Raw genomic sequence first — 48175 nt, 5'->3', positions numbered from 1 at the left:
GAACAGCATCGCGTTTGAAATCGTCACTGAATTTGGCTGTGCTCATGATGGCCTCCTTGCCTCAAATTTAGGGAAGAAGGCGTCTACAAATCTAGGGGCTATTCATCTCCACGGATGCGCAAGATCGGGGACGAAGGGCGTCACAACGACGTGCAGCCCAAAGAGCCGATGATCTCGCACCCGTCATTTCAGAGATGCGTGACCGAAAACTATCTCTCAATGCGATGGCTAGGGAGTTGAGTGAGAGAGGTATCCCGACGGCTCGTGGAGGCGCGGTTTGGAAGGCAGCCCAAGTTGGTCGGGTTATGGCTAGGCTTGATATTCGGTGATTTTTGAATGGCCGCTAGCACGAGCGAGGTCACCACATCGATCAGCACTGTGGATTGGTTATTTCAGCTACACGGTTGTATCTTCCTCATCACAAAACCTAAGGCTAGTGTGAGCCTTGTAGACACTGGCTAACAGAGGAAGACGGGGGGCTGCCATTATGCAGGTTTTTATCGGGATCGCATATTTTGCGGTTGGTATCATTCAGCTTTTTGCGATTATCGATGGCATTGATCATGCGCTCGGGTGGGGCGGCGTTATCAGCTTCATTCTGGCCATGGTAGTAACTTACATCCCGGTGCTGGGATCCGTCTTGGGAGTTTACGGGGCTGTCAACGCTTGGGACTGGAGCTTCTGGCAAGCGGCTACCCTGTTCTTTTGGTACATTCCAGTAATTGCTATTATGGGCATTGCATCAATGGCTCTTGAGAGACGACGTTGAGCATCCCATCGACAGAAGAATGGTTCTCCCTATCAACACGGAGAAACAGAAAGAGTTTTATACTCGCCACTCTAATCTTGAATTTGATTTTAGGCGGCGTGATCTTAGCTCTTTGGTTCTTCGAGGCACGTCAAAGGTCGGGCCAAATTCTGTTCCTCTTTTTCTTCGCACCTTACGTGATCTGTGGATACACCTTAACCGCTCAGCGTCTTCGGGATATGGGCATCACTGGGTGGCTTGCTTTGCTCTGGTTAGTAACCGGCATTGCCGACCAGTACGTCGGGGGCGCAGCCTCCTTAGCACTGTTTTTGGTGCTTTGCGCCGTACCAGGTACTCAGGGACCAAATCGATACGGGCCAGACCCGCTAGAAGATATGTGGGAACAATCAGGATGATCAACCATTCACGCTTCTATCTGCTGATCCCATCCGCCCTGTTGATACTAGCGGTGTTGCCGATGCCATATGGTTTCTACACCTTTCTCCGCATCGCAGTTACCCTCGCCGCCGTCATCGCAGCGTACGTTATCTATCAAGCAAGCCAGTCTCTCCGTTGGGAAGTGGTGGTGATGGGTTTGGTAGCAATACTCTTCAATCCAGTGTTTCAGGTCTCACTGAGCCGGACAATCTGGTTACCGATCGATCTGCTATGTGCAGCGCTATTCTTCTACGTCGCAGTGACAAGACCTAGAAGACCGGCAGCTTAGCCATTTTGTATCACCGCTAAATTCAATCAGGAGATATTGCGTTCATGCCGGTTTCCTCCAAAGAACAAGATGAGATCCAACGCTTCGTCGAAGGAGCGAGTGCCGAAGAGCGAGAAAATGCCCTCCAGGCTGCCTACGAAAAGCTGAGCCAAGTAAAGCACCTTGCTGACAGGAAGCTCTTGGACAATGCGGAAATGCGGATAGGCGAACTCTCGATTGAGATGATTGCCCGCATAGAGGCATTTGAACAGGGTAAGGGTTCCTTCTTTCGGCTCAAGAGACGGATGCAACTTGCCGCATCGATAAGGAAGGCGTGACGAGTATCCGGCCCGCTGTCCGTATCTAACGCGCAACTTTGCTTACCGAGTGCTGGCTTCGCAGCGAGATCGATTGCTTGACATACCGAGATCTCAGCGGAGCCGGGAGTAGCGGAACGGCTGCCGACGAAGCCGAGAATGACCACGAAGCGTATCATATACTCCGAGCTAAGGGCGGAATGATCTAGTCCTGCGCAATACCGATACAAAACTCGGATGTCTTGTCAGCGTTGACGATCTGCTCCCCAATTTGTTTCGCACGAAAGGTCGCGACCTGTTCAGCAGCTTCTCGATCGATACCAAGATCGCTCATGGCGGCTCTGATCATCTGGTCATACATTGCAGGATCGGGCAGGTCACAAAGAGCCCTCGAAAGGAGCGCGAAGGCTGCCATTTCGATGTAGCTGATATCTTCGGCTGGTACAGGAGTTGTAGTGAGTGTACCGGCGACGGCCAGCATGGCGACAAAACGCATCAAAACCCTCATCTAACTGAACGTCACGGCGCGGATGAGCCGTGTCTGTACTCATAGCGGTTATGGTCTAGTCGGGCTACAATCTTTTGTAGCTGATCGGCTGGGATGCAATCCTTGTCCAGCGCCAGCATCTGCTTGTCGTAGGCCGCGATCTTGACCACATCGAAGAGGTTCTTGATTTGACTAGTCTGCTAACGCATCGTGCTAGTGCCATGGACGGAAAACTCAGGCAGAGCATGACGCGAAAGGGATTGTGATTGAAGTACGCGCTCGTCGATGGTCGTCGCCGTGAAGCCGAGACCGGGCTTCAGGGAGTATGTCAAGGATGTGGCTTACCAATGATAGCCAAATGCGGACGTAAGAGAGTTCATCATTGGGCGCACCGAACCGCTAACTGTGACAAGTGGGGGGAGCGGGAAACAGCCTGGCATCGTAATTGGAAAAACGAGTTCCCAGAGGACTATCAAGAAATTCGGATGGAAGACCTGGACGGAGACGTTCATATTGCTGACGTGCGACTTCCAAATAATACGGTGATTGAGTTCCAGCACTCGTACCTTCCAGAAGCCGAAAGGCGTTCCCGAGAGGACTTCTACAACCCGATGGTATGGATCGTGGATGGAACTAGAAATGCAAGGGATGTGTCCACTTTCGCGGACTTCTTGTCTGTCAGCTCCATGTATTGCGATGAGATCTGTGGCCTGGGCTTACCACTGCGCCCCATTAAACTGGTCGATAACTGGATTAGATGTGTCCATCCCGTTTATCTCGACTTTGGTGATGCTGAATTTCCGGCTATCGAGCCTCCTCCAGAGAGGGTGCTTTGGCGGGTCAGAGAGGCTCGCACGTACCGCTTTGTCGCCACCCCTTTTCTGAAGCAGAGTGTGATCGATCACTACACCCTAGGCTCCCCGTTGGAGGCCTACGATTTTCGCCGCATTCCTCGTAGTGACCCTCGTTTTGGGTAGCCAACAGGAAAGCAGCTCAACCATGTGAAACGATGCCATCGCGAAAGGCCACCACGGACCGCTTCTAGTCCGTGTTCAGGACCCACACTGAGGCCGACAACGCGAACGGTACAAAGCTTGACCTCAAAAAGGTACAAGCTATGATGTTTGCATGAGGATGAGAGGCTAAGCGAAGACTCAGTAAGTCATTGATAACAAAATGGAAACTCAAGACCCTGGCCAACTGACAGCTGGCCAACCGAATGCCTCTTCTGGGCACCATTCCCTTAGGTTAACCCCTTGATATCCAATCGGTTTCTGTCAGATCCCGAGCGGAGGGTAGACCATGTGGGTGACCAAAGACGCCCCTTTTCTCTATATCAAGCGTGGCGTGTACTATTTCTCACGACGCATCCCGGAAGACCTCAAGGGCCACCACAAAAGCCCTCGCATTGCGATTTCGCTTCGAACCAAGTCAAAAAAAGTTGCACGGGGTGGAGCGATCGGCCTCGCAGCAAAGCTGGACCAAGTCTGGCTGACGCTTCGGAGGAAGATCTCGGAGAACCCACTGCGTCGCTTCCTTCATCGACATTCGCCTTGTGAAATCGCTGCGGTGAGCGAAGGGATCACCTTCACCGAAGCCAAAGAGCTGCATGTTGGCACAAAGAAGGAGGCCGGTCCGCCAGCTTCACCCAGGCGGCCGAGCGCTGCACCGGGTATCTGATTGGCCGCCACGGCGACAAACCCGTCGACACCTGTGCCCACAACGAGGTCAACCAGTTTCGGAACGCCTTGTTTGAACGGGGGCTGTCGAAGGTGCGCGAAGCGGACACTCAACACTGTCCGCGCAATCGTGAACTTCGCAGCCAGAGAGAACGGCTTGCCTGAGATAAAGGCCTTCCCGGTGGTCGTCATCGGTGACGAAGCTATCGCACCGGTCGCGAAACCAACTTCCAATCCCCTTGATGTCCTGGCGATCGTCCAATGCTCCAGCAGGAAGATCAATGACGAGCCTCGGAGGCTTGTTGCGCTGATCAGCGATAAGGAGATGCGACTGGGCGATGCTGCCGGTCTCGTTCGACAAGATGCCGTTCTGGATGGCGAACACCCTCATGTCATCGTCAGGGTTCACCCGTGGCGTCGCCCCAAGACCAAGGGTAGCGAACGGGCCATCCCGTTGGTGGGCGCCTCTCCATCAGCCGCTATGGGGGCCTGTGAGGCCACCAAGGGTCCCTTCCTGCTTCCCCGGTACCGTGGCCCGGACGGGAACACCGCAAACTCCGCCAGCGGCGCCCTGAAGAGCATGTCCTCCAGACATCATAAGGCGTAGAGGCATCCAAGGCCTGGAGCCTAAACCTCGGTCACGACCAGATGGGGACTGCCTTCACCAGCCACGGAGCGGTTGCGACCGGGACCCAGGGGCAGACAGCCTCAGCGCTTGAAAACGACCCGGACAGGCACTGCAGAAGTGAAACAACACAGATAGCAGCGACGGCGAAACGCCTTCGCGCTCCCTATCGACCACAGCTTGATCCCGTCCGCTGGATGAACACAGATCAGGATGCCTGTCGCCTTCGGGCTGTGAAAAAGAGGGCCGCTCCCAACAAGTCCTTCTCGTCGGGACAGAGCGCCAGCGTTGTTACATTCTGCTGGTGCGTGATCTCGTAGCCTGCTCGTTCGAGTATCCTTCGATAATTGTGGTTGAACAAAACCCCTTTTCGAGCGATCGATATGTCGGGCATATCATCAAAACTGAAATATCGAAGGTGATGACGCGACAGGCCATCCCCCTCCCATCCCATGATGTAGTCCACTCCCGCCTGAGCCGCCGCCGCGTAAATCCTTTCCACCAACTCAGGATAGAGAAAGCAGGTTGTCCGGACGTGAAAAAGCAGTCTCGGGCCTGGCAGTTCCTTCATCTGAGGCAGAAAGTCGAATATGTCTCCAGATTCGAACGACATGTTCGGGAGCGCATAGGCTTCCTGGTTAAGTGTTGCGACGAATTCCTGACGGTCAATGCCAACAAAGCGGGTATCGCGCAGTTTGTCCGCCGGTCGAGCGATGATCTCCGCGCACAATGAACCGAAATCAAGGACCGTACCGATACCGTGCTTGCCTATGAAATCCGTAAGTTGGACGTCGAGCTCGTCGATCAGATGCCCGTCGCCGGACTGATGGCGTCCCTGGGTTATAAAATGTTCGAAATATCCTGCCCACGTCTGGCGCGTTAGTGCATCATCGTAAATGTCAAACGATTCCGATCGCGACAGGCGCCTATTCTTGATAGCGTCGGCGAGATCGGCCGCCGACGATTGTACTTCAAGGCTTTCTGTCTTCAACAGCTCTTCCACGAAAGGCCGGACACTATCGAGGTTCTGGTTCGCCTTTGCGATGTTCCCATCGCGAAGATCCACATTCAGTTGGAAGAGTGTAACCATCACATCGTCTGGAAATCTCGTCCTGAGCTTCTGAACGGTTTCGGCTTCGCCGGGGAAATCGCCCTTGGCACCCTGTATCCTGGCGAGCAACATTCCCAGAAACGGATCATCGAAATCCTCGATGTGGGATGCAATCAGAGATTCGGCCAGATCCAGATGCCCCGCGCCATACTCGCCCGCAGCAAGAATCAAATCGAATACAACATTTCCAGCATGGTGATGATGATAGTAAGGCGTATTGATTAACTTAAGTTTTTCCGGACGCACCACAAAAAACAGCGCAAATCGCCTGAGGCAAGCGATCTTGTCGTCTGCGTTATCAAACACACTTTGAAGCTGCGCGATGTTGGGCTCAAGCAAGTAGTCCAGTGGGCGCAAACTCTCGAGGGCATCGGTGACTTGATCCGATGGCAAATGCGCGTTTGCAGGTTCCCGGTTTCCTGTCTGTTCGGATCCCTGGTTTGCCGCGTCTGCAGATGGCTGGGTCGAAGAACGTGGACCATCTCGATCGTTGACGGAACGGGGATCAAAGCGGCGCAGAAATCTAAGCATATATTTGTTCCATTCTGGTCATTTCAGAAAGTGTCTACAGTGTGGTGTATCGACGAGCAATGCATCGTATCCGTCCGCATGGGCATGAAGATGTTTCTCCTGGTGGATGGTTGAGAGACAAAAGTCCCTTCGATGGATTCCCGACTGATCAGTCTTGTGCGACTATTATGGATGCTTGCAGGAATATCCTTCCCGGTATCTTCGGCCGACCGCAAAAAGGCTGCACATATCATCACTGATCCGTAGTCGCCTCAAAGAATATTTCTGGAGTTCCCGGATCATCCTTGCCGGAGGCGATGGATTTGGCACCAACGCGATTATGGCCGCCACCGGTATGGGGGCAGCGCTTGCAGTTTCGACCGCGTTGGTTCTTGGGCTGGTCTACATATCAAGTGGTCAACCGGCCGCCTTCATCTATTTTCAGTTCTGATTGCGACGAACATGGAGCTCTGATACGTGCCGATACCGCCACCGATGAACTGATCATGCTTGATATAGGGACGTTGTTGCCGATCGTGCCGCTGGATCGAGCTGAACGTCAGAACGTTATCCGTGCGGTTTGCGGAAGCCTGAATGCCGAGTTAGCGTTGTTGCTTCACCACAGGCTGGAACAATTTTTGTCTTTACTCGCACCTGCAAACTTACAACGCTCAAATCGTCCACAACAATGCGGGCAGTCCTTTGAGAAGCGAAAATCGTGAATCATTCTCTATCTGAAAAACAGGGCCATCAATCTTCGCGACAATATTGTCTCCGAAAAGGCGTAATTTGCACGGATGGAGGTGCGCTGAAAAAGTCTCCAAGGTCATGGAAAAATTGGTGCGATCAGTGACGCCTTTGTCCACAAAAGCAGAGTCGGGAAGAACGAACAGTTCCGAAATTCGTACCGACTTGCGGATCTGCCGCCGTGGGCTCGCTGTCGCCGGTCTGTTCTCCCTGGCCCTCAACCTGCTCATGTTGACCATACCGCTCTACATGATGACGGTCTACGACCGGGTGCTGACCAGCCGCAGCGAAGAGACCCTCCTCATGCTGTCGATCCTGGCGGTCGCGGCGCTGGTCGCGATCGGCCTGCTGGAAGCAGTAAGGCAACTGGTGCTGACCCGGGTCGCTGCCCGTCTGCAGACGAGCCTCGGAGGCCCGATCCTTGATGCCTCCTTGCAGACCGGCAAGGATTCCGGCAGCGACGTGCAGGGGTTGCGGGACCTCGACCAGGTTCGCCAGTTCGTCTCCTCGCCCCTGGTCAGCGCACTTTTTGATGCTCCCGTGGCGCCGATTTATCTCGCCCTCATGTTCCTGATCCACCCGCATCTGGGCTGGCTGTCGCTGGGCGCTGCCCTGCTCATCGTGTTCGTAGCGATCGTCAACCAGCGTTTCTCACGCAAGCCGCTGGCCGAGGCGACCCAGCATTCCGCTGCCGCCTTGCGCAAGGCGCAGGTCCAGGCGCGTAATGCCGAGGTAGTCCGCGCAATGGGCATGTTTCCCGATTGTGTGGAGTCTTGGGGGGCGGATGCTGCCCGGTCGCTCAAGGCCGCCGGCCGTGCCAGCACGCGCAATGCGGTGCTCAACGGCCTGAGCAAGTTCCTGCGGCTGTTTCTGCAGATCGCGATTCTCGGCTACGGAGCCTACCTGGTGCTTGCGGACAACAGCCTGAGTGCCGGGATCATCTTTGCGGCCTCGATCATCTCCGCGCGCGCGCTGGCGCCGCTGGACCAGGCCGTTGGCGGCTGGCGATCGCTGGCTTCGGCGCACCAGGCATGGCGGCGCCTGCAACAACAGCTCCGGGCGGCGCCGGCAGGACCAGCGCCGATGGCCTTGCCCGCACCCGAGGCGAGGCTTTCGGTCGACAAACTGGTGTTCTTGCCGGAAGCTGGTGCGGTCCCTGTTCTCAAGGGCCTGTCGTTCTCCGTCGATCCCGGCGAGGTGGTAGGGATCATCGGGCCAAGTGGCGCCGGCAAATCCACCCTGGCCCGGCTGCTGGTGGGAGCGATTGCTCCATCCGCGGGGGTGATTCGTCTTGGCGGTGATGACCTGCAGAACTGGTCCCCGGAAGCGCTGGGACCCCATATTGGCTATGTACCGCAGGACGTAGAGCTTTTCCCCGCATCCGTCGCCCAGAACATTGCGCGGTTGAGCGGTTCCCCGGACCCGGAGAAGGTGGTGGCGGCCGCCCGGATGGCAAACTGCCACGAGCTTATTCAGAGCCTGCCACAGGGCTACGACACCGTACTGGGTCTCAACGGATACGCTCTCTCCGGAGGCCAGCGGCAGCGCATCGCGCTTGCCCGGGCCTTCTTCGGCAACCCCAGGCTGGTCGTTCTTGACGAACCAAATGCAACACTTGACAGTCAGGGAGAAGAGGCGCTGATTGTTGCACTTCGGCAGGCGCAGTCCAGCGGTATGGCCTGTGTCATCATCACACAAAGAACCAGCGTCTTGCCCGCTCTCAGCAAGATGATGTTGCTGCGGGACGGCCAGATTGAAGCCTTCGGTTCCAAGGACGAGGTCATGAAGAGCCTGATCCGGCCTGCCGGCCAACCGGAACCGGCCGGACAGAAGGCCAACGCAGACACGCTCGCCCGAATTACCGCCCGGTTCGGCTGATCGGCTGAAAGCCAAGGATGACGAAGATGGTATGGCACAATGGAGTAAAAACAGGCATTACATGGCCGGTATTGGTTGGCCTAGTGACGCTTGCCACCGGCCTGGGCGGGTTCAGCGCCTGGGCGGCCATGGCACCGCTGGAGGGCGCAATCATTGCCCAGGCCAAGGTGGCGGTCCTGGGCCGCAACAAGGTGGTCCAGCATCTCGAAGGCGGAATCGTCAAGGAGATCTTCGTCGAGGACGGGCAGCGTGTCGTTGCCGGTGATGCCCTGCTTGTTCTCGACGATACGGCCATCCGATCACAGCACAACCGTCTCAAGATCCAGCTTGCCACGCTGGATGCAATCATCGTCCGGGCCCTTGCTGAACGAAACGGATCGCAAACACTGACATTTCCGGCTGCCCTTGCAGCAAGCCAGGAAAGCCCGGTGGCGACGCTGCTCAAGGACCAGCAAGCGGAATTCGAAGCAGGATTGCACCAGCATCGTGCAAAGCTAGCCATCATGCAGCAGCAGATCGCTGCACTCGAAGAACAGATTTCCGGTCATGCGGTCCAGAAAAGAGAAACCCGATTCCAGATCGAACTTCTCGCCGAGGAGCTCCAGTCGCTCGAAGCTTTGCTTGCTGAAGGCCTCACACGCAAGAAAGAGGTGCTGGCGCTGAAGCGTTCCGAGGCCACACTCAAGGGTGCGGAAGGCCAGCTGGCGGCGGCGATCGCACAGGCCAGGCAATCAATCGCCGAGATCCGGGAACGGATCAATCAGACCGAAAGCGAGCGTGTCGGAAATGCCTCGGCGCTGCTGAGCGAAGTTCGCTCCAAGCGGTCGGAAATCATCGAGCAGCTCAACTCGACCGCGGATGTCAGCGCGCGCGTGGTCGTCAGGGCACCGGTTTCAGGCAACGTGATCGGACTTGCGAAATCCCATCCCGGCGCAGTGATTGCACCGGGCCAGGAGATCATGACGATCGTGCCCGAGGGAACCGCACTTGTGGTCGAAGCCCAGATCCGTCCTCAGGATATCGACGAGGTTCGGATTGGACAGGCAGCGTGGCTGACCTTCTCCGCTTTCGATCCGCGCGAGACGCCGCCTGTATCCGGCGAGGTGATCTATGTCTCTGCCGACCGGCTTGAAAACCAGCGCACCGGCGAAGCCTACTACATTGCCCGGCTGGAGGTGTCGAAGGACGCGGTTCCCGGCTTCGATCCTGCACGGCTTGCACCTGGACTTGGAGCGGAGGTTTTCATCACCACCGGCGGCCGTACATTCCTCAACTATCTGACAGCGCCGTTGACGCGGGTGCTGAGCCGCTCTTTCAGGGAAACCTAGAAAAGCCTATTACGCCCAGCGGCGCTACCCGCCTGAACCGGGAACGCCTGCTGCAGCGCACCGAACGAAAAAGGACACCAAATGCCAGCGGTCACAACATATGCCAAGACTTCCAACGCCTATATCGACGGCGTTCTGGGTGATCTGAAATGGGCCGTCGGTGCACTCACCTTCAGCTTTCCGGCAAGTGGATCCTATTACGGAGCAAGCTATGGCTGGGGAGAAACGTCTAACAACTTCGGAGCGCTCTATTCGACCCAGATAGCCACCTCCCGTACCGTGTTCAGTTCGATTTCGGCGGTGACTAATCTGACTTTCACCGAGATCACCGAAACCTCCGTGCAGCATGCCGATCTGCGCTTGGCCAGATCCGACGCACCCAGCACTGCCTGGGCCTACTTCCCGAGCACTGCCGCCGAGGGAGGAGACTCCTGGTTCAACAATTCCTCCGGTTACTATTCCAACCCGGTGAAGGGCAACTACGCCTATGCGACCTTCTTCCACGAAGTGGGTCATGCACTTGGGCTGCAACACACGCATGAAGCCTATGTGATGCCGACGGATCGCGATTCGATGGAATATTCGCTCATGACCTATCGTTCCTATGTCGGGGCAAGCGTCGGCGGCGGCTACATAAACGAAGCATGGGGCTATGCACAGTCGATGATGATGTATGACATCGCAGGACTGCAGCATATGTACGGTGCGAATTACGCCACCAACAGCGGCAATACGACCTATACATGGAGCCCGGCAACAGGCGAGATGTTCATCAACGGAATCGGCCAGGGAGCACCCGGCGGCAACCGCATTTTCCTCACGATCTGGGACGGCGGTGGCGTTGATACCTACAATTTCTCCAACCATGCCACCGACCTGACAGTCAATCTGAACCCCGGCGGCTGGAGCACGACATCCGCCACCCAGCTCGCGAAGCTGCATTACCTGGGGTCCGAAATTGCCACCGGCAACATTGCCAATGCCCTGCTCTACAACGGCGACGCACGCTCGCTCATCGAGCGGGTAATCGGCGGCTCCGGTCACGATTCGATCACAGGCAATGATGCGAACAATGAACTGTTTGGCGGCAGCGGCAACGATATGCTGTTTGGCGGGGCGGGAGCCGACCGGCTCTACGGAGGTCCGGGTGGTGACCGGCTCGATGGAGGCGACCGTTTCGATTACGCGATCTATGATGAGGCCAGCTATGGCGGATTCACGGCTTCATTGTACTACGCCGGCTGGAATACGGGGGTGGCGGCTGGTGACAGCTATTTCAGCATCGAGGGGCTGATTCTCGGGGTCAACAGCGACACTGGCTACGGCAACGATGCAGTCAATTACATCTATGGCAGAACCGGCAACGACACGATTTTCGGCATGGGCAACCAGGATTTCATTTTCGGTGAGGATGGCAATGACAACCTCATCGGCGGTGACGGCCATGATCACCTGTTTGGTGGCATAGGCGCGGACCTTCTGCAGGGCGGAAGCGGCTTCGACTATGTTCGCTACGACGAGGCCAACTATTCGGATTTCACGGTATCGCTATCCACACCCTCAAGCAATTCTGGTGTGGCGGCGGGCGATGTGATCACCGGTGTTGAAGGCCTCATTCTTTCAAGCGGCAATGATACCGCCTATGGCGACGGTCAGGCCAACTACATTTACGGCCGTGCCGGCAACGACACGCTCTACGGCCTTGCCGGCAATGATCATCTGTTCGGAGAAGCGGGCGCCGACCGCTTCATTTTCAACACCGCACCTTCGGACCGCAACACCGATGTCATAGGAGATTTCGTGTCCGGGCTCGATTCGATCGGCCTCGCCCGCCTTTACTTCGGGGCGGCGGATACCGGTGGCGGCGTGGCGCGGCTGACCCAAGGCGCCAACGCAGCGACCGCGCAAGCCACCTTGCTGTTCGACAGCACGACCAAGCTGCTGACCTTTGACAGTGACGGAACCGGGCCGGACGCCGCACAACCTTTTGCGCTCCTGGCAGATCTCAATTTCTTGGCCGAATCTGATCTCTTTTTTGTCTGATCCTGATGGTGGTTTGGTGCGATATGGATTCGGCGAACGCGTAACCTCTCCCAACTGACTTCCGGGTCTACAGCTGGCTCCCTGGCCTTCAGCTACGCCCAGCTTTACGTGATCGCCGGGTCGCCATCCCTTCAGCGCCCGCCGTCGTTTGCGAAGTCGGAAGCCGGTTTTGTTGTCAGTGCCAAGCAATCTGGCCTTCTGGATCATCGACCTTTTGAGTTCGTACTCTGCCATACACTGCTCAAAGCATGAGGCTTGTTCGTATTGTTCATGCAAAAGCAAAACCATTATTGATTAGATCAATACAATAGACAGGGAGTGCGGTGACTTTTCTGGGCGCCAATTCTTTGTCCCGGAGCGTTCCGGATGAGCCGGATGACCCCGCCAAAGGCGGGGTTGTTTGTTGGACTCGCAGGTTTCACGTGCTGCAGCGTCCTACAGCATGTGACGCACCTCGACAGTGTTTGCCTATCCCAGCGTCAAGACGAACCGCGCCTCGCGCGAAGAGCCGTCTTCGTGAACGGTGAGCAACCTGATCGTCCAAGTGGTTTCGCCACCGAACAGCTGTCCGGGAATGTCCACAATCGCGCCGTTGCGCGGCTCGGTAAGCTCGAGATCGAGTTTTGCCCAGGCGTCTGGGTCATCCGACTTGCCGAGTTGAATCTCGGCCCTCGCAAACTTGTCTGCGTCCGTCTCGCCATTCAGCCGCAGATGCGGAACCCCGTTGCGGCTGACCACCTCCACTCCCGAAATCCGGCTTTCCACGAAGTAGTCCGGATCGGCGGTGATGGCGGCAGCGGCATTCAGAAGGCCATAACCGGTATAGTTGTCCATGCCGGGTGTATCTATGTCGCGCGCCGAGTTGAGGATCATGCGCTTGACCTGGTCGGCGGTCAGATCCGGATTGTCCGACAGGATCAGCGAAGCGGTCCCCGCCACGATCGGCGCAGCAAAGGATGTCCCGCTGGCGCGAAAATAGGCGCGTGATTGGCCGACAATGCCTTCGCCCGGTTCATAGGCGACATCGTCGATCAGCGCCAGCAGATCTGTCTTCTGGGCCCGGAGGCTGAGCACGTCGACGCCCGGCGCGGCGATATCGACTTGCGGTCCCCAATTGGAAAACTTGGCGCGGTTGTCATCGCGATCGGTCGCCGAAACTGTAATGACCCCGGGCAGTCCGGCCGGCGCATAATCGTCGAGGCTGGATGCGCCGTTGCCGGCGGCGACAACGATGACGACGTCGTTCGCAGTCGCGTATTCGATCGCCGCCTTCTCGATATTAGTTGGCTGGCGGCCGCCCACGCTGAGATTGATCACTCTGGCGCCGGCGTCAACCGCATAGGCGATCGCCTCCGCCGTCATTGAGGCATGGCCCCTGCCAAATGGATCGAGCGCCCGCAACACCATGACTTGCGCCAACGGATTGATTCCAGCAATGCCGACACCGTTGTTCTGCGCCGCGCCGATTATGCCGGCGACGAACGTCCCGTGGCCATCCTGATCCCAAGGCTCGTTGCCATCCTCGACGAAATCCCAGCCGATCATGTCGTCGATATAGCCGTTGCCGTCGTCGTCGAAGCCGTCATAGGCTTCCTCCTCGCCGTTCTCCCAAATAGAGCCCTTCGGCAAGTCGGGGTGCTGCCAGTCCAGTCCGGAATCGATCACAGCGACGATCACAGGGCTCAAGTCTGCGCGAGCAAGGGCCCATGCCGAGTCTTCGCCATCGTGATAACCGACCCGTTTGATGGCCCACTGGTTGTCGAAGTCCTGCCCCCACAAGCCGCTCGACGAATAATGCGGGTCGTCGAGCTCCTCCTTGTTGCGGCAAGGATCGATCTCGACCGACTCGACCAATTCGGATCCGCCGGCTTCCTCGATGAACCGGTCCACTTCTTCGTTTGGCACTTTCACGACGAAAGCCGTTTTCGTGCCAACAGCAAACGAGCGCTTCTGGCAGATGAGGCTGCTGTTTCCGGCAACCGACCTGAGCAGCCCAGGTGTCTTGCTGCCCGGCTTTTCATCAACGGCTCCCGGGTGGGCGATGAGCACCATCTGGGTCGAATCATCCGGCCTTAGCTCATACTTGCCGAGAAGCCCGGTCGCGGTATTCGGCGCAACGCTCTCTAACCGCGAAACCTTTTTCTTGTCGCCGCAGTCCTTCCGGATTGTTGTCGCCTTCGGATTCGTTTCCAGCCGGTCGATCCTGTATTTTCCGGTCCGGTCGCTATTGCCACTTAGCGTCTCACCTTTTTTCGGAATCTCGACCAGGCGGCCCTTGATCGCCCGGGCATATTGTTTCTCAGTGATTTTTTGCCAATTCTTGAGTTTCTTGTCGCCCTTTTGCCGGACATACACCGAGTAGGCTCGCGTGACTTCGAGTTCAAATCGCGCGCTTCCCGCGACGTCGGATTTCGGCAAGGCGGCCTTCAGTTTTTCACCGAGATCCTGGTCGGATAGGTCGAGATCATCCACCACGATCGCCGCGGTCTTGGTTTCCCGGGATTTGAAGGGGGTGACCGAGTGTCGCTCGGCGCCTTTGTAAACGAACTCACCGCATTCGTCCCCGGACCGCCAGGTGACAGTCGCCTCTCCCACCAGGATGATTATCTCGTATTCATCGTCCGGATTGCCGCCCGTGACATCCTTGACAAGATGGGCCGTGGAGATCCGGGTTTTGACACGAATACCCTTGGCGGGAGCCGCGTATTTCCTGTCGGATTTCTTGAGCAGGCCGTTTGTCGTGATCAGCGGCACCCGGGGATCGACCGTGACGATCAATTCCCTGGTTCGGTCCTTCTTCAACATCTCCGGAACAGGTGGCCTCGAAACGACGCGGCCGGACTTCTTGGTTGACGCCCGGCGCCCTGCGGCATGCATCTTCGAGCTATCGAAACCGGATTCCGCCTTGTCCAGATTGCCGTCGGATTTCGTACCGTCGGTGACAGCCGGGTATGGGACCTTGGTTTTCGCTTTGGATGTGCCGGTCTTGGCTTTCTTTTTCGGCTTGCCGGCGGGTTCCGGATCGCCCTCATCCAGCCATGCGTCCAGTTCCTCGTCGGTCATGTCGGCCGGATTCCTGCTGTCCTGATCTCCCTCGTCGAAACTCGCCGGAAACTGCAGTGGTGTCGTGTTGAACACGATGGGAACGGCGCCGGTACTGGTGCTGGACCCGCCCGAGACATCCTCCAGATAGGCTGATGCGACCGCTGGCGGGTTGTCCCCATCATCGAGCGGAAGATCCGGTGGGTCGATGAGAGTCTTTAGTTGCACGGTCTGGTTCGGCGTGCCGGTTGCGCGATCCACCGTCGCAAGGTTCATGACCGTGGTGGTGGCCTTGACCAGGCCGAGATCGGGCTCTTCAGGCGTAAGGATTTCCTCATCGTCGAGTTCGTACTCCCTCGGAAAACTGACGAACGTCGGCGGAACCTCCTCATCTGTCGAAACCTCTTCCGGGCGACCGGGCGCTTCCGCCTGTTCGGGTGGCACAATCTGTGGGACCTGTTCGATCAGCGTCACCGTGGAGGGCGTCTCGAAACATTCGGGAACGGTTGGTGTTTCAGGTGTCTCGACGCCGGGGAAATCCTCATCCGGGGTTTCGGTCCAGTTGTCGCCGGCAAGGAACACCAGCTCTTCATCACGCTGCCAGCTTCTGATTGTGGTTGTCGTGGCAACGCACACGCCCGGCTCCTGCACTGCGACCGACTGTGCGAATGTCTCCGTTACGATGGTCTTGCCGGCAGGCAGGCATTTCTTGAGGCGTTCCTGAAGCCGCTCTATTTCCGCGGTCGTCCCTTCGGTGTCGGCTTTCTCCTTCCTCTGCTGCTTTCTAAGCTCCACCAGTTCCTTGATGCGGTCCTTGGTCTGCCCGCGTGCGAGAACGCGAATGAGATGCTGGACTGCATAGACTTCCTGGTGATTGCGATCGGTGGCAGCGCCCCAGAATCCGTCGTGCCGGTCGCCGTGATCGTGGTCGGCGGCATGTTCAATCCCGTCCTCGGTCTGGATTTCATGCCATTTTTCGTGAACGAACAATTCGGTCAGATAGTGAACCTTGCACCAGCTGTCCTCACTGCCCTCCGTATATTTGAAGTTCACGTATTTGCTATCGAAGAGAAATCCGTTCTTCTTGCATTTTTTCAACTCTATGCCGAGTTTCTTTGCGTACTTGAGCCTGTTTTGGTGAAGTTGCGCTTTCTGCTGGGGCGTGAGCGACTTTCCGACGTTTTTCTTGTATACTTTGTTTCTGAATTTCTTGATTTTTTTCGGATCACCGGTCGCAATGAAGGCATCCTCCGGGCAATAGGCCGCCTCGGTCTTTCCGTTTCCCTTATCCTCGCGGTCTTTCAGATTTCCATAGCCGTCTTCGAAAAAGTACCGCGAGTATTTCTCGGATGCGAGCTTCGACTTCTTTCGCGACAAACCCTCGATTGGCTGAAAGCGATCCTCCTGGACCACTTTCTCCATATTGGCCTTGATGCGACCGAGGAACGACTTGATGCTCTCGTCACGCTTGGTGAGATCGGTTGTCGAAACCTTCAGCGAGTCCTTGATCTTCCGGCCGCCGAAGCGGGTATTCGAAAGTCCGTCGAGATGTTTGATCGCCCTTTTGACATTCGCTTTCTGTCCATCGTTAAGCCCTGCCGGCGCTTGGAGCTGGGCCGCCGCCGGTAACACGCTTGCCACCAGGAACGCCGAAGCAACCAGGAGTCCGCACAGAAGATATGCTGAACTGGTTATGAGATAGAGGGTGCTAATACCGGTTCGAAGATACATGCTGGCCTCCGACATTGTCTTAAGCAAATTGCGGCTATCAAGCTGCCCCGCGCTTGCCATTCATGTCGGCATCAATTGCCGATCCTGATCTTCAGCCGCCCGTAGACCGACCAGCTGTTTCTGTTTCGATAGTCGACGTAGAGCGGAACCTCACCGGTGATGCGGGCGACCGGAACCTGCCAGGTCTCGAACTGGCCGCCGACTTCGAAAGCGACTTGCTCGCGTTCATAGCGCACGCCCCCGCGCACGACAGCGCCGATATCGAACAGGTTTCCGTACGCTTTGGCGAATTCGCTGCCAACGACGACACCGGTCATATCCAGTGCAGCTTTCGCATGTCCCCAGTTCTGAACAAGGCGTATGTCCCCCGAACCGAAAAGCGTGAAGTTGTCGCGGGGCGTGGTCGCAATCTCGGTGCCGATTTGAACACCCAGGCGTCTTGTCGATGTGGAGACGTCATAGGCGAAACCGACCGAACTGTTTGCAGATCGACCGCTGTAGGACAGGTCTTCCGATGTTTGCCCAACAAACACCTGAAAGGACGGCTCGATGTGCAAGCCCGATGTCTTGAGCTGCGTCGCAGCACCGGCTCGTACCATGATCTCCTGATACTTGTCCGCATAGTGAAGACTGTTGACATCCGCAAAGGCGGAATTGATCGCAACCCCGCCGTTAAAAAAACCGCCGGGGCCTTCCGGGCCGAGAATTCCGAGTCCATAGCCCCTCGCCGAGATGTTGGTTCCACTGGCGCTCGCCTCGCTAAGGCCGACCTGCACGCCGCCGATGAAATTCACCGTGCCGCTCCAGAACGGATCGCGGTGTCCGGTCGGATTTTTGAACGAGAAACCGACATGTGAAAAAGTGCCCTCTCGTTCAACAGCCGCGAAATTGGCGGCAACAAGGTTGAAGCCGCCGTCCTGCAGTCTGAGAGGCGAGAAAGAGCCGCGCGACATGGCGCCGATGCCTGCTTCGAATTCAATGTTCGGCGTGGCGTAGACGTCACCGACTTCCATTTCCGTCCGACCATCGGTCGTGGAATCGAAAGCCTGCTCTACCGCCGGGTCCGCCAAATCCGGCCGGGCGCTGCTGTCGGCGGCGCGGCCCGCTCCATCGTCCGGAACTCCGGCTGTTTTTGGCAAACCGCTTAGCGAGAGGGCCAAACTGACACCGCTCAGACGAGCCTGACGCCGGTCGATGACGTTGCCGCTCGCATCGCGAATAACAATAATGACGAGCCGGTCCTCATATTCGTCCGCGACCTCGAACTCTGCCGATCCGTCCTCCAAAACGGGAATGGAAACCGTATCCCGAGTCTGGACTACATCCTCTCCCCGTTCTGCACCGTCCTCGGCAGAGGCGGTCTGCGTCGGTTCGGCCTCGTCGGTGGATTGGCCCTCCGGAACGGGAACGGAAACTGTTTCCTGCGGCTCGCCCGTATCCAGCGGCTCGACCGTATCCTCTCCCTGTTCCCCGACCTCCCCGGGGGAGGCCGTCAGCGTTGTTTCAGCTTCGACGGCAGGTTGGTCCGATACGGAACCGTCTGTGGGGGCTTCGGCTGCATCGACCGGACGCAGGGGGATCGTTTCGCCGCTCAATGTCTCCAGGCTGATTGTCGTGCCCGGCAGCGGCATGCCTTCGGATATGTCGGTTACGGTGAGGGCGACAGCGCCGGCGGCAACAACGAAGGCGAAATATGCCAGTCCTGCCACAGTACTACGCTTCCACAAGGTCATGATGCCCTCCCGGTCTAAGCAAGGTTAACTTTAACCCGGGTTACGCAACAAATTCAAATCCGCGGGGACCGGCTTTCTCAAATATTCTTGAAACCATACGACCAGTGAGCCACCGGGATGGACCGCTCTCCCACCAAGCTGCAGCAATCATTACAGTTTTGACGGATGGACAAGTATTCAGATGGCAATTTGTATTTTGGGCACTGAGCCGGACAAGTGAACAGCCCCCGTTATTGCAGACGCCATCTTCCCTGAATTTGAGGCAAGGAGGCCATGATGGGCAAAGTCGATTGCAGTGACAGTTTCAAGCAGGATGCCGTGACTATGGTCAGCGGACGGGGCTACGCTGTTGCAGATGTTTGATGCAGCCGGGTGTGAGCCCGCACTCCCTCTAGGCGCGGAGGAAGGAGTTCTCACAGCTTCCGGCGGTGATGACAATCAAACCGGGATCAAGCAGTTGGAGCGCGAACTGACCAGGGTCACTCAGGAGCGCGCCATCTCAAAAAGCCACCGCGTGTTTCGCCAAAGGCGGAAAATTTGCAGCTTGCATCTCAGGAGACCTAAAGGCGCGGTGACTCTGCTTAACCGAAGGCCCGCGTTGGACCCTGTTTTCGGGCAGGTTCGCTACTAAATTATCAAGAACCGCCTCCTGTCCGGCGACGGCGGATTGGACCGTCCTGGACCTCCATGCATATGCCTGGCCCGTGGGGACAATTGGAGGAGAGCTTTTTTCCAAACAAATGCCAGCGACCGGGTAGACGGCGAATGGGTTTGTTCACCGTCTGCGGTGATGCGGCGACTGGTTGCAAGGCAAGCGGGGACGCTTTCAAAAACCAGTGACAAGTTTCCGATTTCGGAGCGCCGGCCCGGATCTCAGATCAATACACCCCATTGGCGCGCTGGAGCTCGCGTATATAGACGACGATACTGTCGAGCTCAGCATTGGTAATTCCTTCGACCGGCGGCATGTTGCCAAATTGCCAGTGATGCGCCCGCACGCCATTCTTCGCCGCCAGGTGGAATGACGCATCGCCATGATGGTTGGGTTCATAGATCCTGTGGATCAATGGCGGTGCAATTCCGTCCTGTCCGGCCGCATTTGGGCCATGGCAGGAACTGCACCACTGGTTGAACCGCTCTTCCCCCTCCCGGGCGACTGGAGGCAGATCCGGCACCTGGACATGTGCCAGAACGGCCCCGGTCGCGACCGGATCAGATGGTACCAGCACACGGTAGAGCAGGATCCCGGCTCCCAGAACGGCCACGGCAATTGCCACCTTGCGCATGTTCATGGGCGGCTTCTCCCCGCGATCTCGTCGATGATCGGGCAGTCCGGCCGGTCATCGCCATGGCAATGATCGGCAAGGGTCCTGAGCGTGTTGCGCAGCGACTTGAGCTCCTTGAGCTTGCGGTCAATCTCGACGATCTTTTCCAGTGCCAGTGCCTTCACATCGGAACTGGCCCGCGCCTTGTCTTCATAGAGCGACAGCAGAGAACGGCATTCGTCAATGCTGAAGCCGAGGCTTCTGGAGCGCTGAATGAAGGCCAGGCGGTGGACATCGCTACTGCTATAGTCGCGATAGCCATTTGCGGCGCGAACCGGCTTGATGAGGCCGATATCCTCGTAGTAGCGGATTGTCTTGACCGGAAGGCTGGTTGCGTCAGCTGCTTCACCGATGTTCATGTCTGCCTCCCTGACCTGAAACCAAATTGCATTCTGGCCCACATAGGACTTCCACCTGCTGGAAGGTCAAGCGTCCAGCCTGACCGATCTGAGGCGCAGTGCGTTGGAGATGACAGACACCGAAGACAGGCTCATGGCCGCTGCGGCAATCATAGGTGAGAGCAGGGTTCCGGTGATCGGATAAAGCAGACCTGCAGCAATTGGCACGCCAACACTGTTGTACGCAAAGGCGAAGAACAGGTTCTGCTTGATGTTGCGCAATGTCGCCTCGGAGAGCTTGCGCGCGCGCAGGATGCCGACAAGATCGCCCTTGAGCAGGGTTACGCCGGCGCTTTCGACGGCTACATCCGCCCCGGTGCCCATGGCAATGCCAACCTCCGCCGCGGCCAGCGCAGGCGCATCATTGACGCCATCTCCGGCCATGGCCACCTTGTGGCCGGCCTTGTGCAGCTCATCCACCAGTGCCTTCTTGTCTTCAGGCAGGACTCCGGCGCGGACTTCGTCGATGCCGAGCTGACCGGCCACCGCGCGGGCCGTGGTCTCGTTGTCGCCGGTTGCCATGATGATCTTGAGCCCGGCCTCATTGAGCGCCCGGATGGCATCCCCAGTGCTGGGTTTGATCGGGTCCGCAACTGCGATGAGACCCGCAAGCCTGCCGTCGATTGCGACATAGATCGCGGTCTTGCCGTCCGAGCGCAGTGCATGGGCCTGCTCGTCGGCAGCGCTGCAGTCAACGCCGGCAAACTCCATCATTGCCGCATTTCCCAGCGCGATTTCCCTGTCACCCGACCGGCCCGACACGCCTTTCCCGGTGATCGCCTCGAAATCTGAAACCGGCTTCGCCTCGATCCCGCGCCCGGCAACACCCTCCACGATGGCTTCGGCCAGCGGGTGTTCCGATCCCGATTCAATGCCCCGGACAAGTGCGAGCATTTCGGTTTCGGCAATTTCCCCGAGGGACACAACATCTGTAAGAGTCGGCTTACCTTCGGTCAGTGTGCCGGTCTTGTCGACAACCAGCACGTCAACCCTTGCCATGCGTTCGAGCGATTCCGCATCCTTGATCAGAACGCCTGCCTGCGCACCACGTCCCGTGGCGGTCATGATCGACATCGGCGTTGCCAGACCGAGCGCACAGGGGCAGGCAATGATCAGCACCGAAACTGCCGAGACAATGGCAAACACGAAAGCCGGATCGGGACCGATCAGCAGCCAGATTGCGAATGCCAGGACAGCAACGATAACCACCGCCGGGACGAAATAAGAGGCAACGCGATCGGCAAGTCCCTGAATAGGCGCGCGGGACCTTTGGGCGGATGACACCATGGCAACGATGCGCGCCAGCATGGTCTCGTCACCGACTTTTTCAGCTTGAACGATCAGCGATCCGTTCTTGTTCAGGGTGCCGCCGGTCACATGGTCGCCCTCAGCCTTCTCCACCGCAAGCGGCTCGCCTGTAAGCATGCTTTCATCAACGGAACTGCGGCCCTCGACCACGACCGCGTCCACCGGGATGGCCTCGCCGGGGCGAACACGCAGCCGGTCCCCGCCAACAATGTTTTCAAGCGGGGCGTCATATTCCTCGCCATCCGGCAGGATGCGGCGGGCGGTCTTTGGCGCCAGATCAAGCAACGCCCGAATGGCGTCGCCGGTGCGTTCGCGGGCTCTGAGTTCAAGCACCTGGCCAACGAACACCAGCGCGATAATCACCACTGCCGCCTCGAAATAGACCGGCATATGGCCGCCGGCCATCTGCAGGCCTGCGGGAAACAGATGCGGAAGGAAAGTCGCAATCGTGGAATAGAGATAGGCCGCGCCGACACCGATCATGATCAGCGTCCACATGTTGAGGTTCCACGTCCTGATCGAGGTCCAGCCGCGGTGAAAGAACGGCCGCGCCGCCCAGACAACCACAGGTGTTGCCAATGCAAATTCCAGATAGAGGGCAAGCGTTTCGCCAAGCCACTGGCGAACGGGCAGCCCAAGCATCGGCGCCATTGTCAGGATCAGCAGCGGGATTGCAGCGCCGGCGCTGATCCAGAGCCTGCGGGTGAAATCCACCAGCTCATGGTTGGGACCATCGGCCACGCCATCCATCGGCTCCAGCGCCATGCCGCAGATCGGGCAGGTGCCCGGGCCTTCCTGCACGATTTCCGGGTCCATCGGGCAGGTATACATTGCGTTTTTCGGAGCAGCCTGTTTCTTTCTGGCCTTGTTGCCAGAAAGATAGAACCAGGGATCGCGCTCGAACTTGTCGTGGCAGCCGGTCGAGCAGAAATGGAACGCCTCGCCCTTGTAGTCGAGCTTCGGCTTGCCCTTGCCGAGCGCGACATCCATGCCGCAGACGAGATCCTTGACCTTGCCGTCGACTGGCACGGTGGCCGCCTCAAACAGCGCGCCGGTGTCGACCTTCGATCCGTCACGGTGGTCTTTCGAATCTGCGTGCGTGCAGCCTTGATGGTCCATGATGCCGCTCCTTCCTGACTTCAAACGACCCTAGATCTTCCAGTGACTGGAAGGTCAAGCGATCAGTTCCAACTTTCTGCCATCCCGAATGGAACCTTCCACCACTGGAAACTCGTTAAGCTGACACCACGCTATATGGAGGAGCAAATGGCCTATTCACGTTTTCTCGCGATGATCGCGACTTCAACGATCATCATGTACGGTCTGATGTATCTCAACACCTGGGATAGCAGCCACGTGTGGTTCAGCCAGACCAGGATGTGGATGGCGCTTTACATGGGCGCTGCGATGGCGCTGGTCATGCTGGCCTTCATGCTCTCAATGTACACCAACAGAAAAGCCAACATTGCCATCGTGGTCGGATCGGTGATCGCGTTCAGCGCAAGTCTCTACCTAGTACGAAGTCAGGATACGGTCGGCGACGTGGCCTGGATGAAGGCGATGATCCCGCATCATTCCATCGCCATCATGACAAGCACGCGCGCCGATATCAGCGACCCGCGTGTGCGTGACCTTGCAAACGAGATCATTGAGGCCCAGAAGCGGGAAATTGACGAGATGGAAGCCTTGATTGCCGATCTCGAGGGCGGACCGGCAGCGACCCCGGAGATTGATGGCCGGTAAGGCCGGCTTGACGGCCGGCTTGACGGACGGCTTGCGTTCAGGCACCGCTTCATCGGATCTGCCTCCGTAGCCTCTGGGGTCCGCGGACCTTTTTTTCAGGATGGCATGAAGAAGGCAGGCATGATGCGAGGCGCTCAAGCCGAATGGTGCCTGCGCATACACTAACCCACGATACGGCACTCACAGCGGACCGGATGCGCGGGAAGATTCGTGAGCGTCATCGGTGGCTTGTTGCTGCTCGTGATTCCGCCTGCAACTCCCCACCCAGGGTGATATGAAGACGGAGAGCGCGACATCAGCGTGAACAGCCCAACACATCGGACGGACTTGAGCGGGAGCAAGTCACCAGCCGCCAGCATTCAATGCAACGACAAAACCGGCCGGATGAGGAACATCCGACCGGTCTTGCGGTTTGGGAGTTTTCGCGTTCAGCCGGGAGGAAAGCCGGCCGCGAGAAAACCTTAGTTTTCGGTGACGATCTTGCAGCGTGCGGCGCCAGTTTCAGAGAACTCGACTTTCTCTTCGATGCCCCGGGCGCAGGTGTCCCTCAGTTTGGCCTGCTGTTCAGGTGTCGCGGCGTCCCAGCGAGCCTGAAAGTCGGCGTCTTCGCGGTCGTTGCCCTCTGCGTCCATCATGATGTCGACCACGGCGGTGTCGCCTTCGGCCATTGTTTCCATGGCGGTGCGATTGTATTCCTGGACGCCTTCAGCGAATGCGCTGGTTGCAAACAGGGTGGCGAGAGCAGTAGCTGCGATGAGCTTTTTCATGGTGTTTCCCTTTCGTTGAATCTTACAACAGGGAAACATCGAAGCCGGGAATTGGTTCCAATAATAATTTGCAAGCGCCGCTGAAATGTAGCGGGCCGGACCGGGACACAGTACGGCGCGGCCGCCGGTGAGCCAAGCGACGGGCCACGAGAATGCTGAAATTTCAGATCTTGCGACGTTCCATGTCAGGCGTAGAGAACGGAATCATAACCGTAGGTCTCGCTCAGTTTCTGGCCGAGAATGTGCTTGTGCTTGTGCTCGAAGGTCAGGAATTCGCTGAGCGTGGTTGAGCTCTCGCGCGGCCAGAGCAGCTGCAAGCGGCGCAGCTTGGTCGGCACCCGGATGCCGGCGTCTTCCGCTCTCGTGATGATGTCGGAGATGTCGTCCCAGGTCTTCTGCATCTCGTGAGCGGCTGCGAATTCGACGATGGCGGCTTTCTTCTTCTCGTCGGTGGGTGTGTTCATCGAGGCGTTGTCGAGCTCGACCTGTGCCATCTTGCGCATGTTGACGGCATTGGGCAGAAGCCAGTTTTCGACGTTCTGCATGTTCTCGGCCACGCTTCCGACCAGCTTCTCGTCGAAATTGCGCATGTCGAAATTGCATCCGGATTCGGTCAGCAGACCACGCAGGAACTCCATCAGCTTCTTCGAATCATTGGGCAGAAGATCCGGATAATGCTGGTAGATGTCCGCGGCGATCCGGCTTCTGTAATAGGCATTGCGGCCGAACTGGGCGAGCAGGGATTCGTAGTGCTGGCCTGCCACCTTGTCCCTGGCAAGGTCGGACTCGGTGAGCGTGGCTATCAGGTTTTCCAGAACCTCCTCGCTTGCGCCCTGCGGCTGCCAGCTGCCGTTTGGCGAAGCCCCCACAACCGGCCGCTTGGCGGATTCGCCCAAAGCGCCGTGGAAGGCGTCGAAGATGTCGCCGGCCATCTGCAGCTCTTGCGACAGTTTCTTCAGGTCTGCCCGGTCGATCGGCCTGAAATTGCCGTTGGGTTCGCACAGGGCTTCAAATATTTCCGGCTGGCTGTAGGAGAGCCATTCGCGGAATTCCTCGTCACCCAGGCGCCGGTCAATGCCATTGACCAGCTCGGCGAGCGCAGGCAGGTCATCAGCGGCCGGGCTCAGGCCGTTGATCCGGTATATGCAGGTCTTCAGCACCGGCGTTCTCGCCAGACGCGTGATCAGGAAGGCAGCCACGATCTGGTCCTCAAGCTGCGGCAGCGCCACGAAGGCCTCGTCGCGATCGAGCAGGCTGAGCGCCCTGAGCAGGATATTGCCGTCGCGCGCAGGCCTGAACTCCGTCTGGCTGGCCCAGAAATCGGGATCGATGGCGTCGGCGAGCAACCAGGGCGCCGGATCACGAATGAAGGCGTCCCAGGCAAAGCCGCCATCCCCGGACCCCATGCCATAGAAGATGGCCGAGTGCACCTTCAAGGGCGTGAACTCGAAGGGCGAATAGGGTGCCGAGACCCAATCGTGCTTCACACTCAGGGCGGCGGGAAGCGATTCGAAATCATTCGGTTCGGACAGCGAAGAACGCTTGGCTGGCCGGTGCGCGTCGATTTCGGCGATCTTCTTGTGGCTCAACGTGTAGACGCCGCGCAGCAGTTGCAGGCCGGTGGTGTTGGCCTTGAAGGCGATGATGCTGTCGGAACTCAGGTGCTGGCCGGCCCGCAGTTTGCGTCCCATGGTGTCGTAGAAGACCAGATGGTCTCCGGCCGAGATCTCGTAGACCGAGAGCTTGACCTTCTCGCCGCTTTCGTCGGGAAAGACATCGACGAAATAGTCTGGCTGCGACAGTTCGAACCAGCGATGCTCTTGGGTGAGAATCTCGATCAGGTTCTGCCCTGCATCGCCAATCTCGGCCTCGTCCCAGTCGCCCGAGCCGGAAAGCAGCTGGCGGTAGGCATCGACGAGATTGTCACTGATGGACTGGAACGTGCCCGGGTCAATGTCGATGATTTCGCTCCACTCGTTGGCGCGTTGCCGGTGCGCCGAGACATGCAGGAAGTAAAGCCCATGCAGCAGCGGCCGGCTTCCCTCGATGGTCAGAACCGCATTCTGGACCCGGTCGTTTTCGACAGACGCACGGGTGATTGCAGTCGCATTGTCATCCCGGGCCACCAACTCCGCTTCGGTTATGTCGTAGCCGACGGGGAAGATCTGCAGCGCGTCTTCGAGATGCGGCACCTCAAGCCGAAAGCTGGTTACGGCAACCACATTGCTGGTCTCGTCGTCTTCATGCACCGGCCAGGAGGTGAAATATCCCGCCCATCCGATGTGGGCATGCGGTTTCTTGACATGGTGGATGCGCTTGTCGGACCAGACAAAGCGGGCGTCCGGATCGTCACCCTCGTCCTCGGGAAGTGCGATGACGACATTGCCATAACGGGCATTGGCGACAGCACCCTCGGCTTCGCCGACCAGCTCGAAGGCCTTGAGCGGCCTTGCCGTCTGCGCGTCATCGATCAGCAATTCGACGGAATGGGTGCCGCGCGGCAGACGGAGCGTTCTGAGAAAATTTTCACCGGGCGCGATCGAGAAGATGTCAACGACAACGCCCGAACGGTTGCCCTCGCGGAAGGCATGCGGCTTGAGGTGACACAGGACGATCGCACCCTTGCGGTGCTTGACCAATTCCTCCCCCTTGGATGCAAAATATCCCAGCACCGCCTGGTCTTCGCCGTCCCAGGCAAGCCAGACATTTTCGCAGTCTCCGCCCCGATATCCCATTCGACTCTTTCCTGTACTATTCAAATGGTTTATTGCTTTTAAAGACTTATAATGAAATTCAGCAAAAGGGAACGCTGAATTGGCCGTTAATGATAACAACCAAATTCACGTCGGGCTGACCGGGCCGGTGAGATCAGGCAAAACAAACCTGTTTGTCGATTTCGCCAAATGCGTGGAACTCAACTTCCACGGGTTTCGTCAACTTCACAACATCAAGATCGAAACTGACCGGGTAAACCGAAAACTACTTCGGACTTACTACCGCAACCTTCCCGACGCCACGGAAAGCGTAACAGACATCCGGTTTGATCTCGAACTTGATCTTCCGCAACAGGAGGGGCCCGAGCCTGAAGGAGCTCTCGAGAACCGGCAATTCACCATCCATGTCCGCGACGCGCCGGGTGAAGCTGCCTTTCCGAGCAGCGATGTTGCCGGCAAGGCAAATCCTCACGCCGAAAAGGCTAAGGAACTGGACGAGTGGTTTTCGAAGGCCAAAGGCATCGTGCTCGTCATATCGGCACTGAATGCCGGCACCGATGAAGGTTTCGAAGCGCTGATCGACAAGGTCGAGGACTTCTTCGAACGGGCCGGAAAGCCGGAATTTCAGAATCTCGAGCGCGTCGCCATCGCCATCAGCATGTTCGATCTGCTGCTGTTGCGGTTCGGCAATCGCTCGCGGGACATCGCCACCGAGCCCGAAGCGGTGCTCGCCATACTGCACGCCCACATGCGGCCTGCCTTCGACATCATCAAGGACTTCCGTCCGTTTCCTTCGCAGGAGCGGGACATTGACCTCAGATTCATCGCCACGTCGAGCTACGGTTTTCATCCGCAGCTGGGATGCGCCAATATCGACGCCAATGCGGAAATTCTCGATCCGGGGAATTCGCGCTTTCCGGTGCCGCTGACACCGGACAATGTCCGCTACCCCTACATGACCGCGGATCCCTTCATCTTCGCGGCGCTGGGGCTCGACAGCCCATTCTTGTTCACGCGTGACGAAATCCTCAGCGGCATGCTGAAGGAACGGAGCCCGGCTGCAGCCGCGGTTCAGCCGGCGGCATCAGCCTCCGCCACAGCGGAGACGGTGGACGGACCCCAGGGCTGACGCGCAGACGCCACGCGTGCGGCGACGTGGCTTGCTTGAACCTTCGGCTACCCGGCACATATCAATGAGTGTTTGCAGCAGGGCCTAGCCGGCTGCATCGCCAGACCGCCCGCTTTCCACGCAAACGCGGATAGTCCCCCCACCCCCCAGGGGCGAGACATCAGAGTTCGCGCCGGAAATTGGGCCGGACCACCACCGGCCTGCGGCGGCGCGGACGCTGGGTGGAATTGGCCTCTGCCTCCTCGAGCTGCTCCGCCTGTGCTGCCGCAAGCCCGTGTTGCGCCGGGACCGGACGCGCGACCGGCTTGTCCTCGTTGGATGAGCCGGTCGCGGTTTCTCCTTGCGGCTCCGCGACGTTCTTCTCTGCCACCATCCCGGATGCCTCTGTGGCGGGGGGTTCCGCTTCGGCGCCTCCCGGGTGAGCGGTGTCATTGTGCCTGCGGATCCGGCGGCCCACTTCGGCCAGTCCCTGTTCGGAGATCAGGATGCCGCGCCCGGTCTTGCGCGCCAGCTGTTTGCGGAACAGGCTGTCGACGATAAGCCGCATCTGGCTGCGCATCTCGTGCGAATATTCCTCGTCATAGAGATGCGGCAGCAGGTAGCCCTGCTTGTCAAACACCGTGTTGAGGATCACGTTCTTGGCGGCCAGAACGGAATCGGGGTCATCGGGCTTCGCGTCCAGATCGAGATCGGCGATGTCCAGATCCTCCTTCCGCTTCGAGGCCTTGGAAACGACATTGGCATCCCAGAACAATTTGGAAAGCAGCAATGACAGCTCCTGCAGCAGCGCCAGCAGGGCCGGGAAGTAATCCCGCGCAGACGCGGTTCCGTTGAACAGCGCCTCGACCTTGCCGATGGCCTTGCTGATGGCATCCTGTGACGGGTTGATCCGGTCATAGAGGCTGGCGAGATCCTCGCGGTAAGGGCCGCCTTCAAGACCGCGCTGTTCGGCGGCAACCAGGCAGGTTTCCAGCACATCAGCGCGCATCTCGTCATAGGCCCGGGTGACCGGCTTGAGCCGCTCGGGGCCGGAGAGATCCAGCATCTCGCCGCGCAGATCATCGATGATCTGCTTGCGACGGTCGGTCTCGTCACAAGCCTGGGCGAAGGCCGCCTGCTCGGCATCGAGCGTATCGATCTGCCGGAATACGGCCATCAGCGCCTGGGGCTCGCAGGCCGGCAAGTCGGACACCGACTTGAGGTCCGACAGTACCTCGGTGACCACCTGGCAGTAACTGGCGGTCTGCTTGAAGGTGGTCTGCGACGGCGTGTCTATGAAGGCGTTGACGCTTTGCAGGAAACCGTCGGCATCGAGCGTGTAGCCGGAAGCCACGTCCTCGCCGAGCTGGCTCGTGGTGGTGTCCAGGTCTTGCGCGATCTGCACGACCTGCGACTGCAGCGCGGCCTGTTCCTGATTTGCCGCCAGCAGCCGATTGCGCGCCGCTTCCTGGTCCTTGCGCAGGCTGGCAAGCTCTGCCCGGGAGTCGGCAAGGTTCTCACCAAGAGCATTGTAACAGGTGCCCTTCAATCCCCCGCCGGTGCCGGCACGGCGCCTGCGATTGCAAGCGGGATCGTCGGTGAGCTGACTGGCCAGGCCGTCGGCCAGGAGAATGGCCTTGCTGGCCGGCGAAACACCGGGCTCGCCTTCTTCCTGCTTCAGCGCGATCTCGAGGTTGTCGACGCGCTCGACGGAAGCAGCCACCCGGGCCTCGGTTGCGGCAACCAGCGCCTCCAGTTCCCCGATCTCGGTCGTCAGCTTGGCCAGATTGCGCTCGACCTCGCCCTGCTGGGTCTTCAGCTCACCCTGCCGGTTCCGCAGTTCGACCTTCCTGGTCTCGATCAGCGTCTGCAGCTCGGAGGCGATTTCCCGTTTCTTGTCACGGTCTCGCAACTCGTCGGTAAGAGCGCCCATCCGGGTCGAGTAGTCCTTCAACGCCTCGTCGCCGAGAAGCTCCGCCTTCTCATCGAGATAGCGCTCGTTCATTTCCTTGTTGATGTTATGGGCATAGAGCCCCATCTGCCGCAGGTTGGTCTCGGCATTGGCGAGATCGGAGCCGCCGACGCTGAGGAACTGCTGATGGTAGGAGGCAAAGGAGGAGATCCAGCAAATCGCCACGGCGACCAGATAGAACGGCATCACCAGGGCAATCTGGGTGATCCGGTTGGAGGATATGCCGTCGCCAAGAACCAGCGAGGTAAAGGCCAGGAAACCGACTGCCAGCGCGGTAATGCCGACCCAGGCATAGGTCTCGGTCATGAATATTCGCGCGCCACCGCTCGTTGCATATGCAGTCATGAAGAATGCAACTGCAGCAAAGAGGATGATGAAACCTTGCTTCAGCCGGATCGTGCTGAGGACCGCGTTCCCGTCTTTGTTGTTCTTGTCCATCTCAACGCCTGCTCCCTCTACTCAAACTCTACTGGTGTTCAACCCCGGCGTCTTGGCGGTATACGAATTGTTAACACGGGTGCTTTCATTCCTGCAAGGCGGACCGCCACGAGGAGCACCAGTGCTGCCGGAATTGCCATGAATAGGTGGTGACTTGTTCCCGCCGACAACCATGTCATCGGCTGCCCCATGACCGGCAACAGGCCGAATGCATTCGACCAGGCCAGAATCCATTGCATCAGGAACAGCATGCCGGCCCCCAGCGCAATGCAGGCCAGCGCCTGATCGGCGCCGGTCTCGACCGGATCGCGGGAGCGTTTGGCCTGAAGCTTGAGATAAAGGCTGATGACGAGAAAGATAAAGCAGGCCTGCAGCGTGATCAGCAGGATGGCCGCGGCATTGCCATGGCGGGTGACGATGTAGGTGGCGGCAAAATCACTCTGCACAACGGGCACGCAATGGGGCCTGACCGGTCCCTTAAGGGTCGAAGGGGTACAGCGCAGCGTGTCTGCCGCCAGCGCCTCGTCCGGGCAGGAAATGCCGAGCCCGGTGGAAATCGCGTCACCCAGCCAGCCGACCGCCTGGCCGATATTGTACGGCGCCGCCGTCAGTTCCGCACTCATTCCGCATGGCGCATTGGCCAGGGTGGCGCGTGACCTGAGCACGTGGAAGTTCATGTCGCGCAGCGACAACTGCCTCGGCTCCTCGTAGCCACCGGTCCGGCCAAAGCGCAGATCCGCCCAGCTCATCAAGCGTTCAACCGGCAGCCGGCGACCCTCACCGAGCACTTTCTCCAATTCGGTGATCTGCTTGTCGGGGCCTTGGAACCAGGACCAGTCCTCTACGCCCAGCCCTGCCTTGGCCGGCACATCGCGCAAGGCCGCGGCCATAACCAGCGCGATCAGCGGGGCGGCTATGGCGACCCGCGCCAGCGTCCAGTTCACCCGGTTGCGAATGGCGACCGCGAAGGTGACGACAAGCAGGCAGGCCACGGCCAGCACCAGGATGAGCAGCTCGCCGCGCATCAGCGCCCAGGTTCCCATCAGCGCCAGCGGCAGCCCCAGCATGAGGATGAAGACTGCCCGCGGGATTGCGAGCGTCCTGACCAGCATGACCAGCAGCAGAAGCAGCACCAGCGCTGCGGCAATCAGGTATTCGGGCGATCCGGTCACCACTTCGACAAGCCGCCGCGCCTGTTCGAGCGCCAGCAGCGGCGCCAGGATGATGGCGGCAAACACCAGCAGCAGAAGCGCGAACTGGCCATGGCTCAGCCGGTAATCCTGGATCGACGGCACGTAGGACAGCGGGATCCGGCGAATGTCCCTGAGGTCATCATATTCCTCTTCGCGGATTCGCCAGCCGATCGCCATGACGCCGACCACTGCGGTGATCGCCGTGGCCGAACCGATGATGATCAGGGGCGAATAGTCGGATTTGACCGCCGGGACGAACAGGAGCGCGACCAGGAAAAGGGTCGAGAGAATGACGGCGATCAGTGTGATGCCGAACCAGGCCTGGGCCAACAGCCGGGCGCGGATCAGCCATTGCGCCAGCGTCGCCCCCAGGAGCACGACAATGGCAAACTTGCCGGCCTCGACCGGCTGGATAGAGCCGCCGAGGCCGGTCTGGTTGCCGAGGAAGAACCAGGCTGCGAACAGGGCAAAGACGATCGCCAGGAGCCACATCGTCGGCGAGAAAAAGGAGGGGCGGCCGGCAAAGTCATTGCCGATCCTCAGCTTGAGCGCGGTCGGCGAAACAATCGTCAGCGCCATCACGAACAGCGGAAGTATATCGAGAACGACGAGCTTGTGCTTGATGAAGAAGCGCTCCCAGTCGGTGTTGGGGCCCTCCGCGCTCATGGTGAACATCGAGATCGAACCGATGGCGATGATGCCCGTCAGAACCAGCCAGAAGGCCGAAAGGCCCGCCCCGCCCGAACGGTCGAGCATGACGACGATCGTCGCGCAGGCCCAGATGGCTCCCAGCCCGTAAAACAGCCACATCGAGGCGTCGGGAACATCGGTGATCAAGCGGGCGATCGCAACCAGATCGGGCAACAGCGCAAGCAGCAGCACGAAGCCGCCGGCCAGGGTGAGCAAAGCGGCCCGCACGATCGAGCCATTGGCGCGCCAGACGGTGGCGCCCGGGACGGCCAGCACGATCAGCAGGCACAGGCAGATGGCCGCGCCCCGGGCCAGGATCTCGGCACTCACCAGCCCCTCGGGACTGCTGACGAACAACCTGTCTAACGTAGACGGCAGCTCAACCTGCGACACCTCGATGCTGGCGCCCTTGGGCAGAAGGTTTGGCGAACTGTCGAGCGGCGGCGGGCAATCCTCGGCCGAGGCAGTTTCGACATCGGCCAGTAAGGCCTGAGCACAGATGCCGTCATCAAACAGCGCGATCCTCCGGTTGGGCACAATCTGAACCTCCCACCCGGCTTCCGCCGTGGCCGCCGTTTCGATCGCATAGCGGGTCTTGCCGGCGGTGAAATGCGTGACCGGCGGGTTTTCAAGGTCCGAGGTCGACGCGACCGGGATCTCGATGCCGGTGCGGCCGTAATTGTGGCGAATCCTCTCGCCGTCGAGCCAGGTCTCGAAGCTGACGGGAACAAGCTGGGCGTCGCGGTGAATCGAGACGAACAGGCGGTCGTCGGAGAGGTTCTTGTGAACCACGAATTCGAGCTCGGGGTTGGCGCGCGGCATGGCCACCAGGGCGTAGCTGTGCATGGTGCAATCCACATCGCCGCCGAGCACCGCAATTGTCGCCCTGCCCTTTCGGCGCAGCAGATCACCCAGGCCGAGAGGCTCGAGCAGATGCGACACTCTCTCGGTGATGTGATGGCTCAGCCGGTTGGCCTGCCACAGAACCCAGCCGGCGGTGCTCTGTTCGTAACACGCAGCGGCGGGTTTTCCGTCGACAAGGATTTCCGCGCCGTCGCGATAGACAATCGCCGTCGAGGCTCTTCCGCTCCAGTCCTCGACCGAAAATGCGATGCCGTCGTCGTCCGTCACCGAGATCTTGACGAACTGAGAGCCGGCCGAAAGCAGGGTATGGGCGCCGTCCTGGCGCGAGATTTCATAACGCTCGCTCGAGCCTTCCTCGGTCTTGCCCCCGAACTCGACATTGAGGCCACGCAACTCCGCCACCCTGCTGATCAGCAACTGACCGTCTTCACTCGCGCGCAGCCGCACATGCTGCAGTTCTGCCGATCGGGCCCCTGCCGGCTGGAGCAATTCGGCGCGCCCGAGCACCACCTCTTCGCCGCGCGGCACCATCAGCTTCAGCTCCCCCAGCGCGCTGAACCGCGGCGCCTGACCGGCGGCAGTGAAAAGCGCAGCCATCCACCAGAAGATCACGGCCAGCGTGGCAAGCCCGAAGACCAGGCGTATCCCGATGCCAAGAGCCGAGGTGAGTGAGCGGACGATCCTCATTCTCCGTCCTCATAAAGGGCGAGGAGAAAATCCCGCACGATCGGCCCGCAGGCCGATCCGCCGTAGCTTGGGGAAAAGGCCACCCGGCAGGCGAAGGCAAGTTTCCGGTCAATGCCGGGAAGGCCCTGCTGCGGATCGACATAACCGACCAGCCAGGAGGCATATCGACCGTCGGACGGCGCGTTGACATGATTGAACACTGGCGCCGTGCCGGTCTTGGCAAAGACCGAGTTGCGCAGTTCCTCTGGAACCTTGGCGAAGGCGCTGCGCGAGGTGCCGCCGCTTTTGCGGATCACCGCGCCCATGCCGTCGCGCAGTTCGCGCAGAAACCTGTCTGCCAGCGCCTGTTTCTCCGGCGGGGCGATCAGGAGGGGTTCGCCCTCCACCGGATCATCCGACGGTCCGCGTTCGGCGCGCGGCACCAGGTGCGGCCTGACAATCTTGCCAGTTGCAACGGAGGCGGTGACGGTGGCCATGGCCAGCGGGCTGGCACTGACACTGAGACCGATGCCGCCACGCGCCAGCCGCAGACGCCGTGGCTCGCCGGGTGGCACCGGCAGCCCGGCTTCAACGATCAGCGGGCTGGCACGGCCGCGGCCGGTTGCAGGATAATTGACATCGAGAATGTCGAGCGCGCTCTTGCGCGCAATGGCATCGGGGTCGCGGGCGGCGGGGAAGAACCGCGCGGCTTCTTTCGCCAGGATGAGATCGGAAACCGGATCGGTGTGCTCGAAACCGGTTTCCGGATCGAGCAATTTATCGGCGTCGAGATACATGGCAATGCCGGCGAAAAACAGGTTCGACGACCGCTTGATCGCCTCGCACATGCCGGCCCTGGGGGTTCGGGCGTCACCGCAGCCGCTTTCCACCCCGGTTTCGAGGATGTGACTGATACCGCTGCGTACGCCGGCAGAGGATGCCGAGTTGCCCATGCAGAAGACGATCCTGTCCCGGGCCCCCGGGATCGGCAGTGCGTTCATCTTTTCCGGGTCGCGCTCCTCGTAGTCCGGTTTGCAGCGGCCGTTGAACGAAGGCCGTGTCGCGGCAATGCCGAACAGGTCGGCGATCTGGAGCGGGGTTGCTGTGCCCAACAGCACGCTTTCTAGCGCCTTGTCGCCGCTGTCGAGCACATGCTGGCTGGCCGCCAGCGCCGTCACCAGCTTGAAAGCGGACCCCGGCGTTCCGCGCAGATCGTAATTGCGCCAGGCATAGGCAGCCAGCGGGCTCTTGGCGGACGCCGTCAGCTCCAGTGTTTCGATGTCCCATGACGACATGCCGGTGCGCGGTTGCGGCAGGCTGGCAATCGCGAGCACGTTGCCGGCGTCCTCGCCCCCGGCATCGAGGATCACCAGATCGGCCCGCCGGGCACAGCGCTCCTCGTCGTTCGGGCAGGTGTAGTTCTGCTCAAGCGCGGCCAGCGCTTTTTCCTGGTAGTCGGGGATCAGGGTCAGCGACGGGTTTTTGCCCTCCTCCGTCCGGGTCAGCGCGGCAGCGACAGAGCCGGAATCGCCGGTTCCCAGACCCAGCAACCCGCCCAGCCCGAGCTGGAAGGCCTTCTGGGTCAGCGCGCCTTGCGAATCCAGCACCGGCAGACCGGCTAGCTCCAGCCCGGTCAACGGCTCGGACTGCCGCTCCACGCGCTGGTTGTCAGGCACATTCCAGTCCAGATTGCAGCCGGTCTCCGACCTGCCTCTGGCTGATTTGCCAACCGCAAATCCGGACAGGTCGCAGGCAACGCGGATGCGTCCGAAGCCGAGCGAGACCTTTTCACCCGGAACGTCGGGAGCACCGTTCTGGCGAGCGGCCAGGTAGCGCCTGAGGCCGCGATCAATCCGGATCGAGGGTTCTATCAGCAGTTCAATATCAATCGTCCGGCCCTTCGGTTCGGCCAGAAAGATCTTCGTTCCCATCGGCCGTCCGCGGGGATTTTCACCCTCGCAGCGGACATGATGCCCGATCGAACGGGTATCGTCGGCACAAAGGATCGCCAGGGATGCAAGTTGCCTCATACCGGCAGCGGCCATTACCTCGTCTCGGCCGACCTCCGGGTCTATGGTGAGCGGCGCGCCGTTGATCGAGATCGACCGCACCGCGCCGATGGTGCGGATGCTGACCGGCATGTCGCCCAACGTCATGGTGGTGGTGAAGCGGTACTCGCCGGCCTCGCCGGTTTGGGTGTCGATTACCGGAGTGATGACCTTCCAGTCGCCGAAGAAACTCTCGGTTTCGCTGGCCAGGAAGGCATAGTCGAACTGGGAGATCGTTGCCGTGGTGATCGATTGAACGGCCCGGCCGTCGGCTGCAATCGTGGCCTCCCACTTGTTGGGCAGGCAACGGGCGGGCACGAACAGCTTCGCCGTGCTCACGCCGTCGGCACAGGCTACGCCCTGGTCGGATTTCAACGCACTGTCGGCTGCGCGGTTGTCGGAGACAGCAACGATACGGTAGCTCTGGTTGAAATTGGCAACCTGCTGGCGGATACGTTCGCCCTGGGCAGATTCACACAACTCGCGGACATATTTTCGGCCCGCCTCGCCAGCCGGTCCGGAAACCAGGGTCACCGTCTCGGGCGAGCGCATGGCCAGGGTGTTGCAGGGCGCGTGCCCGAGCGCCACGGACACACCGTCACGCACCGGCCAGATCGCGCCACCTTCAACGAGGAAGTCAAATGTCGCGGCGTCGAAAGCCAGCGCGCTCGGGATCTCGACGCGGTCCATCCAGATCCGGTTGACCCGGAACGTATCAACAAAGAACTGAGCGCCGAGATAGAGAATGCCAGCGAGCAGGGACAGCACAATAATCTTGAAATAACCCGCGCTGAACAATCCGGCTTTCATGGCTCTCAGCCTCCCTCGTAAGGGGTCAGCACAAGGGGTCCGACGACTTTTCGCGGCTCCCCCGGTTCGAATCTGGCGATCGGCATGCCCGAGCATTTTTCGGCATAAGCTTCACCCAGCGACAGCACCGTGTCGCCAAAGGAGATGCGTCCGCATTGGTCGAGCCAGTCGAGATGGTAGCCGCTGAACGACTGGAACGTGTCGGAGAAGATCACCTTCTCTGGAACCTCGGGCAGTTCCAGATAGCCGAATGGCTCGCCATCGGCGCGCCCGACCTCGATCATGTTGTTCTCGATCATTCGGCATTTCAGGCCGACACTGCCCGGGGTCTTGAACGGAGCGCCGGTCTGGCCCCATTCATAGACATATTGCTCTTCGTTCTCGCAGTCCCAGACCAGCGAGACCCGTGCCACCTGCAGCGCGTAGGCGGTCAGGATGTTGTCCCGGTCGAGATCGATCCAGACCCGGTCCACGTCCCGATGGGAGAAGTCGCGCAGATCGAACAGCAGCGAAGTGATCGCGGCATTGCAGCTGGTGGTGGGTTTCCAGTGCAGCCGCGACTTGCGTGAATCGACACAGAGCTCGAGCCGGCCCGGAATCTGGGCGGTGCCGACAAAATCAATCTTCCAGGCCACATCACACTGCTCGTCGGTGCGCGCCACCGGCGTTGGCACAGGTTCATTGCCGTCGCTGCGGCAGAACGACAGCCGGGCATCGACTCCGCCGCCCCTGGGCTCTTCGTCGACGGGAGTGAGCACCGCTTCCCGGGTGATGAACATGAAAGGGGATTGCACTTCCTCGTCGGAGCCGAGATCGATCTGGGCGTGAAGCAGGCCTTCGCCGATGCCGATCACCAGTCCGCCTTGACCCTTGTAGAGGCCTGCAGGCCTGCCATCGAGCAGATGCGGCTGGTTGTAATCCTCCCGCCGCGACGGGTCGGGATAATAGCGGATCCAGCCAATCGGCCGCTCGCCGCGCCGCGGTACGAAGACGCCCTGTCCGAGATACATGTTGAGCTGGCTGGCAGGCAGTGACGGGTTGACCATGCAGTCGACCCGGACCCCGATGGTTGGATCGAAATAGCCCTTCAGGGTCGAAGCCAGACTTTCCGAGATCCGCTCCTCAAGACCCATGTCGGAGGCGGTATCGCAGACACCGCCTGGGCCAGAGACAAAGGTCAGGTGTTGAAACGCCACCTCGACCACTTCGCTGCCGTTGGCGGTTCCGATCACCAGCTTGTCGGTAATGTTGTAGAGGACTTCATCGACCGAGCCGCGCGCGACCTGGAAGGGGCGCGTCCTCTTGCCCGGATCGGGGTTGCCGCCGACCACCCATGGATAATCCCGCGCCGCCCTGGAGCCCTTGCTGAACAGCCAGCCCAGCAGACCCCGCTTGGGGATGCCGAAGACATTGCGGCGCCAGAAGGCCTGGTTGTCCCGCAGATCGAGCTTGACCGGAATCATGATGACCGGGCGGTCGGACTCGTCGCTGAAGCGAACTGGATTACCGAGTGTCATGTATCAGCCCGCGCCCTACCACGACCGGTCCAGGATCAGGATTCTCGGGCTCTTGCGCCCGTTCGGACCGTTCCACCCCGGCCGCTCGCAATCGATCACCAGTTCCTCCCCTCCCTTGGGGTTGGCAAAGCGGGAGCTCGCTGCAAAAGCCGCTGTGCGGATGCGGGAAATGTCTCTGAGTTTCTCGCCGTCGTCTGTGGTGAAAACACAGTTCTTGACGCTTTCGACCGAGAGAGGCCGCGGCGCGATTATCTGGACCTGCCGGCGCTTGAACAGCTCGAGAACCGCATAGGCCGCCAACCCGTAGGCATCGGCCTCGGGGCGATCGGGGAAATAGGCCTCGAGCCGGCGCCAGAAGCAGAAAAGATTGTCCATGTCGCCATTGGCCAGTGCCGGGAGCGGATCGATGCGCTCCGCCGCCAACCCCGCGATCAGATCCATGTTGCGCCGGTGCGCGCGACCGACTTCGTCAGCGTTGTCGCCTGAGGCAAAGTGCGGCGGCTCGACCGAAGCCAGAGCATGGTGGGCCGCCAGCAGCACCGGCTCTGCGGGCGCATCGGCGCCGGCAGGCGAATTGGCAACGCCGGGCACGGCCTTCTCATTGCGCAGACGCTCCTGCCAGTCTTCGGGCAGTCTGCCATTGGCCGTCCAGCCGGTGATGTTGGCGATTTCGTTTCGCAGCTTGCTGTTTTCCCGCCGCAGGGAAGCCAGTTGCGCCTCGTCTCGGCGAAGCCGCCGGAACAGCCAGGCCCCCGCAACCACGATAACGGCAAGCAGCAGCAGAAAGATGATCTGTGCAATTGTGGATGTGAACTCGATACCCATCACCTCCCTTTGCCCCTCTAGGTTCCCGCCAGGCGACTTCGGGGCTGGCGGACGATGATATCACCGACCGTGAACTCGACTTCCGAGTTCCTGCGTTTCCAGGAAATCTCGACATGCTGATCCTGGCCACCGGCAAGGCCGCCGGGTTTGACCTGCGACTGGTCGACGACCACCTTCTGACCAAAAGTGCCGAACAGGCGCACGATCTCGTCGCGGGTGATGTCGTTGTCGCTGCCGACATCATCCAGCCCGGGCAGGACCCGGCTGAGCCAGCGATTGGGCAGGAAGCGCACGCTCTTGTTGCCTTCCGAGCGCGATCGCGTGTCGAGATACTCGATTTCGGAAACCACGCCGCGGCCATCATCATGCAGCACCAGCGCATAGGAATGATCCGCGCCATCGGTGACTTCAAGACCCGAGGTGGCAAGACGAGCAGCGCCGTAGACCGTGGCATTCTTCATGTCGTCGGGGCTGAACGGCCGCATCGGCGCCGCATCCCGCGGCTGGCCGAGCAGTTGCGCCGTGCGTCCGATGCCCGAGAAGATCGACGGCCAGAGGCTGGCGCGGCCGGTGACCACCCATTGCGGGTCCCCCAGGTTCAGCCGCCGGGCTTCCCGGATGAGCATTGCCGGAACGGCATAGCCGAGGGTGCGAGCGACCGTCTGCGGGTTGCTGCGGGTCGGGCTGGCAATCGGGTCGTTGGCATCAAGCAGATCCGGCGAAATCTCGATCCAGACCGACTGGCCGCCCGTCGAGCTGCTCTCGACACGCAATTGCACCTTACCGTTCGAGCCGGGAACAGGCGTGTCGCGTTCGCTGAGCGGTTGCCCCGGCGAGGCACTGCGGACAATGTCGTTCAGTTCGACGGCAAAGCAACTGCCCTCGCCCTCTTCAGCCCAGCCATACTCGTTGTCTGCGCCGGCATAGCGCATCAGTTTTTCCGACAGCGCCCGCTTGGCCTCCTGGATACGGGGCAGCAGAGCGGTCTTCAGCGCCTCGTCACGCAGGAAACGATGATCGAGCTCGAGATCCTCGAACACCGGTTCGGTTGAGGAAAACAGTTCACGCAGGTTGCTGATCAGCACGGCGAGCAGTGCCTCATCGAGGTTGGCGCCGCCGATGGTGGCTCCGAAATGGGCAAACACCTTCCAGCTTTCGATGCTGTCGTGCCGCATCTTCACTTCGATCAAGCTGGCATCCACGGTGCTGGCGCCGATGTCGATACAGGCGAAAACCTCGGTTTCCTCACGCCGGGCCTGGGTCCGGGAAATACCGAAATAGGCCGCCGCCAGGGCTTCCGGTATCAGCTTTGGTTCGCGCGCAGCACGTGCATCCTGGGTGCCTGTAAGACCCTGGGCAAAGGACCGGGCGGCATTCTTGTAGAGATCGCGCTTGTGGTGGGCGATGCCGCTGGGGTGGGTCACGACCACCTGGACATCATTGTCGGCGCATTCCAGCCATTGGTCGAAGCGCTCGTCACCAAACTCGCTGACAATCGGGCCGTCGAGCTGGTCATGGGCGTAAAACAGCGCGTTGGGTACCATGTAGGACCCCAGCTCATGGAAGGCGTCCCGGGTCAGGGCGGCGAGGTTGATCTCGCGGGTTGCCTGAAGTCCATTACCGGTGCGCTCGATCACGGGCTGCTTGATGCGGTACTTGAACCCCGGCTCGGAGTTCATCAGCATGCGTTTGAGATCCGGGATGACGAGGGTCTGAAGTTCGAGATAGGCGGAGGCTTCCCCATCGGTGACGAAGTCGCGGTCAACCGGTATCGACACATCATAGGTGCGGCCGAACCGCGTCATCCTCTTTTCAGCAGCCTGCAGCTTGGTGCCGACATAAGAGAGATTGCCGTAGGACAGGGGCGCCTTGCGCGAGCGCACGTGTTTTGCCGGATTGAGGCCGATGGTCGAGGGGATGAGAACGTTCTGCCAGCGCTTCTTGTTTGGATCATATTCCGAATGGGCCCCGGCCAGGCTGTAGGCGTAGGAGCCCAGGGGGATAAGCTGCCGCGCCAAGTTGCGTTCAACCCGACCGAACCATGCGGCGATCGCCGAAGCCCCGAAATCAAGACAGATCAGATATTTCGGATCCCGCTGGCGCAGCACGATATCGACCGCCACCATGCCGTATTTGTGCTCGAACAGATCGTCTTCGGCCACCAGAGACATGCCGGCCCTGACTTTCAGGCGTCGGGCTTCGAAGCGGATGAAGAGCTGGTAGCGGTCGGTGTCGCCGGTTTCGTCCAAGGTGGTGTTGTGGAACGGGATCTGGATCTTGCCGCCGCCGACGTGATCAACTTCGATGTCCTGCACCAGCTTGAAGTCCTCGCGGCTGGCAAGCGTCGTCTTCTCGCCCTCGGGCAGGATGTGTGCGTGGGCGACGACATTCCAGCTGTCGTCCAGGCAGACAACATCGAACTCGATGGTGTCCCCCAGCTCGAACTGAACCCCGCCTCCGGTGATCGGCACCGAAAACTCCAGGGGAAACCGTTCCGCGAAGGGGGTTTCGCTGCGGACCATGTTGGGGACGGCCGAGGCATCGCGGTATTTCAGGGCGAGGATTTCACCCTGCCTGAGCTGCAGGTCGAAATCGTAGGCGCCCGACAGCGGCGCCTGGGCCTCGTCACTGAACACACAGCTCCAGTCGAACTGCATCTGCAGCGTGTCGGCGCTGTCAGCGGCCTCGAAGATCTCGTTGATGGAGACGATGCAGGGTATGGAGACCTCGTCGCCGGCGCGCAGCTCGCAGGCCACTCCCGCATTGGCGCGGACGGCCGCAGCACCCTGCATGAAATTTGCCGACACTTCCCTGATCTCACCGTCAACGCGGCAGCTCAGCCGGCCCGAGACAATCAGGTTGGTCGGCGCCCCGCCATATTCCAGCCGGGTGACAGGCTGCCTGATGTTGACGGTGAACAGGTCGACATCGGTGTGTTCCTGCTTTTCCACACGGCTGAGTTCAGGGATCGAGGCCTGCCGGGTCTGGACCACCGGCGGCTGCCATTCCAGCGTCTGCAGGCGCGGATCGGCCAGCTCGACCTTCAGATTCTGTGACTGGCCGTCGGCGCGTTTGGTCTGCAGAGTGATCGAGAGGGTGAAATTCTGCCGGGACGCATCATCTATCTCGTCCTCGGTCGGCTCGCGCGCGCATTCCAGAGCCAGATCAATATTCTTCGATTTTCCCAAATCGTATTGAAGTATAGACTCTCCACTATCCAAATCCCGGAGTGTCGCACTCAGCCAGGGAGCCTCTTCAATGTAACCGGCGACCGATATCTTAAGCGTTTCATCGGCATCTAAAGTCGAATTGGACAGCGTAACCACGCGAGAGAATTCACCAAGATCACAGACCACGGAAGAATTCTCTATTCTGAGATGCGTTTTCTTAGGGTTACTTAGATCCCAATCCAACATTAAAGACCCAACGCTAGTACTTACCCGACCGGAACCCGAACGATATAGTTTATAAATCCTTAGCGCAACAGCTGGAGCCACCTTGAATGGCGGTAAAGTAAATGATTAAAATGCAACACAATTATTTGAAATTGTTATGAAAGCCACTTCAACGGAATGGGCTCGCTGCCAATCCTGCGGTCAAGGCTGTCGGAGGCCCCGCGCGACGGGCCCACGCGCTGCTCGGAAGGCTTGTTTTCCTCGCTGCTGATAATTGCAATCCGCAGCGCATGAAGGTCCGGCGCCTCTATCGCACTGCCGCGATGGCCAGGAAAATAGCTGATAGCGCCGGGTGTCAACACCGGCTCGAGACCGAGATTGAGAATGAACTGATCCTGGTCGCCATCCCTGAGCGGGAACTTTCTCGGCAGGGAGGACATCACATCGAGGTCGGCGGCAATCAAGGCCGCGGGCCTTTGCTTTTCCTCCTCGGCAACCATCCTCGACACGGTCCATCCGATCCGCCGGGTGATCGCCTGGAAAGCGGACCCCAGCTGGATCTGCCGATGCTGGCTCAGATTGTCGAACCAGTTGACGTCGCGGGGCTGGAACGGCGGCAAATCAACCTGCCTCGCCGGGGGCGCTGCCGGGTGATCGAACACGAAAGGCTGCGCCACCAGTGCCTGTTCGCACCAGGAAAACAGACCCGGCGGAATCTCGTGCCAGTAGTGAATGTCCGGCAACAGCAGGGTGCGCGACAGCAGGAACTGGCGTCCGCTTTCGCCCTCCCCGGCTTCGGCGCGGTAGCGCATGCGCATGATTGCCAGCCCCTCGTCGACCGCCTTGACGATGAGGGCGCCGCGTCCGGCAAATTCCGGATCGATCATGCTCGAGGTGAGGTTGGTGTTGCCCAGAAAATTGGCCGGGATGTAGCGCAGCGGATTGTCGATGCCCGGGGTGACAGCATTGACACCGTAAAGGGCACTTTCGTGCAGCGGGCCGCCCGGGGTGCGGACCGGCTTGCCGTAGCACACCTCTTCGAACATCAAGGTTCTTGCCTGGCCGGGAATTGTTTCCACAAGGTCCTCCCTTCGCAGATCACCGATGACTATACTGCGATATGATGCAACCGGTACAGCGGACAGACTGTATCGACATACCTGCGGAAATCAACGGCGGGCAGCAAGCTGCGCCGTCACAAAAAAGTCAAATCTCCGCCAGTCCGGACAGGATTGGCAAGCAAATCCGCCGGAAATCCTCCTTGCCTGGCGCACCTATACATGACCGGCGCTAGCAGCTGAGCTGCGACACCTGGCGAAGTTCATCCGAAGTCGCAGGGGGAAAGCCGAAGAATTCGAGATAGGCCGGAATCTGCTCGAACAGCATGTCAGCACCGATCTGGGTCATGCAGCCACGCTCACGGGCGGCGGCGAGAAACGGTGTTTCAGCCTGCTTCATCACCACCTCGCCGACAAAGGCCGCGGGATCGATGCGGCTGACGTCCAGTGGCATCGGATCGCCCGGGTTCATTCCCAGCGGCGTGGCGTTGATGACGATGTCCCACCCCTCCGGATCGTTGGAGCCGGTGATGATGCCGACGCCGGGACAATGGCGGCGCAAGCGCTCGCCGAGCTGTTCGGCAACGCTTGCCCGGCTGTCATGGAGCCCGATTTCTGCGACACCCGCCTGGGCCAGCGCAGCGGCGATCCCCGATCCGACACCGCCCGCACCGACAATGAGGGCGCGGCCGCCCGCCGCATCACGACCCTTGCGCAGCATCCCGCGGACAAACCCCTCACCGTCAAACATATCGCCGATGAGCCGCCCGCCAGCGTCACGCCTGACCGCATTGCAGGACCCCGAGATCAGCACCGCCGGGCTGGCCTCGTCCAGCAGGCCGGCCGTTGTCACCTTGTGCGGCATGGTCACCAGCGCGCCGGTCAGGTTGCGGAGCCGGAACAGCAGCGGCAGAAAGGACGGATAATCCTCGATTTCGCAGCCCATCGGCACCACCCGGGCGTCGATGCCCCTGGATTCAAACCACGGATTGTAGATCAGCGGCGCGCGAAAGGAGTCCGTGGGAACGCCGAGGTGGGCGATCAGGCTGGTGGTTCCTGAGATCATGTCACTGCCGCCAATCTGCCGACGCCTTGTTCATCTGTGCCAAAGCTTGAGCCCGCCGGGTCAAAGCGCCACCGCCTGGCCCGAATGCGCGGATCGCTGCACCGCATCGATCACCTGCAGCGTCTTCAATCCTTCCGATGCCGGCACCAGCGGCAGCTCTTCGCCGCGGATGACGCGGGCAAACTGGTCGATCTGCCGCACCAGCGGGTCTTCGCGGCCAACCGGATAGCGGGTCGCGGAAATCGGCTCCCACCAGCTTCGCTTGCCCTGGTTGCGCCACACCCGCGCGTTCGGAAGCTCCATCGACCCGTGGGTGCCGCCGATGAAATAGCAGGACTGGCCGGTCGGCGGGTAGGCCGGGTTTTCACTAGCCGTCAGCTCCCAGCTCCAAGGCGAAACGATGGTGTCGGACAGGCTGAAAGTGCCGAGCACGCCGTTGTCGAAGCGGAACACAAGTGCTGCGGTTTCCTCCACCGCGTGGCCGCGCACGGCGTTGGAGCTCAGCGCCTGCACCGCCACGATGTCCCCGATCAAGTGACGCAACAGGTCGATGTCGTGAATGAGGTTGAGAAACACCGGACCGCCGCCGGGCTGACGCCGCCAGCCGGTGTCGAAATACTCGTCCGGCTTCATTAGCCAGAACATGCCGTGGACGGCGACCAGCGTCCCCAGCAGGCCATCCTCGATCTGCGCCCTGGCCTGGGCGATGAGTGGATTGTGACGGCGGTGATGGCCGACCAGCAGCGGCACGCCGGCGCGCTCTCCGGACAGGACCAGCTCATGGCCGGCCTGCAGATCCGTCGCCAGCGGCTTTTCGATCAGCGCCGGCACGCGAGCGGCGATACATTCGAGCGCGTTGTCGACGTGGAGCTGGTTGGGTGTGGCCAGGATTATCCCGTCCGGCCTGCCACCCTCAAGCATGGCGGCCAGCGACGGGTGCCAGGCCGCCCCGATCTCATCGGCGAAAGCGCGGGCCGCCTCAGACGGATCGGCGATTGAATGAAGCTCGACATCCGGTGCAGACGCAATGGCCTCGGCATGACGGCGGCCAATAAGCCCGGCGCCGGCAACGGCGATCCTGACTGGATTCTTCATGGTATGCTCACCGGGCCCGCTCCAGCCTGGCAGCGGCTGCAGCTGGCAGCCCATATATATGTCGCTTCGTCCCGGGGGGATGATCGACGCTGTCTTTCCCGGTAGAGAGGTAAATGGCCGAACTCCGATCAGGTTATGGTTGCTACAGGAAGGGAATTACCTATATTGTTGTTTATGTCCTACATAATTGCGTGCAGTCAAGATGAACCCCAGGAGGTGGCAGCGTGATCGAAGCGGCAAGCCAAGACACGATAGGTGACAGCGCCTACCGTCATATCAGGGAAGACATCATATTCGGCCAGCTTCGCCCGAGCGAGAAGCTGCGATTGGAACCCCTGCGCAAGCGCTACAATGTCAGCGTCACCACGCTCCGTGAAATCCTCAACCGGCTGACCTCGGATGGCCTGGTCGTCGCCGAGGGGCAGAAGGGCTTCGAGGTCGCCAGCGTGTCGGATGCCGATCTCTGGGAAGTTGCGGAACTGCGGATGCTGGTCGAAGGCCACGCGGTCTCGCGGTCGTTTGCCAATGGCGATCTGGACTGGGAATCCCAGGTGGTTGCCGCACATCACAAGCTGCACAGGTTCGAAGACAGGATGATTTCCGGCGACCTGTCGGCGCGGGAAGACTGGAAGCGGGCGGACTGGGGCTTCCATCGCGCACTGATCACCGGATGCGGCTCCAAGACCCTGATGGACCTGCACGGACAGCTGTTCGACAAGTATTTGCGCTACCAGATCCTGACGCTCGCCTTCCGCGGAGAACCAGGCGCGCGAGAGCACGCGGCTTTGCTGGAAGCCGCCTTCGACCGGGATTCGGCAAGGGCCAAGGAGATCCTCAGCACACATATTCTGGGCGGGGTGGAGTTCATCGTCAACGCCAGAAGGGAGGCCGCAGCCGAACAATAGGGGCGCCGAATTTTTTCAAATAGCCTACAAAATGAGATATGTATGTTGAAAATGCCCGTCCTTTGTGACAGGTTTCGCGAAATTAGACAGGGCCGGAAGTCTCCGGATTGTTACTGGGAGGAGAAAACCATGAATAGCATTACCCGCCGCATGCTTCTGGCATGCGCCGTTTCCGTCAGCCTCGCCGGCTTCGTTCCAGCAAGCTTTGCAGACGACAAGGTCACGCTGCGCATGTCGACACCGGCATCGGAAACCGACCAGCGCTCGGTCGCACTCGCAGAAGTCTTCGCACCACAGGTGGCCGATTTCGCTACCTATGAGCCGCATTACAACGGCTCGCTGATCGCGCAGGGCAGCGAACTGGAATCGATCGCTTCGGGTGACCTGGAAATGTCGATCGCTTCGGCACAGGAACTGGCGACGTTCTTCCCCGAGTTCTCGATCTTCGCCACCGGCTATGTTCACCAGGATGCCGCCCACCAGGTTGCCGTCTTCAACGATCCGCTGATGGATCCGTTCAAGCAGAAGGTGGAAGACGAACTTGGCGTCAAGCTCCTGTCGGTGATGTATCTGGGCCGCCGCAACGTCAATCTGCGCCAGAGCAAGGATGAGCTGACGGTGATGAAGCCGGAAGACCTGGCCGGGGTCAATCTGCGCATGCCCGGTTCGGACGCATGGCAGTTCCTCGGCAAGGCGCTGGGCGCCAACCCGACTCCGATGGCATTCACCGAGATCTACACCGCGCTCTCCACCGGTTCGGTCGACGGCCAGGACAACCCGCTGCCGACCATTGTGGACGCCAAGTTCTACGAAGTCACCAAGCAGGTGGTGCTGACCTCGCATCTGGTCGACCTCAACTACATCGCCTTCTCCAAGGCGGTCTGGGACAAGCTGACACCGGAACAGCAGGCAACGGTGCAGAAGGCTGCCGACGAGGCCGCCGAAAGCGGCCGTCAGGCACAGCTGAAGAAAGAAGAGGAGCTGGTCTCGTTCCTGCGTGAACAGGGCATGGACATCTATGAGCCGGACCTCGCGGCCTTCCGCAACCATGTTCAGGCGCAATATGTCGGCTCGGAATTTGCCGCCAGCTGGCCCGAGGGCCTGCTCGACAAGATCAACGCGCTCGGCAACTGATCGGGCTGTTTCCGTAAAGCCGCGGTGGACCTGACATGAAAACGCTCGTGAAATGGTTTCTCCGCGGCACCGAATTTGTGGCGGCCATGATGATGGCCGCCATGTTTGCGACCTTCATTCTGCAGATCGGCATCCGCTATTCGGCGAAGCTCGAATGGCTGGGCGAGACCTTCCCGTTCCTGGAGCCGAGCCAATATGGCTGGACGCTGGAATTCTGCCTGGCGCTGTGGGTCTGGATCGTGTTCTGGGGCGCGGCCTTCGTCGTGCGCGAACGCGATCACGTCACCTTCGACATCATCTATGGCCATGTCAGCCCGAAGGCGCGGCGCTGGTTCGCGATCATCGGCGGTGTTGCCGTCTGCGCCGGGCTGTTGTGGTCGATCGAGCCGACCTGGTCGAAATTCCATATCCTGCGGCTGAAGAAGACGGCGACACTGAGCCAGTTGCTCGG

35 protein-coding genes (1 of these 35 cut by a window edge) are annotated in these 48175 nt (G+C 59.8%); 16 read left to right on the top strand and 19 right to left on the bottom strand.

The window, feature by feature from the left end:
* Positions 1-487 precede the first annotated feature (487 nt).
* The 4 genes from CRO46_RS10515 to CRO46_RS10500 are packed head-to-tail and all read left to right on the top strand — an operon-like array spanning position 488 to position 1792.
* Complete coding sequence (locus tag CRO46_RS10515; RefSeq protein ID WP_097107600.1) at positions 488-769, top strand: hypothetical protein; 282 nt, start codon at positions 488-490, stop codon at positions 767-769.
* A complete protein-coding gene (locus tag CRO46_RS10510) occupies positions 766-1164 on the top strand; it encodes a DUF805 domain-containing protein (RefSeq protein ID WP_097107598.1) in 399 nt (132 codons plus the stop codon). Before CRO46_RS10515 ends, CRO46_RS10510 begins: the two co-directional genes overlap by 4 nt.
* A complete protein-coding gene (locus CRO46_RS10505) occupies positions 1161-1475 on the top strand; it encodes a DUF6804 family protein (protein ID WP_097107597.1) in 315 nt (104 codons plus the stop codon). The genes CRO46_RS10510 and CRO46_RS10505 overlap by 4 nt, the downstream gene beginning before the upstream one ends.
* A gap of 44 nt (positions 1476-1519) precedes the next feature.
* The gene (locus tag CRO46_RS10500; RefSeq protein WP_097107595.1) at positions 1520-1792 is read left to right on the top strand and encodes a hypothetical protein; all 273 of its coding nucleotides are present in this window, start codon (positions 1520-1522) and stop codon (positions 1790-1792) included.
* 184 nt (positions 1793-1976) lie between these two features.
* Here CRO46_RS10500 and CRO46_RS10495 read toward each other — a convergent pair whose 3' ends face one another.
* A complete protein-coding gene (locus tag CRO46_RS10495) occupies positions 1977-2267 on the bottom strand; it encodes a hypothetical protein (protein ID WP_097107593.1) in 291 nt (96 codons plus the stop codon).
* Between the two features lie 476 nt (positions 2268-2743).
* Here CRO46_RS10495 and CRO46_RS10490 point away from each other — a divergent pair, with 476 nt between their 5' ends.
* Positions 2744-3235 (top strand): hypothetical protein, encoded by a 492-nt coding sequence (locus tag CRO46_RS10490; protein WP_097107592.1) that lies wholly within the window; start codon positions 2744-2746, stop codon positions 3233-3235.
* A 325-nt stretch (positions 3236-3560) separates the two neighbouring features.
* Positions 3561-3938, top strand: a complete 378-nt coding sequence (locus CRO46_RS10485) for a DUF6538 domain-containing protein (RefSeq protein ID WP_097107590.1) — start codon at positions 3561-3563, stop codon at positions 3936-3938.
* Between the two features lie 48 nt (positions 3939-3986).
* Here the strand turns inward: CRO46_RS10485 and CRO46_RS19835 are convergent, their stop codons facing one another.
* Positions 3987-4328 (bottom strand): hypothetical protein, encoded by a 342-nt coding sequence (locus CRO46_RS19835; protein ID WP_143438998.1) that lies wholly within the window; start codon positions 4326-4328, stop codon positions 3987-3989.
* Between the two features lie 442 nt (positions 4329-4770).
* Positions 4771-6204 (bottom strand): hypothetical protein, encoded by a 1434-nt coding sequence (locus tag CRO46_RS10475; RefSeq protein ID WP_143438996.1) that lies wholly within the window; start codon positions 6202-6204, stop codon positions 4771-4773.
* A gap of 284 nt (positions 6205-6488) precedes the next feature.
* Here CRO46_RS10475 and CRO46_RS19830 point away from each other — a divergent pair, with 284 nt between their 5' ends.
* The 4 genes from CRO46_RS19830 to CRO46_RS10460 all read left to right on the top strand — a co-directional run bounded on the left by CRO46_RS19830 (position 6489) and on the right by CRO46_RS10460 (position 12179).
* On the top strand, positions 6489-6905 hold the full coding sequence (locus CRO46_RS19830) for a hypothetical protein (RefSeq protein ID WP_143438994.1): 417 nt from the start codon (positions 6489-6491) through the stop codon (positions 6903-6905).
* Positions 6906-7011: 106 nt separating this feature from the next.
* On the top strand, positions 7012-8808 hold the full coding sequence (locus tag CRO46_RS10470; protein ID WP_097107586.1) for a type I secretion system permease/ATPase: 1797 nt from the start codon (positions 7012-7014) through the stop codon (positions 8806-8808).
* Positions 8809-8825: 17 nt separating this feature from the next.
* On the top strand, positions 8826-10136 hold the full coding sequence (locus CRO46_RS10465; protein WP_097107585.1) for an HlyD family type I secretion periplasmic adaptor subunit: 1311 nt from the start codon (positions 8826-8828) through the stop codon (positions 10134-10136).
* Positions 10137-10217: 81 nt separating this feature from the next.
* Positions 10218-12179 carry a M10 family metallopeptidase C-terminal domain-containing protein gene (locus CRO46_RS10460; protein ID WP_097107584.1) on the top strand — a complete coding sequence of 654 codons (1962 nt, stop codon included), beginning with the start codon at positions 10218-10220 and terminating at the stop codon, positions 12177-12179.
* A 468-nt stretch (positions 12180-12647) separates the two neighbouring features.
* Here CRO46_RS10460 and CRO46_RS10455 read toward each other — a convergent pair whose 3' ends face one another.
* Entirely contained in the window at positions 12648-16274 is a 3627-nt protein-coding gene (locus CRO46_RS10455) for a S8 family peptidase (protein ID WP_179759015.1), read from the bottom strand.
* On the opposite strand from CRO46_RS10455, the gene CRO46_RS19960 reads away from it, so the two are divergent.
* The gene (locus CRO46_RS19960; protein WP_179759014.1) at positions 16224-16850 is read left to right on the top strand and encodes a hypothetical protein; all 627 of its coding nucleotides are present in this window, start codon (positions 16224-16226) and stop codon (positions 16848-16850) included. The genes CRO46_RS10455 and CRO46_RS19960 overlap by 51 nt on opposite strands.
* A gap of 173 nt (positions 16851-17023) precedes the next feature.
* Here the strand turns inward: CRO46_RS19960 and CRO46_RS10450 are convergent, their stop codons facing one another.
* The 4 genes from CRO46_RS10450 to CRO46_RS10430 form a co-directional block, all read right to left on the bottom strand.
* Entirely contained in the window at positions 17024-18685 is a 1662-nt protein-coding gene (locus tag CRO46_RS10450) for a hypothetical protein (RefSeq protein WP_143438992.1), read from the bottom strand.
* Between the two features lie 878 nt (positions 18686-19563).
* The gene (locus CRO46_RS10440) at positions 19564-19977 is read right to left on the bottom strand and encodes a c-type cytochrome (protein ID WP_210421515.1); all 414 of its coding nucleotides are present in this window, start codon (positions 19975-19977) and stop codon (positions 19564-19566) included.
* Positions 19974-20369, bottom strand: coding sequence for a Cu(I)-responsive transcriptional regulator (cueR, locus tag CRO46_RS10435; protein ID WP_097107732.1), 396 nt, complete (start codon positions 20367-20369; stop codon positions 19974-19976). The genes CRO46_RS10440 and cueR overlap by 4 nt, the downstream gene beginning before the upstream one ends.
* A 66-nt stretch (positions 20370-20435) precedes the next feature.
* Entirely contained in the window at positions 20436-22835 is a 2400-nt protein-coding gene (locus CRO46_RS10430; RefSeq protein ID WP_097107577.1) for a heavy metal translocating P-type ATPase, read from the bottom strand.
* A gap of 147 nt (positions 22836-22982) precedes the next feature.
* Here CRO46_RS10430 and CRO46_RS10425 point away from each other — a divergent pair, with 147 nt between their 5' ends.
* A complete protein-coding gene (locus tag CRO46_RS10425) occupies positions 22983-23459 on the top strand; it encodes a DUF305 domain-containing protein (RefSeq protein WP_097107575.1) in 477 nt (158 codons plus the stop codon).
* A 461-nt stretch (positions 23460-23920) separates the two neighbouring features.
* On the opposite strand, the gene CRO46_RS10420 is transcribed toward CRO46_RS10425, so the two are convergent.
* Both CRO46_RS10420 and CRO46_RS10415 read right to left on the bottom strand, forming a co-directional pair.
* The gene (locus CRO46_RS10420) at positions 23921-24226 is read right to left on the bottom strand and encodes a hypothetical protein (protein ID WP_097107574.1); all 306 of its coding nucleotides are present in this window, start codon (positions 24224-24226) and stop codon (positions 23921-23923) included.
* A gap of 185 nt (positions 24227-24411) precedes the next feature.
* Complete coding sequence (locus CRO46_RS10415) at positions 24412-26961, bottom strand: hypothetical protein (protein WP_097107572.1); 2550 nt, start codon at positions 26959-26961, stop codon at positions 24412-24414.
* A gap of 127 nt (positions 26962-27088) precedes the next feature.
* Between CRO46_RS10415 and CRO46_RS10410 the strand changes: the two genes are divergently transcribed.
* Positions 27089-28069, top strand: a complete 981-nt coding sequence (locus tag CRO46_RS10410) for a hypothetical protein (protein WP_143438990.1) — start codon at positions 27089-27091, stop codon at positions 28067-28069.
* A gap of 160 nt (positions 28070-28229) precedes the next feature.
* Here CRO46_RS10410 and CRO46_RS10405 read toward each other — a convergent pair whose 3' ends face one another.
* The 9 genes from CRO46_RS10405 to CRO46_RS10360 form a co-directional block, all read right to left on the bottom strand.
* On the bottom strand, positions 28230-30458 hold the full coding sequence (locus CRO46_RS10405) for a coiled-coil domain-containing protein (protein WP_097107569.1): 2229 nt from the start codon (positions 30456-30458) through the stop codon (positions 28230-28232).
* A 38-nt stretch (positions 30459-30496) separates the two neighbouring features.
* Complete coding sequence (locus CRO46_RS10400) at positions 30497-33892, bottom strand: FtsW/RodA/SpoVE family cell cycle protein (RefSeq protein WP_097107567.1); 3396 nt, start codon at positions 33890-33892, stop codon at positions 30497-30499.
* Entirely contained in the window at positions 33889-36729 is a 2841-nt protein-coding gene (locus tag CRO46_RS10395) for a penicillin-binding transpeptidase domain-containing protein (protein ID WP_179759013.1), read from the bottom strand. Before CRO46_RS10395 ends, CRO46_RS10400 begins: the two co-directional genes overlap by 4 nt.
* A gap of 5 nt (positions 36730-36734) precedes the next feature.
* Positions 36735-38246 (bottom strand): hypothetical protein, encoded by a 1512-nt coding sequence (locus CRO46_RS19825; protein ID WP_143438988.1) that lies wholly within the window; start codon positions 38244-38246, stop codon positions 36735-36737.
* 15 nt (positions 38247-38261) lie between these two features.
* Complete coding sequence (locus tag CRO46_RS10380; protein ID WP_097107562.1) at positions 38262-39071, bottom strand: hypothetical protein; 810 nt, start codon at positions 39069-39071, stop codon at positions 38262-38264.
* A 17-nt stretch (positions 39072-39088) separates the two neighbouring features.
* Entirely contained in the window at positions 39089-42259 is a 3171-nt protein-coding gene (locus CRO46_RS10375) for an acetate and sugar kinases/Hsc70/actin family protein (RefSeq protein WP_097107560.1), read from the bottom strand.
* Between the two features lie 362 nt (positions 42260-42621).
* Positions 42622-43545 carry a hypothetical protein gene (locus tag CRO46_RS10370; RefSeq protein ID WP_097107559.1) on the bottom strand — a complete coding sequence of 308 codons (924 nt, stop codon included), beginning with the start codon at positions 43543-43545 and terminating at the stop codon, positions 42622-42624.
* A gap of 211 nt (positions 43546-43756) precedes the next feature.
* Complete coding sequence (locus CRO46_RS10365; RefSeq protein ID WP_097107557.1) at positions 43757-44590, bottom strand: shikimate dehydrogenase family protein; 834 nt, start codon at positions 44588-44590, stop codon at positions 43757-43759.
* Positions 44591-44650: 60 nt separating this feature from the next.
* Complete coding sequence (locus CRO46_RS10360; RefSeq protein WP_097107730.1) at positions 44651-45685, bottom strand: Gfo/Idh/MocA family protein; 1035 nt, start codon at positions 45683-45685, stop codon at positions 44651-44653.
* A gap of 224 nt (positions 45686-45909) precedes the next feature.
* On the opposite strand from CRO46_RS10360, the gene CRO46_RS10355 reads away from it, so the two are divergent.
* The 3 genes from CRO46_RS10355 to CRO46_RS10345 all read left to right on the top strand — a co-directional run.
* On the top strand, positions 45910-46590 hold the full coding sequence (locus CRO46_RS10355; protein ID WP_097107555.1) for a GntR family transcriptional regulator: 681 nt from the start codon (positions 45910-45912) through the stop codon (positions 46588-46590).
* A gap of 129 nt (positions 46591-46719) precedes the next feature.
* The gene (locus CRO46_RS10350) at positions 46720-47724 is read left to right on the top strand and encodes a sialic acid TRAP transporter substrate-binding protein SiaP (protein WP_097107554.1); all 1005 of its coding nucleotides are present in this window, start codon (positions 46720-46722) and stop codon (positions 47722-47724) included.
* 35 nt (positions 47725-47759) lie between these two features.
* Positions 47760-48175, top strand: the 5' portion of a protein-coding gene (locus CRO46_RS10345; RefSeq protein ID WP_097107552.1) for a TRAP transporter small permease. It continues 148 nt past the right edge of the window; the window shows 416 of its 564 coding nt (coding positions 1-416); it begins with the start codon at positions 47760-47762; its stop codon lies off the right edge, out of view.

Source organism: Parahoeflea halophila (genome assembly GCF_900220985.1).
GTDB classification, from domain to species: Bacteria; Pseudomonadota; Alphaproteobacteria; order Rhizobiales; family Rhizobiaceae; genus Hoeflea; species Hoeflea halophila.
Note: the sequence above shows the minus strand (reverse complement) of the source record. Positions and strands in the feature narration are given on the sequence as shown.

What these genes read in the sequence shown, in the direction of transcription:
- CRO46_RS10440 (WP_210421515.1), bottom strand. Translation starts at nt 19,977, where the DNA reads ATGAACATGCGCAAGGTGGCAATTGCCGTGGCCGTTCTGGGAGCCGGG.
- CRO46_RS10430 (WP_097107577.1), bottom strand. Translation starts at nt 22,835, where the DNA reads ATGGACCATCAAGGCTGCACGCACGCAGATTCGAAAGACCACCGTGAC.
- CRO46_RS10380 (WP_097107562.1), bottom strand. Translation starts at nt 39,071, where the DNA reads ATGGGTATCGAGTTCACATCCACAATTGCACAGATCATCTTTCTGCTG.
- CRO46_RS10515 (WP_097107600.1), top strand. Translation starts at nt 488, where the DNA reads ATGCAGGTTTTTATCGGGATCGCATATTTTGCGGTTGGTATCATTCAG.
- CRO46_RS10505 (WP_097107597.1), top strand. Translation starts at nt 1,161, where the DNA reads ATGATCAACCATTCACGCTTCTATCTGCTGATCCCATCCGCCCTGTTG.
- CRO46_RS10475 (WP_143438996.1), bottom strand. Translation starts at nt 6,204, where the DNA reads ATGCTTAGATTTCTGCGCCGCTTTGATCCCCGTTCCGTCAACGATCGA.
- CRO46_RS19835 (WP_143438998.1), bottom strand. Translation starts at nt 4,328, where the DNA reads ATGAGGGTGTTCGCCATCCAGAACGGCATCTTGTCGAACGAGACCGGC.
- CRO46_RS10490 (WP_097107592.1), top strand. Translation starts at nt 2,744, where the DNA reads ATGGAAGACCTGGACGGAGACGTTCATATTGCTGACGTGCGACTTCCA.
- CRO46_RS10425 (WP_097107575.1), top strand. Translation starts at nt 22,983, where the DNA reads ATGGCCTATTCACGTTTTCTCGCGATGATCGCGACTTCAACGATCATC.
- CRO46_RS10395 (WP_179759013.1), bottom strand. Translation starts at nt 36,729, where the DNA reads ATGAAAGCCGGATTGTTCAGCGCGGGTTATTTCAAGATTATTGTGCTG.
- CRO46_RS19825 (WP_143438988.1), bottom strand. Translation starts at nt 38,246, where the DNA reads ATGACACTCGGTAATCCAGTTCGCTTCAGCGACGAGTCCGACCGCCCG.
- CRO46_RS10460 (WP_097107584.1), top strand. Translation starts at nt 10,218, where the DNA reads ATGCCAGCGGTCACAACATATGCCAAGACTTCCAACGCCTATATCGAC.
- CRO46_RS10500 (WP_097107595.1), top strand. Translation starts at nt 1,520, where the DNA reads ATGCCGGTTTCCTCCAAAGAACAAGATGAGATCCAACGCTTCGTCGAA.
- CRO46_RS10350 (WP_097107554.1), top strand. Translation starts at nt 46,720, where the DNA reads ATGAATAGCATTACCCGCCGCATGCTTCTGGCATGCGCCGTTTCCGTC.
- CRO46_RS10470 (WP_097107586.1), top strand. Translation starts at nt 7,012, where the DNA reads ATGGAAAAATTGGTGCGATCAGTGACGCCTTTGTCCACAAAAGCAGAG.
- CRO46_RS10360 (WP_097107730.1), bottom strand. Translation starts at nt 45,685, where the DNA reads ATGAAGAATCCAGTCAGGATCGCCGTTGCCGGCGCCGGGCTTATTGGC.
- CRO46_RS10450 (WP_143438992.1), bottom strand. Translation starts at nt 18,685, where the DNA reads ATGACCTTGTGGAAGCGTAGTACTGTGGCAGGACTGGCATATTTCGCC.
- CRO46_RS10365 (WP_097107557.1), bottom strand. Translation starts at nt 44,590, where the DNA reads ATGATCTCAGGAACCACCAGCCTGATCGCCCACCTCGGCGTTCCCACG.
- cueR (WP_097107732.1), bottom strand. Translation starts at nt 20,369, where the DNA reads ATGAACATCGGTGAAGCAGCTGACGCAACCAGCCTTCCGGTCAAGACA.
- CRO46_RS10405 (WP_097107569.1), bottom strand. Translation starts at nt 30,458, where the DNA reads ATGGACAAGAACAACAAAGACGGGAACGCGGTCCTCAGCACGATCCGG.
- CRO46_RS10495 (WP_097107593.1), bottom strand. Translation starts at nt 2,267, where the DNA reads ATGCGTTTTGTCGCCATGCTGGCCGTCGCCGGTACACTCACTACAACT.
- CRO46_RS10485 (WP_097107590.1), top strand. Translation starts at nt 3,561, where the DNA reads ATGTGGGTGACCAAAGACGCCCCTTTTCTCTATATCAAGCGTGGCGTG.
- CRO46_RS10420 (WP_097107574.1), bottom strand. Translation starts at nt 24,226, where the DNA reads ATGAAAAAGCTCATCGCAGCTACTGCTCTCGCCACCCTGTTTGCAACC.
- CRO46_RS10415 (WP_097107572.1), bottom strand. Translation starts at nt 26,961, where the DNA reads ATGGGATATCGGGGCGGAGACTGCGAAAATGTCTGGCTTGCCTGGGAC.
- CRO46_RS10400 (WP_097107567.1), bottom strand. Translation starts at nt 33,892, where the DNA reads ATGAGGATCGTCCGCTCACTCACCTCGGCTCTTGGCATCGGGATACGC.
- CRO46_RS10465 (WP_097107585.1), top strand. Translation starts at nt 8,826, where the DNA reads ATGACGAAGATGGTATGGCACAATGGAGTAAAAACAGGCATTACATGG.